Source organism: Burkholderia sp. NFPP32, from assembly GCF_900119325.1.
Lineage (GTDB): Bacteria > Pseudomonadota > Gammaproteobacteria > Burkholderiales > Burkholderiaceae > Burkholderia > Burkholderia pyrrocinia_C.
The window spans coordinates 169,922-226,817 of the sequence record NZ_FPJP01000012.1 but is presented as its reverse complement, the minus strand read 5'-3'; the positions used below and the strand labels follow the sequence as shown (position 1 = coordinate 226,817).

Below are 56,896 nucleotides of genomic sequence, written 5' to 3'. Positions count from 1 at the left end.
CGCTTGCAGCGGCCGCGTCGGCCTGCAGCGAATCGCGGTTCGCGGCGAGCAGCGCGTCGATCTGCTTCGCGTCGACGCGCGTCATCAGGTGCTGGTAAGCCTTGATCGGCTGTTCCGACGACAGCGGCTTCGCGGCATCGGCCCACGTGAGCGGCGCGATCCCGAAGAACGACTCGACGGATTCGGCGACGCGCGGCATCACCGGCTTCAGCGCGAGCGACAGCAGGCGGAACGCCTCGAGGCTCACGCTGCAGGTTTCGTGCAGCGCGACCGCGTTGGCCGGATCCTTTGCGAGCTCCCACGGCTTCGCGCCGTCGACGTACGCGTTCACGTCGTCCGCGAGCTCCATCGTGTGGCGCAGCGCGCGGCTGTATTCGCGTGCTTCGTAGTTCGCGGCGATCGCGGGAATCGCATCGCGCAGCTTCGCGACGAGCGGATGGTTCATCGCGCTGTCCTGCACGCGGCCGTCGAAGCGCTTGAGCAGGAAGCCGGCCGCGCGGCTCGCGATGTTCACGTACTTGCCGACGAGGTCGCTGTTCACGCGCGCCTGGAAGTCGTCGAGGTTCAGGTCGATGTCTTCCATCGTCGCGTTCAGCTTCGCGGCGAAGTAGTAGCGCAGCCACTCGGGGTTCAGGCCCGTGTCGATGTAGCTCTGCGCGGTGATGAACGTGCCGCGCGACTTCGACATCTTCGCGCCGTCGACCGTCAGGAAGCCGTGCGCGAACACGTTGGTCGGCGTGCGGTGGCCCGAGAACTCGAGCATCGCGGGCCAGAACAGCGTGTGGAAGTACAGGATGTCCTTGCCGATGAAGTGGTACTGCTCGGCCTTCGAGCCCGCGCGGATCCACGCGTCGAAATCGATGCCGTTGCGGTCGCACAGGTTCTTGAAGCTCGCGTAGTAGCCGACCGGCGCGTCGAGCCACACGTAGAAATACTTGCCGGGCGCACCGGGGATCTCGAAGCCGAAGTACGGCGCGTCACGCGAGATGTCCCAGTCGGCGAGCTTGGCCTCGCCGGCGTCGCCGAGCCATTCGCGCATCTTGTTGGTCGCTTCGGGCTGCGCGAGGCCGCTCACCCATTCGCGCAGGAACGTCTCGCAGCGCGGGTCGGACAGGCGGAAGAAGTAGTGCTTCGACGTCTTGCGCACCGGCGTCGCGCCCGACACGACCGAATACGGGTTCAGCAGTTCGGTCGGCAGGTAGGTCGAGCCGCACACCTCGCAGTTGTCGCCGTACTGGTCCTTCGCGTGGCACTTCGGGCACTCGCCCTTGATGAAGCGGTCCGGCAGGAACATTTCCTTGACCGGGTCGTACGCCTGCTCGATCTCGCGTTCGGCGATCAGGCCGGCTTCCCGCAGCGCGAGGTAGATCTGCTCGCTCAGCACGCGGTTCTCGTCCGAGTCGGTCGAGTAGAAGTTGTCGAACTGCACGCCGAAGCTGTCGAAATCGCGCTTGTGCTCGGTCCAGACGCGATCGATCAACTGCTTCGGGCTCAGGCCTTCCTTCTCCGCGCGCAGCATGATCGGCGTGCCGTGCGTGTCGTCGGCGCCGATGTAGTAGACCTCGTGACCGTGCATTCGCAGCGTCCGCACCCAGATGTCGGTCTGGATGTATTCGACCAGATGGCCGATGTGGATCTGCCCGTTGGCATAGGGCAGTGCGGACGTAACGAGGATCTGGCGCGCGCCTTGCGGCGCCGCAGCCTGCACGGAAGTGAGGTCGGTTGCGGACATAAGGTCTGTAGAGGAACGGCGGAAATACGACGGGAAACTGCGATTCTAGCAGGGGCGCGGGCCGGGGAGGCGGGCCGGCGCCGCGTGGCCGGTGCCGGAACGGGCGGGGTCGCGCAAACGGCGTGCCCGGCGGTGCTGCTGCGCTGCAGCACGAATTCTGCGGGCAAAAAAAACCGGGGCGGATATGGCCCCGGAGCAACAACGACAAGAGGAGAATGGTGACGCGCCGGCAACTCCCAGCCGCGTACCGTAAATACTGACCACGCCCCGCCACGGAAGTTCGAAAATTTTTTCGATTTGTTACCGGCCCCGACGGATGCCTTGTCCGGCGGGGCTGCGCGGGCGGCGTGCCCGCGCCTTCCCCTCGTCGTGCGCTTATTGCGCCTGCGCTGCGCGCAGGTAGATTTCGACGCGGCGGTTTTGTGCGCGGCCGGCTTCGGTCGCGTTGTCCGCGATCGGGTTCGATGCGCCCATGCCTTGCGCCGACAGACGGCCGCCGTTGACGCCGCGCTGCGCGAGCGCGTTCACGACGCTTTGCGCGCGGTTCTGCGACAGCGTCTGGTTCAGCTGCGCCGAGCCCGTGCTGTCCGTGTAGCCGACGACCGATGCCGTCACTTGCGGGTTCTGGTTCAGCGTCGTCGCCAGGTCGTTCAGCAGCGGCGTGAATGCCGGCGTGATCGCGTACTGGTTCGTCGCGAACGTCACCGAGCTCGGCACGTTCAGCTTCAGCGAGCCGTCCGGCTGCTCGGTCACCTGCGTGCCCGTCTGCGCTGCCGACGGCGCGAGCTTGTTCCTGATCGCCTGCCAGTTGTAACCCGTCACGCCGCCGACCAGCGCGCCGACGCCCGCGCCGATCGCCGCGCCCTTGCCGCCGCCTGCCAGTGCGCCGATGCCCGCGCCCAGCGCCGCACCGGTGCCGGTACCGACGGCCGTGTTGGTGCCTTGCGGCGATGCGCAGCCGGCCAGCACTGCACCGGCCAGGGCGAAGACGGACAGGCGAGTCGCGATTTTCATGTTCATCTTGGATTCCTCTCTTGGTTGAACGAGTCGACAACGACAACTACAGTTACGGCTCCCCGCACAGGCCGCCCGAAAAAGGAGGGTGGGCCCGGCGCTCGCGGCAGCCGCCGAGGCGGCCGCATGCCCTGTCCGTCAACATGGCTGTTCGGACAGCGCGACGCGTCAGCCTCTACAATATAGGCGGTTAGTGGCCGATTTGGCCCCATAGCGTGCCGCACGCGAAGAGTGCGCCGGGTCGCGCGTTCGCGCAATGGCATGCAACAGATTCTTTCACTTTTCCCGATTTTCGCAGCGTAATTTGATATTTTTTGACGTTTGCGCGCGAAAAAAACGTTTTCACGGAGTTTCGATGAGCATTGACCGGGCACAAGTCGACGCCGCACTGGCGGCTGTCGTCGACCCCAATACCGGCCGGCCGTATGCGGCGAACAAGGGCGTGCGCAACGTCGCGATCGACGGCGATGTCGTGGCGCTCGACGTGGTGCTCGGTTATCCCGCGCGCAGCCAGCACGACGACGTGCGCGCACGCGTTGCGGCGGCGCTCCAGGCAGTGCCGGGCGTGCGCGACGCGCGCGTCGCCGTGTCGCAGGAGATCGTCGCGCACACGGTGCAGCGCGGCGTGAAGCTGCTGCCGAACGTGAAGAACATCGTCGCGGTGGCGTCGGGCAAGGGCGGTGTCGGCAAGAGCACGACGGCCGTGAACCTCGCGCTCGCGCTCGCCGCGGAAGGCGCATCGGTCGGCATTCTCGACGCCGACATCTATGGCCCGTCGCTGCCGACGATGCTCGGCATCCACGGCCAGCGCCCCGAGTCGCCCGACAACCAGTCGATGAACCCGCTCGTCGGCCACGGGCTGCAGGCGAACTCGATCGGCTTCCTGATCGAGGAAGACAACCCGATGGTGTGGCGCGGCCCGATGGCGACCTCCGCGCTCGAGCAGTTGCTGCGCCAGACCAACTGGCGCGAGCTCGACTACCTGATCGTCGACATGCCGCCCGGCACGGGCGACATCCAGTTGACGCTCGCGCAGCGCGTGCCCGTCACGGGCGCGGTGATCGTCACGACGCCGCAGGACATCGCGCTGCTCGACGCGAAGAAGGGCCTGAAGATGTTCGAGAAGGTCGGGATTCCGATCCTCGGCATCGTCGAGAACATGAGCATCCACATCTGCTCGAACTGCGGCCACGAGGAGCACATCTTCGGCGCCGGCGGGGCTGAGCGAATGGCGAAGGACTACGATGTGAACGTGCTCGGCAGCCTGCCGCTCGACATCGCGATCCGCGAGCGGGCCGACAGCGGCACGCCGACGGTCGCGGCCGATCCGGACGGCGCGCTGGCGCGGCGCTACCGCGACATCGCACGCGGGGTCGCGCTGGCGATTGCCGAGCGCGCGCGCGACATGACGTCGAAGTTCCCGACCATCGTTGTTCAAAATACGTAAAACCCTTGCGGGGCGGGGCCTCACGCTGTTTACGGCGCCGCGAGGCGCGGTATCATGGCGACTTTTCCCGGGTCCCTTTACCCGCCCGGCACGGCCGCCGTGTCAAACGGCCGTCAGCCGGCATGAGGATCGAATGAAACAACGACATCACGGGGTGCGCGCCGGCCGCGCGCGGCACGCGCTGCTGGCCGTCGCCGCGCTGGGCCTGCTGGCCGGCTGCACCTCCTTTTCCTCGTCGCACGAAAAACGGGCCGACGCACAACTGCAGCCGACGGTCGGCTCGCAGGCGCGCGGCGCGGTGACGTTCGTCGAGCGTCCGGACGGCGTCCAGGTCACCTACAACCTGGTCGGCCTGCCGCCGAACAGTGATCACGCGCTGCAGGTGCACGAGCGCGGCGACTGCAACGCGGGCGACGGCTCGAGCGCCGGCCAGGTGTTCGCGCCGGCCGCCGACCGTCTGCGCGCGGGCGCCCGCGTCGCCGGCGACCTCGGCAACATCCATGCGGATGCGAACGGTGTCGCGGCCGGCTTCATCGTCGCTCCCGATCTGGCCCTCGATGGCGTGCGCTCGGCGATGAGCCGCGCGGCGCTGGTGCACCGCGACCCGGGCGATCCCGCGTTTGCGCAGCATGGCGCGGGGCCCGCGCTCGCCTGCGGCGTGATCCGCTGACGGCTGCCGCGTGCGCGGGCCGATGATCGCGTAAAATGTCCGCCTTCCCGGCCGCCGCCTCGCGCGAGCGGCCGTTCCCGACTGTCACGCAGCGTTTCCTGGCGCCCCGATATGAATCGACCCCCACGCTCACTTTGTTCGCTGCCCCCCGAGGGGGCGGTCAGCCTCCTTGGGACGGCCCGGCGGAGGCTCACATGAGCATCAAGTCCGACAAGTGGATTCGGCGCATGGCCGAAGAGCACAAGATGATCGAGCCGTTCGTGCCCGATCAGGTTCGCGCGTCCGAGGATGGCCGCCGGATCGTCAGCTACGGCACGTCGAGCTATGGCTACGACATCCGCTGCGCAGACGAATTCAAGATCTTCACGAACATCAACTCGACGATCGTCGATCCGAAGAACTTCGACGAGGGTTCGTTTGTCGATTTCAAGGGCGACGTGTGCATCATCCCGCCGAACTCGTTCGCGCTGGCCCGCACCGTCGAATATTTCCGCATCCCGCGCACCGTGCTGACGGTCTGCCTCGGCAAGTCGACCTATGCGCGCTGCGGGATCATCGTCAACGTGACGCCGTTCGAGCCCGAGTGGGAAGGCTACGTCACGCTGGAATTCTCGAACACCACGCCGCTGCCCGCGAAGATCTACGCGAACGAAGGCGTCGCGCAGGTGCTCTTCTTCGAGAGCGACGAAGTGTGCGACGTGTCGTACGCCGATCGCGGCGGCAAGTATCAGGGGCAGCGCGGTGTCACGCTGCCGAAAACCTGATCTGGTTGCATATCGTCTCACCAGTTTCCGGGTGACCGCTGCGCGTGACGCGCCGCGGTCGTTCTTTTTGGAGAATCGCCCATGAAGTTTCGTTTCCCCGTCGTCATCATCGACGAAGATTTCCGCTCCGAGAACATCTCGGGCTCCGGCATCCGGGCGTTGGCCGAAGCGATCGAGAAAGAGGGCGTCGAAGTCCTCGGCCTCACGAGCTACGGCGATCTGACGTCGTTCGCGCAGCAGTCGAGCCGCGCGTCGTGCTTCATCCTGTCGATCGACGACGACGAACTCATGCTCGGCGAAACCGGCCCGGACGGCGAGCTGCCCGAGCTCGCGACCGCGATCATCGAGCTGCGCGCGTTCGTCACCGAAGTGCGCCGCCGCAACGCGGACATCCCGATCTTCCTGTACGGCGAGACGCGCACGTCGCGGCATCTGCCGAACGACATCCTGCGCGAGCTGCACGGCTTCATCCACATGTTCGAGGACACGCCGGAGTTCGTCGCGCGCCACATCATCCGCGAGGCGAAGGTCTATCTCGACTCGCTCGCGCCGCCGTTCTTCAAGGAACTCGTCAAGTACGCGGACGAAGGCTCGTACTCGTGGCACTGCCCGGGCCACTCGGGCGGCGTCGCGTTCCTGAAGAACCCGCTCGGCCAGATGTTCCACCAGTTCTTCGGCGAGAACATGCTGCGCGCGGACGTCTGCAACGCGGTGGACGAACTCGGCCAGCTGCTCGATCACACGGGCCCGGTCGCGGCGTCCGAGCGCAATGCGGCGCGCATCTTCAGCGCCGATCACCTGTTCTTCGTGACCAACGGCACGTCGACGTCGAACAAGATCGTCTGGCACGCGACGGTGGCGCCCGGCGACATCGTGCTGGTCGACCGCAACTGCCACAAGTCGATCCTGCACGCGATCACGATGACGGGCGCGATTCCGGTGTTCCTGACGCCGACGCGCAACCATTTCGGCATCATCGGGCCGATCCCGCGCGACGAATTCAAGCCGGAGAACATCCGCAAGAAGATCGAGGCGAACCCGTTCGCGCGCGAGGCGCTGCGCGAGAACCCGGACATGAAGCCGCGGATCCTGACGATCACGCAGAGCACGTACGACGGCGTCGTCTACAACGTCGAGATGATCAAGGACCTGCTCGGCGACCTGCTCGACACGCTGCACTTCGACGAAGCGTGGCTGCCGCATGCGACGTTCCACGATTTCTACCGCGACATGCACGCGATCGGCGACGGCCGCCCGCGCACGGGCGCGCTCGTGTTCGCGACGCACTCGACGCACAAGCTGCTCGCCGGCATCTCGCAGGCGTCGCAGATCGTCGTGCAGGATTCGGAGAACCGCACGTTCGACAAGCATCGCTTCAACGAGGCGTACCTGATGCATACGTCGACGAGCCCGCAGTACGCGATCATCGCGTCGTGCGACGTCGCGGCCGCGATGATGGAGCCACCGGGCGGCACCGCGCTCGTCGAGGAATCGATCGCCGAGGCGATCGACTTCCGCCGCGCGATGCGCAAGGTCGATGCCGAATACGGCGACGACTGGTTCTTCAGCGTGTGGGGCCCCGACAACCTGTCGGAAGAGGGCATCGGCTCGCGCGACGACTGGATGCTGAAGCCGAACGACCACTGGCACGGCTTCGGCCCGCTCGCGGAAGGCTTCAACATGCTCGACCCGATCAAGGCGACGATCATCACGCCGGGGCTCGACGTCGACGGCGAGTTCGGCGAGACGGGCATTCCGGCCGCGATCGTCACGAAGTACCTGGCCGAGCACGGGATCATCGTCGAAAAGACCGGCCTGTATTCGTTCTTCATCATGTTCACGATCGGCATCACGAAGGGCCGTTGGAACTCGATGGTGACCGAGCTGCAGCAGTTCAAGGACGACTACGACAACAACCAGCCGCTGTGGCGCGTGCTGCCGGAATTCGTCGCGCAGCATCCGCGCTACGAGCGCGTCGGCCTGCGCGACCTGTGCACGCAGATCCACGACGTGTACCGCGCGAACGACATCGCACGCCTGACGACCGAGATGTACCTGTCGGACATGGAACCGGCGATGAAGCCGTCGGACGCGTTCGCGAAGCTCGCGCACCGCAAGATCGACCGCGTGCCGCTCGACGAGCTCGAAGGCCGCGTGACGAGCATCCTGCTGACGCCGTACCCGCCGGGCATTCCGCTGCTGATCCCGGGCGAGCGCTTCAACAAGACGATCGTGAACTACCTGCGGTTCGCGCGCGACTTCAACGAGCGTTTCCCGGGCTTCCACACCGACATCCACGGCCTCGTCGCGGAAGAGGTGAACGGCCGCGTCGAGTACTACGTCGACTGCGTGCGCGACTGATGGCGACGCACGGACGATTCCGGGCGATGCGCGCGGCGGTGGCCGCGCTCGTCGTCTGGGCGGCAGGGGCGGCGGGGCTGGCGGGGTCGGGCGTCGCACACGCGGAAGTCGCGGCGGCCGACCCGATCGACGTCGCGATGCGGCAATGCCTCGCGCGGCGCGACCGGTCGTCGACGGCCGGCCAGATCCAGTGCATGGGCGAAGCACAGCAGCAGTGGCAGGCGGTGATGGACGGCGCGTACCAGCGCCTGTTGAAGGATGCACCGGCCGATGCGAAGCGCGGCTGGCAGGACAGCCAGCGCCGCTGGGTCACGTGGCGCAAGGATGAAGTCCTTCTGCTGAAGGCCGTGTACGACACGACGCGCGGCACCGCGTACACGATGTCGAGCGCCGACATGCAGTTGCAGCCTGTGCGCGATCGCGCGCTGGCGCTGCGCGGCGCGGCCGATCGTTATGCGCCGCTGCCCGCCGCCGTACCGGTCGCGGCCACGAGCGGCACGAGCGCGGCCGAGGGCGGGGCCGCGTCGAACGGCAAGCCGGCTGCGAACGCACCGCGCGATCCGGCCGTGCGTCGCGTGCGGCCGTGCGAACAGGATGCCGCGTGCGAGCACGCGTTGTTCGACCTGAACCGCTATTACCAGAAGCTGCGCCGCAAGATGCCTGCGCATTCGGCCGCGACACTGGTGCGCGCGCAGCGCGCGTGGGTCGCGTTCCGCGATGCGACGGCGCCGCTCGTCGGCGAGGACGGGCGCGTCGACCTGATCGGCGCGCGCATCGCGACGATGAAGCGGCTGTCGGAGACGGCCGGCAACAACTAGAAGCCGTCGCGACGTCAGTCGTTCGGCGGCAACGCAAAACGGGCACCTTGGGTGCCCGTTTGCATTCGGCGGTGCGCAACGCACCGTGTTTCGCGCTCGCGTGCGCTACGCGGGCTTCTGCGTATCGTACCGGCCGAACCACGACGGCACGAGCGCGACCGCATCGTCGAGCGACGCGAGCACGTGCAGGCTCAGCGCGACGATTTCGGGCGTCGGCGCCTTCAGGTCGGGCACGGTGACGACCGACGCGCCGGCGCCGGCGGCCGATTGTGCACCGAAGTCGCTGTCCTCGAACGCGACGCACGTATGTGCCGGCACGCCGAGGCGTTCGGCCGCGAGCCGGTAGACGGCCGGGTCGGGCTTGCCGCGCGCGACTTCGTCGCCGCCCGCGATCGCGCGGAAGAACGGCAGCACGCCGACCGCGTCGAGCCGCGCGCGGATCACGTCGCACGCGGACGACGACGCTACCGCGCACGGGATGCCGGCCTGCGCGAGCGTGTCGAGCAGCGCGAACGCGCCGGGCTTCAACGGGAACTTCGGATGGGGCTCGGGCGCCGCGAGCTGTTCGCGTACGCGGATGCGCACGGCGTCGAACGTATCCGGGTTTCCGATCAGCCGGGCCAGGATGACCTGGCCCTCGGCGAACGAGCGGCCGACGATCTGCAGGTAGTCGGTGGCCGTCAGCACGACACCGTGTGCGCTCGACACGTCGATCCACGTGTTCATGATGGTCCGCTCGGAATCGACGAGCAGGCCGTCCATGTCGAAGAGTGCGGCGGAAAAGGTCATCGGCGGCATTCGGGAAGCGGGGCAGGCAATGGGCGGCGCGACGGCCGCCCGAATGAAAAACGGACGCCGAAGGCGTCCGTCCGGGACAACGGGCTTACCGGCCGAGCGTGGCGCGGGCGGCCTTGACCGCCGCGCGCACCTGGTCGGGTGCGGTACCGCCCGGATGGTTGCGGCTGGCGACCGAACCCTCGAGCGTCAGGTAGCCGAACACGTCGTCGCCGATCAGGTGCGCGACGTTCGGCAGTTCCTGCTTCATCTCGTCGAGCGTCAGGTCGGCGAGATCGATGCCGCGGTCGTCGCAGATCCGCACCGCGTGCGCGACGGCTTCGTGCGCGTCGCGGAACGGCAGGCCGCGTTTCACGAGATAGTCGGCGAGGTCGGTGGCGGTCGAGAAGCCCTGCAGCGCGGCTGCGCGCATCGCGTCCGGCTTCACGGTGATGCCCGCGACCATTTCGGCGAAGATCCGCAGCGTGTCGGCGACGGTGTCGACCGTGTCGAACAGCGGTTCCTTGTCTTCCTGGTTGTCCTTGTTGTACGCGAGCGGCTGGCCCTTCATCAGCGTCAGGAGCGCCATCAGGTGGCCGTTCACGCGGCCCGTCTTGCCGCGCGCGAGCTCGGGCACGTCCGGGTTCTTCTTCTGCGGCATGATCGAGCTGCCGGTGCAGAAGCGGTCGGCGATGTCGATGAAGCCGACGCGCGGGCTCATCCACAGCACGAGTTCTTCGGAGAAACGTGACACGTGCGTCATCACGAGCGCGGAAGCCGCCGTGAATTCGATCGCGAAATCGCGATCCGACACGGCGTCGAGCGAGTTCGCGCAGATGCCGTCGAAGCCGAGCGTCTTCGCGACCGCGTGACGATCGATCGGGTAGCTCGTGCCCGCGAGTGCGGCCGCGCCGAGCGGCAGGCGGTTCACGCGCGTGCGGCAGTCGCGCATGCGCTCCGCGTCGCGCGAGAACATCTCGACGTACGCGAGCAGGTGGTGGCCGAACGTGACGGGCTGCGCGACCTGCAGGTGCGTGAAGCCCGGCATGATCGTGGCGGCGTTCTGTTCCGCGAGGTCGAGCAGCGCGCCGCGCAGGTCGTTCAGCAGGCCGCCGATGCGGTCGATCTCGCCGCGCAGCCACAGGCGGATGTCGGTCGCGACCTGGTCGTTGCGCGAGCGGCCCGTGTGCAGGCGCTTGCCGGCATCGCCGATCAGCGCGGTCAGGCGCGCCTCGATGTTCAGGTGGACGTCCTCGAGATCGAGCTGCCATTCGAATTCGCCGCGCTCGATCTCGCCCTTGATCTGCGCCATCCCGCGTTCGATCGCGGCCAGGTCGTCGGCGCTGATGATCTTCTGCGCGGCGAGCATGTTCGCGTGCGCGAGCGAGCCGGCGATGTCGACGAGCGCGAGGCGCTTGTCGAAAAACACCGACGACGTGTAGCGCTTGACCAGCTCCGACATCGGTTCCGAGAAGCGGGCCGACCAGGCCTCGCCCTTTTTGTGCAGTTGGGACGTCATGGCGATTCTTCGAAGGGGAGTTGGGCGGCGTGCGCCGCCGAGGGAATCCCGCAATTCTAACATTCGCGGGCCTGGCGGCCGGCGCGGGCTAGCGGGGCGTGCAGGTCAGCGGGCCGATCCGCGGCAGCGTGCCGTCGTCCGGCCGCCGGTACGCAAACGCGACGACGCAGTCGTGGCCGCCGCCGGAGATTTCCAGGTGGTTGTTCGCGACCAGGCCGTCGACGAACGTGAGGCCGTCGTAGCCGACGATCGTGCGCTGGCCGCTTTCGACGTGCACGACGTCGAGGCCGGGCGGCAGCGGCGCGCCGTCCGGCGTGCGCAGCTCGATCGACGCCGCGCGGTAGCGCGTGACCGGGAAGCGCGCGAGCACGCCCGAGCGGGCCTGCGGCACGACGTCGAGCGTCGTGTCCGCGAGGCGCGCATCGGCCGGCAGCGTCGTGCCGTCGATCGCGACGCGATTGTGCTGGTACGCGCTCAGATCGGGGACCAGCAGGTAGCCCGTGCGGTCGGTCTCGCCGATCGGCCGGTTCTGGTGCAGCACCGGCACGCGCCCGGCATCGGTCGACACGAGCGCGAAGCCGTCGTCGATGCGGCGCGACGTCAGTAACTGGCCGTTCATCAGCACGAGCGCGCCGGTCACGTCGACCGACGCGTCGCGCTGCCCGCCGAACGACTGTCCGAGCAGCGTGACCTGGCCCGCGCGGCCCAGGTATTGCAGCTGCCCCTGGCCGTAGCGCAGCGGGCCGTTCTCGCCGGCCTGCACGTTCCAGCCGAAGCCGCCGTCGTAGTCGGGCGCGCGCGACGCGCTGACCGCGCGGGCCGCCTCGCCGTTCTGCCGGCCGACGCTCGCCGCGACCGACGTGTTGTCGCCGAGGCCGACGCTCAGGCTGACGAAGAAGCCACGCGCGTTGTGCTGCCGGAAATCCTGGAATGCGCTGACGGTCATCGACGCGAGCATCCCGAAGTTGACCGACCACGCCGCCGAGCCGATCCGCGATGCAGGCGCGCCCGGGTATTTGAGGCCGAGATAGCTGAACGACAGCGTCTGCGCGCGGAGGAACGGGAACGACACCGTCACGCGGTCGCTGATGGTCGCGACCGGCGTGCCTTCGCGCGCGCCGAGGTCGCCGTAGCCGCCGAACGCGCGCAGCGTTTGCGCGTCGACCGAGAAGCGCGGCGTCACGTACTGGTAGCCGAGGCCGGCTTGCGCGCCGGAGAAGCGCCCGGCGCTGACGGCCAGCGACGCGTTCGCGACGCCCCCGCCGCCGATGCGCGCGAGCACGCCCGCGCCGGCGTTGTAGACGCCGCTCGTCGCCTCGGCGTGCGCCTCGGCCGTCAGCCGCTCGGTGACGCCGTAGCGCACCGATCCGCTCGCGGCCGGCGTGCGCGCATAGTCGAACGCGTCCTGGCCGTATGCGCGGCGCAGGAAGCCCGCCTCCACCGAATAGCTGGCGAGGCCGGGCGCGAGCAGGCGCGTGTCGACGTAGAGCGGGATCGACGTGGCGATCGTGCGGCCGAGCGCGTCGCGTGTGATCACCGTTGCGTTGCCGGCGCCGGTGATGCCCGGCACGCTGTTGATCACGAACGGGCCGCCCGGCACGTTGCCGCTGAACTGGCGCACGTTGTTCACGTACAGGTCGACCGCCGATGGCACGACCGCGCTGCCCGACAGCGCCGGCACCGGGAAGGTCACGAGATCGGGGCGCAGGCCGAAGTTGCTGCGCCACTGCACGCCGCCGATGCGCAACGAGCGGGTCCACGACAGCGACGACGAGATGGTGTCGCCGAATTGGGTCGTCGTGAGCGTGCGCGGGTCGGACACCGTCCACGACGTGTCGTAGCGCATGTAGCGTTGCCCGTCGCGACGGAAGTAGCCGATGCCGGTGTTGCTGAACACGCCGGCCGGATCGAAGTAGCGCGCCTCGGTCCACACCGCGAGCGGCGAATGCGCGGCGGTCTGCGCGTATGCGTCGTAGTTCAGCACGATGCCCCGGCCGGACGTCGCGGGCGGCGTGGCGGCGAGCCCGCGCGCGTCGAACGTGTGCGGAATGCGCAGCGCGTCGGGCACGTGCAGGTCGATCGTCTGGCGGCCCGGATCGTAGTCGTAGCGCAGGCCGGCAAGCGCGTCGAGCGCGACCGGCGTGTTCGACAGCGGCTGCGCGCGGCCGCCGCTGGCGATGCCGAAGTCGTTCAGGTCGGCCGACGCCGCGAACAGGTGCCCGTCGGCCTGCCGGAAGCGCGCGATCCGGTGGGTCGGCTCGCCGTTGATCGACACGTCGAGGTACAGCACGCCGGGCTCCGGGGCGGCGGAAGGGGGCAGCTCGGGGGCCGGCTGCGCGCCTGCGGTGCCCGCGCGCAGCGCCAGCGTGAGGGCGGCGAGCCACGCGTATCGCCTGGCAGGCGTCGTTCGATTGGCATGTCGCGTCGTCGGCACGCGCAACGGGGGCGGGAGGGCGCCAGCGCCGGATTCAGCGCGGCGTCAGCCGGGCCTCGACGGGTTGCGTATTTACTGTCGCGCGGACTTTCACGAACGGCGACGGGCGCGCGTCGAGCTTGAGCGGCCAGTGCCGCATGCTGCCGGCCAGTGCGTAGCCGAGCAGCCCGCGCGCGACTTCGTGCGCGTTGCCGTGCGCATCGACGAGCTGCACCGCGGAGAGCTGCGCGCGCCGGCCGCCGAGATTCGCGACCGACAGCCGCAGGCCCTGCGAATCGGCCTCGATGCGCCAGTCGAGCTGCGGCGGGGTGGGCGGTGCGGCGGGTTCGACGAACACCGGCACCGAGTAGCGCACGCGGATCGTGATGCCGTTCTGCGCCGGTGTGCCGGGCGCGGGCAGCTCGTCGATCAGCACGCGATAGCTTTCCTCCGTGACCGGGCTCGCGCGCGTGGTGCGCACGAGGCGGATCAGCTGCTCGGCGTTCGCGCTGATCTGCAGCAACGGCGGCGACGCGGCGAGCGAATCGGTCGGCGTCAGCACGTCCTCGCCGTTCTCCTGCGTCCAGCGGAACGTGCGCACCTGGCCGTAGATCGGCTGCACGCCCGAATTGCTGAGCGTGACGCCCGCCGCCGTGACCGACGGCGACAGCTCGAGCGTTACCGGCGAAATCTGCAGCGTCGCGGCCGGCGCGGTTGCAGCCGACGCGGCGCACAGCGCGGCGACAAAACAGGGGCCGATCGCCACGGCGGGTCAGAAGTAGACGGTCGCGGTGACGGTGGCCTGGTAGGTGTCCGGTGTCGGGGTGGCTTGCGTCTGCACCTGACCGTATACGTTGATCGTCTGGGCGGAGCCGTTGCCGGTGCCGCCGACGGTGTCGGTGCCCTGCGTGTTCCCCCAGATCGTCGTGTGGCCGCTGTCCTGGAACAGCTGGAAACCGACCGTCGTACCCGTGTTGCCGCTGGTCGTGCCGGCCATCAGCCGCGCGCTGACCGTCGAGCCGGAGACGCCGCCGGCGTCGAGCCCGACGTTGTAGGGCGTCGTGTTGCTGCAGGTGATGGAGAGCGTGGTCTGCTGGTTGATCGCGGACGTCAGTACGCCCGAGGCGCCGAAGGCGAGCGGGTTCACGCTGACCGAGCAGTTCGCCTGGATGGTCAGCGTGACGTTGAATTGCGCGGTGGCGGTGCCGTTGGAATAGACGGCGGCGGCGGCAGGGCGCCAGGCCGGCGTGAGTGCGATGGTCGCCGCGATGGCGGTGGACAGCCCGTGACGCGTGATGGCGTTCATTGTGATGATCTCCAGCCGTTCTGGGCATGTCGCCCCGGCCTGCAGTGCCCGAACCGCGTGATTCGACGTGTCGACCGAACCGCACATTCGTCTGACTAGATTACTCTACGCATTTGGTTGCATGCAATGATAGAAATGAGGACTAATTCGCATTGTCTGAATATTGTGCGGGCGGGCGGCTTGATCTGGATCAACGGTTGGGGCGGCAGCCGGGCAGCGACCGGAGCGAATGCTTTTCTATCGGGGGAAACCATGGCGGAGCGGCGGGGCGTGCGGGCTTACCGGTATCTGCATCGGGTGGCGTGCTGGCTGCTGGCCGCGCTGCTGTGCGGGCCGTGGCTGTCCGCGCAGGCGGACAGCTGCACGGTGAGCGCGCAGACGACGAGCTTCGGTTCGGTCAGCCCGATCACGCAGGCAGCGTACACGACGACCAGCACGGTGGGCGTAACGTGCACGTGGGATACGTTGAGTCTCAACACGACCGCGCTGGTCTGCCTGAATCTCGGCGCCACGAGCCCGCGCGCGATGACGAACGGGGCCAACCAGATGCAGTACGACCTGTACCAGGACAACGGCTATACGCAGGTCTGGGGCGCGGTCGCCAGCGGCACGACGCCGATGTCGGTCACGCTGGCGAAGCCGGGGATCGGCACGAGCGCGAATGCGACCCTGACCGTTTACGGCCGCATCGCGCCGAACCAGCCGACCGTGCCGAGCGTGAACAACAGCAGCACGCTCTACTCGCAGACGTTCGCCGGGAACCAGGCGTCGTACAGCTACAACTTCGCACTGCTCGGCATCCAGCTGGTGCCATGCACGTCGCAGGCGTCGGCGGGCACGTTCGCGTATTCGACGAACGCGACCATCGTGAACAATTGCTTCATCAGTGCGACGAATGTTGCGTTTCCCGCAACGGGCGTGCTCGCGTCGGCGCTGACGGCGAGCGGCTCGATCAGCGCGCAATGCACGAACGGCGATGCGTTCCAGATCGCGCTGAACGGCGGCAGCAGCGGCAACGTGGCGGCCCGCACGATGCAGCGCTCGGGCGGCGGCGGCTCGGTCGGCTATCAGCTCTACCAGGACAGCGGCTTGACGACGCCATGGGGCGACGGCACCGGCGGCACGTCGATGGCGACCGGCACCGGCAGCGGGTTCGCGCAGGCGCTCACCGTCTACGGTCGCGTGCCCGCGCAGGCGACGCCCGCGCCGGGCAACTACAGCGACACGATCACCGCGACGATCAGTTTTTGAGCCGGCTCAGTCGCGCACCAGCACGACTAGCTTCAGGTCCTCGCGGTGCGCGGGCTTCAGCGTGATCTGCTGGTACACGAGGCGGCCGTCGGCCGGATGGTCGAATTCGCGCAGGCCGCCTTCGCGCTCGAACACGTCCTGCGACGCCCAGTACTGCGCGAATGCGTCGCTGCCGGCAGTCAGCGCGTCGATCAGCGCGCGCGTCGGCGCGTCGGCCAGGTGGCGGATCGAATCGGCGCGGAATTCGGCCGCGAGGCGCCGCGCGCGGGTTTCCCAGTCGACGATCAGCGTGCGCGCGGCCGGCGACATGAACGTGAAGCGCAGCAGGTTGCGGTCGTGCTCGCCGTCGAGCCAGCCGGAAAACAGCGCGGCGGCCGGCGCATTCCACGCGAGCGCGTTCCATTGCCGGTCGAGCACGTACGCGGGTGTCGCGATCGCCGCGACGGTCGCGGCGAGCGTTGGCGGCAGGTCGCCGCCCGCGACGTCGGGCTCGGCCGGATCGCGCTGCGCGGCCAGTTCGAACAGGTACGCGCGCTCGGCCTTCGACAACTGCAGCGCGACGGCGATCCGCGCGAGCGCGTCGGCCGACGCCGACACCGGGCGGCCCTGTTCGATCCACGTGTACCAGGTCGGGCTGACGCCGCACAGTTGCGCGACTTCCTCGCGCCGCAGCCCCGGCGTGCGGCGGCGCGGGCCGGGCGGCAGGCCGACGGCCTGCGGCGACAGCCGCTCGCGGTGGGCGCGGATGAATTCGCCGAGCGCGCGGGCGGGCGTGGCATCGAGCGGCGGGACGGGAGCGGAGGACGGCTGGTTCATGCGGAAACGGCGAAGTGGGGGCGAGGGCGCGGCAACGATCAGACAGGTGTATCAAATACCAGAATAACTGCTTAACTTGTACTGGTACAAACGCAGGCCTATTGTAGCGGCTCGCGCGCTGGCAGGCAGCGGGCGTCCCACAAAACGCGTTGCAGGGGCCGGAACAAGCGCCGAAGCGCCGACTCCGGCGCGACCGCGCAAGGCATGGGACCGAAGTAAGCGCTAAAGCGCCAACTCCGGTCGACAGCACAAAGGAGCGAACGATGAAACATCACGACCAGGTCGCCGACGCATTCGGCACGACGGCCGCCGCCTATCTGACCAGCACGGTCCACGCGACGGGCGCCGATCTGCAGACGCTCGCCGACGCGGTGCGCGCGACGCCCGATGCCGCCGTGCTCGATCTCGGCTGCGGTGCCGGCCACGCGAGCTTCGCGGTCGCGCCGCACGTGCGCGACGTGGTTGCATACGATCTCGCCGCGCCGATGCTCGCGACCGTCGACGCGGCCGCGCGCGAGCGCGGGCTCGCGAACATCCGCACGCAGCAGGGCCCTGCGGAACGGCTGCCGTTCGACACGGCGACGTTCGACTGGGTCGTGAGCCGGATGAGCGCGCACCACTGGCACGACATGCGCGCGGCGCTCGCCGAGGTGCGCCGCGTGCTGAAACCGGGCGGACGCGTGCTGATGATCGACATCGCGGGCAACGACCATCCGCTGCTCGACACGTACCTGCAGGCGGCCGAAGTGCTGCGCGACGCGTCGCACGTGCGCGACTACCGCGCGGACGAATGGCTCGCGATGTTCCGCGATGCCGGTTTCGACGCGCACGTGCACAGCCGCTGGCGGCTGCCGATCGATTTCGACACGTGGGTCGCGCGCATCCGCGCGCCGGCCGACAGCGTCGCCGGCATTCGCGCGCTGTGGGCACATGCGCCCGACGAGGTGCGCGGCTACTACGGGGTGCGGCCCGACGGTTCGTTCGAGCATGACGCGCTGCTGATCGACGCGCATTGACCGGGCCAGCCGGTGCGGCACGCCGATGCGCGCCGGCCTTCCGATGAAAAAAGCCGCGATACGCACCGTGGGTACGGTGGCGTAGCGCGGCTTTTGCGATGCCGGCTGGCGCGGAACGGGTCCGCGCCGCATGCGGATCAGCCCGTGTTGCGCAGGCCGGCCGCGATCCCGTTGATCGTCAGGTGAATCCCGCGGCGCAGCCGCGCGTTCGTGTCGCCCGCGCGGTGACGCTTGATCAGCTCGACCTGCAGGTGATTCAGCGGATCGAGGTACGGGAAGCGGTTCTTGATCGAGCGCGCGAGCAGCGGGTTGGTCGCGAGGCGGCCTTCGTGCCCGGTGATTTCCGCCAGCGCGTTCGACGTGCGCTCCCATTCCGCGACGATCCGCTCGAACACGTGCTTGCGCAGCTTGCGGTCGGAGACGAGCTGCGCGTAGCGCGACGCGACCGCGAGGTCGGTCTTCGCCAGCACCATGTCCATGTTCGACATCAGGTTCGAGAAGAACGGCCAGGTCTTGTTCATCTTCTTCAGCAGCGCGACGCGCTTCGTGCGCTCGGCTTCATCCTGTGCGCCGTCGAGATACGCGCTCACCGCGCTGCCGAAGCCGTACCAGCCCGTCAGCAGCAGCCGGCACTGGCCCCACGAGAAGCCCCACGGAATCGCGCGCAGATCCTCGATCTTGCGCTGCTTCGGATCCTGCAGCTTGCGCGAAGCCGGGCGGCTGCCGATGTTCAGCTCGGCGATCTCGGTGATCGGCGTCGACGAGAAGAAGTAGTCGGTGAAGCCGGGCGTCTCGTACACGAGCGCACGGTACGCGGCCATCGCCGAGTCGGACAGCGTCTGCATCGCAGCCTCGAACGCGGGCAGTTGCGCAGGGGCGTTCGACTGCGGCAGCAGCGACGCCTCGAGCGTCGCGGCGACGACCGTCTCGAGGTTGCGCCGGCCGATCTCGGGGTTCGCGAACTTGCTCGCGATCACCTCGCCCTGTTCGGTCAGGCGGATCTGGCCGTTCACGGTGCCCGGCGGCTGCGACAGGATCGCCTGGTAGGTCGGGCCGCCGCCGCGGCCGACCGTGCCGCCGCGGCCGTGGAACAGCCGCAGCGTGATCTTGCGGTCGCGGAACAGGTCGACGAGCGCGAGTTCCGCGCGATACAGCTCCCAGTTCGACGTGAGGAAGCCGCCGTCCTTGTTGCTGTCCGAGTAGCCGAGCATCACTTCCTGCTCGGCGCCCTGGTGCGCGATCAGCGCGTCGACGCCCGGCAGTGCGAAGTATTCGCGCATGATGCGCGACGCGTCGCGCAGGTCGGGGATCGTCTCGAACAGCGGAATCACCATCAGGCTGTTCCTTGCATGGCCGCCGGGCACGCCGAGCGCGCCTTCGAGCAGCCCGGTCTCCTTCTGCAGCAGCAGCACCTCGACGAGGTCGCTGACGGTTTCCGTATGCGAAATGATGTAGTTGCGTACCGCGCGCGCGCCGAATTGCGCGCGCACCTCGCGCGCTTTCTCGAACACGCCGAGCTCGCTCTGCGCGAGTGCCGAGTATTCGAAGTACGGCGAGCGCAGCGGGCGCGGATCGGCGAGCGCGGCGAGCAGCACGCGGAGTTTGTCTTCCTCGGCGAGCGCCGCGTAGTCGGCCTCGACGCCCGCGCGTGCGAACAGTTCGGCGACCACCGCTTCATGGATGTCGGAGCTCTGGCGCAGGTCGATGCTCGCGAGATGGAAGCCGAACACTTCGGCCGCGCGCACGAGCGGCGCGAGGCGCGGCGCGGCGAGCGACGTACCGTGGTGTTCGTCGAGCGACGCGGTCAGCACCTTCAGGTCGGCGACGAACGCTTCGGAATCCTCATACGGGATCGCACGCACGGGCGGCGCGCCGCGGCCCGCGCTGCGCACGGGCACCGTGCCTTCGCCCAGGCGCACGCGTGCGCTCGCGGCGAGCCGCGTATAGATGCCGATCAGCGCGCGGCGATACGGTTCGTCGACGCGGTGCGGCGACTGGTCGGGCGATGCGGCCGCGAGCGCCTTCACGCCATCGCTCGCGCCGACCAGCAGGTTCGACACCGACAGCTCGGCGCCGAGCTTGTGCACCTGTTCCAGATAGTGCTCGAGGATCACCGCGGCCTGGCGGTTGATCGCCTCGTCGAGCGTCGGCGCCGTCACGTTCGGGTTGCCGTCGCGATCGCCGCCGATCCAGCTGCCCATCTGGAAGAACGCGGGCACGCGCGCGGACAGGCCGTGCTCGGCGAGCGCGGCCTCGATGTCGCCGTACAGCGCGGGCAGCTCGTCGAGGAACGTCGCGCGGTAGTACGACAGCGCGTTCTCGATCTCGTCGCCGACCGTCAGGCGCGCGTCGCGCAGCATGCGCGTCTGCCACAGCGCGGTCACGCGCGCGCGCAGCATCGATTCGTTGTGCTGGCGCTCGCGCGCGGTCAGCTCCTGGTCGCGCTCGGCGAGCAGGCGCGCGATGTCGTGCTGCGCGTCGAGGATGCTCTTGCGCTGCACCTCGGTCGGGTGCGCGGTCAGCACCGGCACGATCAGCGCATCGTCGAAGAAGCGCTGCAGCAGGCGCTTCGACGCGTTGCCGGTCGTTTTCAGCTGATCGAGCGCGTACGCGACCGTGCCGGGCTGCGGCGCGGAGCCGGCCAGCGCGTGGATGCGGCGGCGGCGGTTGTGGTGGCGGTCTTCCGCGATGTTCGCGAGATGCGAGAAATAGCTGAACGCGCGCACGACGCTCACCGTCTGCTCCGGCGTCAGCTTGCGCAGCTTCTTCTCGAGCGTCTGCGCGGCTTCGCTGTCGTCCTCGCGGCGGAACTTGACCGCGGTCTGGCGGATCGTCTCGACGACGTCGAACACGGTGTCGCCTTCCTGCTCGCGCACGACGTCGCCGAGCAGGCGGCCGAGGAAGCGGATGTCCTCGAACAGCGGGCCGTCCTTGTCCTCGCGCGTGCGCGTGCCGGACTTCGGCGCGCCGGCCTTGCGGGCAGCGGGGCCGGCGGCTTTCGTCGTGCGTTTTGTCTGACGTATCGGGTCTTTCGGTTTCGTTGCCGTTTTCGCACGGCCGTTCGCGGCGGTGGCGACGGTGTCCGTCGGGGCGTCGGAGGAGGACAGGGCAGCATTGCGGCGCGCCGTACGCGCCGATCCGGAAGACTTCACGATGGGTTTCCTTGGGAAAGCTCGAGTCAAAAGGAACTGCGAAACTGCGGGAACTGCGGTCAAGCAACCAGCTACGTGCGGCACATCCGCGCATCGGCGCCGCGACCCGCTCGGCGGCCGGCCGGGCGCAGGCTCCGGGCCCGGGCGGGCCGGGGCGTGCGTGCTACCATTGTTCGGTCTTCAATCCCGTCCTTCGATGTTCCAGCAATGAATTCCGAGACCCTTGCGGCCGGGCCGCAACAGGCACAGCCGCCCGCGACGTTGACGATTGCTTCGCGCGAGAGCCGCCTGGCGATGTGGCAAGCCGAACATGTGCGTGATGCGCTGCGCAAATTATATCCAGCTTGTGACGTGAAAATCCTCGGGATGACGACTCGCGGCGACCAGATTCTCGATCGCACGCTGTCGAAGGTCGGCGGCAAGGGCCTGTTCGTGAAGGAACTGGAGAGCGCGCTGGCCGACGGCCGCGCCGATCTCGCCGTGCATTCGCTGAAGGACGTGCCGATGGCGCTGCCCGACGGCTTCTCGCTTGCCGCGATCATGGAGCGCGAGGACCCGCGCGACGCGTTCGTGTCGAACGACTACGCGTCGCTCGACGCGCTGCCGGCCGGCGCGGTCGTCGGCACGTCGAGCCTGCGCCGCGAAGCGATGCTGCGCGCGCGCTATCCGCACCTCGACGTGCTGCCGCTGCGCGGCAATCTCGATACGCGCCTCGCGAAGCTCGACCGTGGCGACTACGCGGCGATCATTCTCGCTGCGGCCGGCCTGAAGCGCCTGGGCCTCGAAGCGCGGATCCGCACACTGCTCGACGTCGAGACCAGCCCGCCCGCGGCCGGCCAGGGTGCGCTCGGCATCGAGATCGCCGCGCACCGCGACGACGTCGCCGCATGGCTCGCGCCGCTGCACGACCCGCGGACCGCGCTCGCGGTCGAGGCCGAGCGGATGGTGTCGCGCGCGCTCGGCGGCAGCTGCGAGGTGCCGCTCGCCGCGCACGCGGTGTGGCGCGCGGGCGAACTGTACCTGACGGGCCGCGTGTCGACGACCGACGGCAAGCGTGTGCTGACGGCCGAGGAGTGCGCAGCCGTCGTGACCGTCGCCGATGCGCTCGCGCTCGGCCGCGCGGTGTCCGACGAACTCGAGGCGCAAGGCGCGCTCGACATCGTCAAGGCGCTGCTCGCCGGCTCGCAGGCCGGCAAGGGCGACGCCTGATGGCGGGCGGCGCGCGCGCGTTCACCGCTGTCCTGACGCGTCCGGACGGCCAGTCGGACGCGCTTGCGTCGCAGCTGGCCGATGCCGGCTGCGACGTGCTCGAATTCCCGCTGATCGACATCGCGCCGGTCGACGATCCGGCGCCGCTCGACGCCGCGTTCGCGGCGCTTGCCGACTACGCGCTCGTGATTTTCGTGTCGCCGAACGCGATCGATCGCGCGCTCGCGCAGTACGGCGCGATCTGGCCGAATGCGCTGCCGGTCGGCGTCGTCGGGCCCGGCAGCGTCGCGGCGCTCGAGCGGCACGGCATCGCGGCGCCCGCGCATCGCGTGATCGCGCCGCAGGCGCCGGCCGACGGCGGCGTGCCCCGTTACGATTCGGAAAGCCTGTTCGCGTGCATCGAGGCCGCGTTCGGCGGCGCGCACGCGCTGGCGGCCAAGCGCGTGCTGATCGTGCGCGGCGACGGCGGGCGCGAATGGCTTGCCGACCGGCTGGGCGAGGCCGGCGCGGACGTCACGCTCGTCGCCGCGTACCGGCGCGTCGTGCCCGAGCCGCGCGTCGGCGCATGGGAGCGCGTGCACGCGCTGCTCGACGGCGCACCGCATGCGTGGCTCGTCACGAGCTCGGAAGGCGTGCGCAACCTGCACGAACTCGCGCGGGCGCACCTGAACGATGCCGAAATCGACGCGCTGAAGCATGCGCCGCTCGTGACGCCGCACCCGCGGATCGAGCAGACCGCGCGCGCATTGGGTTTTGATAGGATTACGCTGACCGGCGCGGGCGATGAGCGCATCGTCCGCGCGTTTCGAACGATGGCCGACGAGGCCGTCCAACCGGCGACAGCCGCACCGGTGACTAAACGCATGACAGATACCAACGATTCCAAAAGCGTCGCTTCCCAGCCGGCCGCTGCATCCGCACCGCCGTCCAGTTCCCCTTATCTCGCGCCCGAGCCGCGCGCGCGCCGCGGTGGCAGCGCGCTGCTGTGGTTCGTCGTCGTCGTGCTCGGCTGCGCGGCGGGCGTCGGCGGCTATGCGCTGAACCGCAAGATCGACCGGCTCGACGGCACGTTCGTCGCGCGCCAGAAGGCGCTCGACGCGCAGGCGGCCGAGACGCGCATGAAGACCGAGCAGGCGCTCGCGAGCACGCACCAGGTCGACACGCAGCTCGCGCAGCTCGACGGCAAGCTCGCCGACGCGCAGAGCGCGCAGCAGGCGCTGCAGCAGCAATACCAGGACCTGTCGCGCAACCGCGATGCGTGGATGCTCGAGGAAGTCGACCAGATGCTGTCGAGCGCGAGCCAGCAGCTTCAGCTGACGGGCAACACGCAGCTCGCGCTGATCGCGCTGCAGAACGCCGACGCGCGTCTCGCGACGTCGCAGAGCGCACAGGCCGTCACGGTGCGCAAGGCGCTCGCGCTGGACATCGAGAAGCTGAAGGCCGCGCCGGCGGCCGATCTCACGGGCCTCGCGATCAAGCTCGACGACGCGATCGCCAAGATCGACGCGCTGCCGCTGTCCGGCGAGGCGATCGTGCCGCATGCGGCGCCGAAGGCCGCGCCGGCCGCCGCCGCATCGACGGCCGTGGCAGGCGAGCCGCGCTGGAAGGTCTGGTGGCACGACTTCTCGGCCGGCCTCGGCCAGCAGTTGAAGGGCCTCGTGCAGGTGCGCCGGATCGACAACGCGGACGCGATGCTCGCGTCGCCCGACCAGGGCTACTTCGTGCGCGAGAACGTGAAGCTGCGCCTGCTCACCGCGCGGCTGTCGCTGCTCGCGCGCAACGACGGCGCGATGAAGGCCGACCTGCACGCCGCGCAGGCGGCGCTCGGGAAGTATTTCGATCAGGCGTCGAAGGACACGCAGACCGTCGAGGATCTGCTCAAGCAGGTTGACGGCGCATCGCTGACGGTCGCGGTGCCGAACCTGAACACAAGCCTGAACGCCGTTCAGCAGTTCAAGAGCCGGGGGTAACGATGACGCTTCGAGGAATCGTCTGGCTCGCGATCCTGTTCGCGATCGCCGCGGCGCTCGCCACCGTCGGCCGTTTCGACGCGGGGCAGGTGCTGCTCGTCTATCCGCCGTACCGGATCGACGTGTCGCTGAACCTGTTCGTGATCGCCATCGTCGTGCTGTTCATCGCCGTGTATGCGCTGCTGCGCATCGTGCGCAACATCTGGCGCATGCCGCAGCGGGTCGCCGCGTATCGTGCGCGTTCGCGCAACGAGAAGGCGCAGGCGTCGCTGCGCGATGCAATCTCGAACCTGTACGCGGGCCGGTTCTCGCGCGCGGAGAAGGCCGCGCGCGACGCGCTGTCGGTCGACGCGAACCTGGGTGCCGCGAGTCTCGTCGCGGCCACCGCTGCGCACCGGATGCACGAGTACACGCGCCGCGACGACTGGCTGTCGAAGGTCGATGCACCCGAATGGCAGGACGCGCGCTTGCTCGCCGCGGCCGACATGCGCGCGGACGCGCGCGATGCCGACGGCGCGCTTGCCGCGCTGGCCGACATGCAGGCGGGCGGCAAGCGCATCCATGCGCAGCAGGTTGCGCTGCGCGCGCAGCAGCAGTTGAAGAACTGGGCCGAGGTGCTGAAGCTCGCGAAGGCGCTCGAGAAGCGCGAGGCGCTGCATCCGGCCGCGGCCGTGCGGCTGCGCCAGCAGGCCGCGGAAAACCTGCTGCGCGAACGCCGGCACGACCCCGACGCGTTGCTCGAGGTGTGGCAGTCGCTGTCGCCGGCCGAGCGCCAGTCGCCGCGTCTTGCCGATCTCGCGGCCGATCTGCTCGTGTCGCTCGAGCGTCGCAACGAAGCGCGCCGCATCGTCGAGGAAGCGCTCGCGCACAACTGGGACGCACGCCTGCTGCGCCGCTACCCGGACACGGCCGGCGCGGACGCGCTGCCGCTGATCCAGAAGGCGGAAGGGTGGAAGAAGGATCACCCGGAGGATGCCGACCTGCTGTTCGCGCTCGGCCGTCTCTGCCAGCAGCAGCAACTGTGGGGCAAGGCGCAATCGTTCCTCGAAGCGGCGCTGAAGCTGGCCGACAACGAGGCGCTGAAGGTGCGTGCGCATCGCGCGCTCGCGCGTCTGTTCGAGCAGCTCGGCGAAACCGACAAGGCCGCGAAGCACTACCGCGAAAGCGCGCTCGCGATTACCGTGGTTTGACGCAAGCCGCGGCCGCCTGCTGCCGGCGGCCCGCTGCGCCGCGCAAAATGCCCCGAAAGCCGATCGGCTTTCGGGGCATTTTTTGTTCGTTGCGAGCCGGCGCCGGACGCTTTATACGCTACGCACCGAGCCTGCGCAGCAGGTCGTCCTCGTTCGCGGCGAACCACACCGATTTCCCGCGGTTGGACTCGCGAACGAGCGCGCGTAGCGCTTCGCTGCGCGCGAGCCAGCGGTCGATGTCGCCGACCACGCCGAGCCGCACGCCGTAGTTGACGAGTTTCTGCAGTACCGCGCCGGCCAGTCCGCTGTCGAGCCGGTAGAAGTCGTCGTGCAGCGCGTCGGCGGGGACCGCGACCCAGTCGGCTTCATGCTCGTGCGCGAGCGCGACGAGGTCGAGCGCATCGCTTTCCCGCTGCACGCGGCCGGCGGAAGGATCCAGGACCAGTACGCGGCTGTCGGCCGCCTGAACGATTCGGTGGGGCACGAGGGTTGGCTCCGTCGACATGATCGTTATGCCCCGCGCATCACTTGTCGACCAGCCGCTTCGGCACCGACAGCGCGAGCAGCCCGCCGAGCACGAGGAACCCCGCGAGCATGTACATGCCCGCATCGTTGACGCCCGTCGCCTGCTTGAGCCAACCCATCAGGTAGGGGCTCAGGAAGCCCGCGAGGTTGCCGATCGAGTTGATCATCGCGATGCCGGCCGCGGCGGCCGCACCGCCGAGGAACGCGGTCGGCAGGCTCCAGAACAGCGGCAGCGTCGTCAGGATGCCGATCGTCGCGAGCGTGAGGCCGAGCATCGCGAGCGCGGTCTGGTGCGCCCAGATCACCGACAGCACGAGCCCCAGCGCACCGATCGCGGCCGGAATCGCGAGGTGCCAGCGGCGCTCGCGGCGCTTGTCCGCGCTGCGCGCGATCAGGATCATCGCGACCACCGCAGCCGCATACGGAATCGCCGACAGCAGGCCGATCGCGAACGTGTCGGTGACGCCCGTCGCCTTGATGATCGTCGGCAGCCAGAAGCCGACGCCGTAGAGCCCCATCACGAACGAGAAGTAGATCAGCGCCATCAGCCACACGCGCGGGCTCGACATCACGGCGCCGAGCGGCAGGTCTTCCTTCGTCGCTTCCTCCGCATCGACGTTGCGCGCGAGCAGCGCCTTTTCGTCGTCGGTCAGCCAGTTCGCCTTCGCGATCCGGTCGTCGAGCTTGAGAAACACGAGCACGCCGACCAGCACCGACGGGATGCCTTCCAGCAGGAACAGCCATTGCCAGCCGTGCCAGCCGCTCACGCCGTCGAACGCTTTCAGGATGAAGCCCGACAGCGGCCCGCCGATCACGCCGGACAAGGCGACTGCCGTCATGAAGAAGGTCGTCATCCGGCCGCGCCGGTGCGCGGGATACCAGTAGGTGAGGTACAAAATCACGCCGGGGAAGAAGCCGGCTTCGGCGAGCCCGAGCAGGAAGCGCATCACGTAGAACATCGTGGGTGTCGTGACGAACATCGTCAGGATCGAGATCACGCCCCACGTCGCCATGATGCGTGCGATCCACACGCGCGCGCCGACCTTGTGCAGGATGATGTTGCTCGGCACCTCGAAGAGGAAATAGCCGAAGAAGAAGATCCCGGCGCCGAGCCCGTAGACGGTGTCGCTCAGGTTCAGGTCGCTCGCCATCTGCAGCTTCGCGAACCCGACGTTCACGCGGTCGAGATACGCGACCACGTAGCACAGCAGCAGGAGCGGCGTGAGCCTCCACGACACCTTGCGGTAGGTTGCTTCCTCGAATGCGCCGGACGAACCCGGCAGCGATTGCGTCGATGTTGCCATGTTGTCTCCTGTCGACCCAAGTTGGCGCTTTAGCGCTTACTTGGGTCCCATGCTATGCGGTCGACCCAAGTTGGCGCTTTAGCGCTTGCTTGGGTCCCATGCTTTGCGGTTTTTATGGTTGACCGGAGCCGATACATCGGCACCCGATCCGGTTTCGTGCGAAGCAATACATGAATGCCGTGCCGGCCGGTGAATCCCGACGCGGCACGCGAACAGCCCGGTGCGGCTAGATGCAGCGCCCGCCGTCGACTTCGAGACAGACGCCCGTGATGAATTCGGCCTCGTCGGACGCGAGGTAAAGCGCCGCGTTCGCGATGTCCTGCGGGGTCGAGAAGCGGCCGAGCGGGATTGTCGCGAGGAAGCGGCTGCGGTTGTCGGGCGTGTCCTCGCAGCCCATGAATTCGGTCATCAGGGCCGTCTCGCCGAGCACGGGGTTGATGCAGTTCACGCGGATGCGGTCGGCGCCGAGCTCGGCCGCGAGCGACTTGCTCGCGGTGATCATCGCGCCCTTCGTGCTGTTGTACCAGACGAGGCCCGGGCGCGGCCGCACGCCGGCCGTCGACGCGACGTTCACGAACACGCCGCCGCCCTGTGCGCGGAAGTACGGAACGAAGGCCTGCACGCACCAGAACAGGCTCTTCATGTTGACCGCGTACACGCGGTCGAACTCGGCTTCCGTCACGTCGAGCACCGGCTTGTTGCGGTGCGTGGTGCCTGCGTTGTTCACGACGATCTGCACCGAATGGAAATCGTCGAGCGCGGCCTGCAGCAGCGCGTGCCAGTCGTCCTGCTTCGACACGTCGCCCGCCACCGCGATCGCCTTGCCGCCCGCGAGCGCGATCTCGCTCGCGACGCGCTCGGCCGCCGCGCCGTTCAGGTCGTTGACGACGACGTTCGCGCCTTCGCGCGCATACGTCTTCGCGATGCCTTCGCCGAAACCCGAGCCGCCGCCCGTGACGATTGCCGTTTTGCCGCTCAACCGCATGGTGTGTCTCCTGTGCTGGTTATGAGAGTCGTCGTGTTGCGCGATGCGGCCGGCCGCTGCCGGCCGCGTTTCGCGTGCCGTGCGTTCAGCCGTGCCGGATCGCGATCGTCTTCAGTGCGGTAAAGCCGTACAGCGCCTCGAAGCCTTTTTCGCGGCCGTGACCCGAGTGGCCGACGCCGCCGAACGGCAGTTCGACGCCGCCGCCCGCGCCATAGTTGTTGATGAACACCTGGCCCGCGCGCAGGCGCCGCGCGACGCGCATCTGGCGCGCGCCGTCGCGCGTCCAGATGCCCGCGACGAGGCCGTACGGCGTGCCGTTCGCGAGTGCGACGGCTTCGTCTTCGTCGACGAAGCGCATCGCGGCGAGCACGGGGCCGAACACTTCCTCCTGGGCGAGCCGGTGCGACGGCGGCACGTCGCGCAACAGCGCGGGCGCCTGGTAGAAGCCGCTTTCGGGCGCGTCGGCGACGACCTGCCCGTGCGCGGCCATCGGAATGCCGTCGTGCTGCGCGTCGGACAGGAAATCCCACACGCGCTGCTGCTGCTTCGCGTTGATCAGCGGGCCGCAGTCGAGGTCGGCGCGGCTCGGGCCGACGCGCAGCCCGTTGAACGCGGTGGCGAGGCGCTCGAGGAGCGGCTCGTAGACCGCGCGCTCGACCAGCACACGGCTGCCGGCCGAGCAGGTCTGGCCGCCGTTCTGCACGATCGCCGACACGAGCACGGGCAGCGCCGCTTCGAGATCGGCATCGGCGAACACGATCTGCGGCGACTTGCCGCCGAGTTCGAGCGTGACCGGCACGTGGTTCTCGGCCGCCATCTGCGTGACCAGCTTGCCGGTGGCCGGCGAACCCGTAAACGAGATGTGGTCGATGCCCGGATGGCGCGCGAGCGCGGCGCCGGCTTCATGGCCGTAGCCGGTGACGATGTTGAGCGCACCGGCCGGCAGCCCGGCCTCGGCGGCCAGCTCGGCGACGCGCAGCACCGACAGGCACGCATCCTCGGCCGGCTTGACGACGCAAGCGTTGCCGGCCGCGAGCGCCGCGCCGACGCTGCGCCCGAAGATCTGCATCGGGTAGTTCCACGGCACGATGTGGCCCGTGACGCCGTGCGGCTCGCGCACCGTCAGCACCGTATAGCCGGCCTGGTAGGGGAGGGTCTCGCCGTGCAGCTTGTCGGCGGCGCCTGCATAGAACTCGAAGTAGCGCGCGAGCGCGGCCGCGTCGGCGCGCGCCTGCTTCAGCGGCTTGCCGGTGTCGCGCGCCTCGATCGCCGCGAGTTCCTCGATGGAATCGGCCACGCGCGCCGACAGCCGCATCAGCACGCGGCCGCGCTCGGCGGCGCTCGCGGCGCCCCATGCGCCTGCGAACGCATCGCGGGCCGCGGCGACCGCGCGCTCGATGTCGGGCGCGGTGCCGCGCGCGATCGTCGCGAACGGCTGGCCGTCGGACGGATCGACGACCGCGATCGTTTCCAGTTGCGCGGGCAACGTCCATTCGCCCGCGATGAAGTGCTTCGCCTCTTCCATGCCTGCTCCTGTCGACATGCAATGCCGCTTGTGGTTCGACGGCCGGACATCCGGAACGATTATCGCGCCGATCGTCATCCGGACGCCACCGGTCGATTGGCTATAATGGCGCATTCCGTTGAGGGACGCCTGCGGCGGTGCATCGGCCGCGGCGCCCTGTCCCGAATTCCCATCGACCTACAGAGAGCGCTCATGAGCTTCAATCATGTTCCGGCCGGCAAGGACCTGCCGCAAGATTTCAACGTGATCATCGAGATTCCCGCGCAAAGCGATCCGGTGAAGTACGAGGCGGACAAGGAGCTGGGCCTCCTCGTCGTCGACCGTTTCATCGGCACGGGCATGCGCTATCCGGTGAACTACGGCTACATCCCGCAGACGCTGTCGGGCGACGGCGATCCGGTCGACGTGCTGGTGATCACGCCGTTCCCGCTGCTGGCCGGCTCGATCGTGCGTTCGCGCGTGCTCGGCATGCTGCAGATGACCGACGAGTCGGGCGTCGACGCGAAGCTGGTCGCGGTGCCGCACGACAAGATCTGCCCGATGACGGCGAACCTGAAGTCGATCGACGACGTACCCGAGTACCTGAAAGACCAGATCAAGCACTTCTTCGAGCAATACAAGGCGCTCGAGAAGGGCAAGTGGGTGAAGGTCGAAGGCTGGGCCGGCATCGAAGCCGCGCACAAGGAAATCACCGACGGCGCCGCGAACTACAAGAAGTAAGCGGCGCGCCGGCGGACGGCCGGTTCGTGTGAAACGCAAAACCGCGCGTGTCTCCTCAGGAGGCCGCGCGGTTTTGTTTTGCGCGCGCGGTTTTCTTGCGTGCGGAAGGCGATGCGGGCGCGGGCGGGGTGGTGGTATCCAGTGTGTCCTTCGCGCGTTCGGCGCGGCGACGGACAACGGAGATTTCGGTGGCTTCGGCGGATTTCGTGGCCGACGGGCGGCGGCGAACCGGTGCGGGCGCGACGGGTTTGCTGCTGGCTGCCGACGTTTTTCTTTTCGACGACGGGGACGCGGCCTGTTGGTCTTTTTTTGCCGGTGTGCCGCGCGACGAGGTCTTTTTTACGACCGCATCGCCGCCGGTCTTCGCGTTCTTCGCGACCGGCGCGGCTTTTGCCGCCTTTGGAGCATTGGCGGCTTGTCGGGTCTTCGCGGTTTTCGCAGACTTGATGGCTTTCTCGGCTTTCTCGGCTTTCTCGGCTTTCTCGGCTTTCTCGGCTTTCTCGGCTTTCTCGGCTTTCTCGGCTTTCTCGGCTTTTGCGGCTTTCTCGGCTTTTGCGGCAGGCTGCTCCGTTTCAGCCGTCTTCGTCGCGCTATCGACGTTCTCCGCTTTTGCCTTCACCTTCTTCCGTCCGCGCGCACCCGCCTTCAACCCGGCAGCCTCACCACTCCCGTCGACCGCCACACCAACCGGCAGCACCGATTCCAGCGTCCGCAACCCGGCCGCCAGCTCGCGCTTCTGCGTGGGCGTGAGTCGCTTCACCCAGTATTCGGCGCGCGACGCGCTCGACCGGTCGGGCAGCGGAAACGACGCGAGCACCGCGCGCGGCTTGCGCGAGCGCGTGTAGCGCGCGCCCTTGCCGGCGGCATGCTCGTCGAAGCGCGCGGCGACGTCGGTCGTGATGCCCGTGTAGACGCTGTCGTCAGCGCATTCGATCAGATACAGAAACCAGGACATGGCAGGGCGGCGGGATGCGAAGCCGCCAGTGTCTCAGAAAAGGCGTGCGTCAACGCCACCGATCGCCGTGTCCGTCGCGGAAGCGGCTCGGCGCCGCGCCGAGTTCGCGCGTGAAGAAACGCGTGAACGCGCTGGTGGACCGGAAGCCGACGCGCACGCCGATCTCGCCGATCGGCAATTGCGTATTCAGCAGCAGGTCGCGCGCCTCGCCGAGCCGCGCCTGCGCGACGAGCGCGTGAAAGCCGACGGCTTCGCGATGCAGCCGCCGGCGCAGCGTCCAGCGCGACATCGCGAAGCGCGTGCACACGTGCTGCATCAGCGTGTCGGTCGGCACGTCGGCGTCGTCGGAGGTACGCAGCCAGTCCCGCACGCATTGCTCGACGGACGAGCCGAACGTCGAGCGCACGCGAACCCGGTCGCGCGCGGCGTCGGCCGCATGACGCTGGATGTCGGCGAGCGGCGCGTTGTAGCGCTCGAACGGCGTGTCGAAGTGCGCGGAGCGCAGCACGATGCGGTTGTGCGCGGCATCGAACGACACCGGCGCGCCGAGCATGTCGCGCAGCGCGGCCGCGGGCGCGAACGCCCGGCCCGCAAATTCCGCGTCGCCGACGCGCACGTGCGGATCGTACAGGCGCGCGAGCGCCGCGAGGATCGCGAGGTTCGCGAGCGCGCTGCCCGCATGCCGGCCCTCTCCTTCGTTTACGTATTCGAGCGCGATCGCATCGCCGTTCTCGTGCGCGAAGACCCAGTCGACGTTGCCGATCAGCTCGCGATAGTGCAGGTAACCGTGCAGCGCGTCGCGCAGCGTCGCCGCGTTGCACGTGACGCCTGCGAGCTCCGGGAACGGCACGAGCCACGGCACGGCCTGCGGCGGCGAGCGGTGCCAGGACAGCGGCCATCCGCTCGTCAGTCGCATCGCGGCGACGTGCCGGTCGCCCGCGATGCGGCGCGTGTCGTCGGCCAGTTCGGCCGGGCCGATGCCGAGCGTCTCGTACAGCGGCGCGATGTCGATGCCGTTCGCGCGCGCGTCTTCGCACAGCCAGCGGTAGATCCGGACGGATACCGATTTCTGTCTCAACTCCATGTCTGTCTCCCTGTCGTCATGCCGTTCGGGTTTGTCCCCGCTGCGAGAGGTCAACGCATGCTCCTGCCGGTCAAGCGTGGTGACCGGTCGATTTTTAGACTCGGACGCTGGAGTGTGGCAACAAGTACAACAGATCGATTCAGGAGGATCAATGAAAACTTCGCTGTTCCGGTGTTCGACGATCGCGTCCGCGTGCGCGCTCACGGTGCTGCTCGCGTCTTGCGGCGGCGACGACATTCAGCCGGGCCCGGTTGCGCCGGCCGACCCCGATGCCGCGGCCGACCAGCGCGCGGCCGCGCTCGTCGCGCAACTGACGACCGACGAGAAGCTGCAACTCGTGCACGGCACGGGCATGCCCGCACTCGGCCTGGGCGGCCCGTTTCCGGCCGACGCGCTGAACGGCGCGAGCTACATCCCGGGCGTGCCGCGGCTCGGCATTCCGGGCGTCAGCAGCGCCGATTCGGCGGGCGGCGTGAACGTGAAGAACGCGCGCGTGACCGCGCTGCCCGCGCCGGTCGCGCTCGCGGCGACGTGGGACCCGGCGCTCGCGGGCACCTACGGCAAGCGCATCGCGCTCGAACTGCGCGCGCTCGGTTTCGCGGAAGGGCTCGGCGGCGGCGTGAACCTCGCGCGCGAGCCGCGCAACGGCCGCACGTTCGAATACATGGGCGAGGATCCGGTGCTCGCGGGCACGCTGAGCGCCGCGCGCACGAACGCGACGCAGGCGCAGAAGGTGATCGCGACGATCAAGCATTTCGCGTTCAACGACCAGGAAACCAACCGGATGACGATCGATTCGGTCGTCGACGAACGGACCATGCGCGAGGCCGAGCTGCTCGCGTTCGAGATCGGCGTGAAGGACGGTCAGCCGGGCAACGTGATGTGCTCGTACAACAAGCTCAACGGCGTGTATGCGTGCGAGAACCCGTATCTGCTGACGACGGTGCTGAAGAACGAATGGGGCTTCAAGGGCGTCGTGCAGTCGGACTGGGGTGCGACGCATTCGACGGTCGCGGCCGTACAGGCGGGACTCGACGAGGAACAGCCGGGCGCGGCCGACGACGGCAACGCGCCGCTCGGCTCGTTCTTCAACACGAAGCTGCGCGCGGCGCTGCAGGCCGGCAGCGTATCGGTCGCGCGGCTGAACGACATGGTGCAGCGCAAGCTGCGCACGCTGATCCGCATCGGCGTGATGGACGCGCCGCCGAAGCCGGGCGGTGCGATCGACGAAGCGGCGGGCAACGCCGATGCGCTCGCGATCGCGCGGCAATCCGCGGTGCTGCTGAAGAACGCGGCCGCGCCCGGCGATGCGCAGCCCGTGCTGCCGCTGGCGGCCGGTGCGCTCAAGTCGGTCGTCGTGATCGGCGGGCGTGCTGACGTGGGTGTGCTGTCGGGCGGCGGCTCGGGTGCGGTGCCGGCGATCGACGGCAATGCGGTGACGACCTGCCAGCAGCCGGCCGGCACGCTGTTCGGCGGCTGCGCGACCTGGTACAAGTCCGCGCCGCTCGCGGCGATCCGCGCGAAGGCGCCGAACGCGTCGGTCAGCTATCTCGACGGGAACGACGCGAATGCCGCCGCGACCGCGGCCGCGCAGGCCGACGTCGCGATCGTGTTCGCGACGCAGTGGCAGACGGAAGGGCTCGACCTGGCGAGCCTGTCGCTGCCTGATGCGAAGGCCGATCCGTACAACCAGCAGTACGACCAGAACGCGCTGATCGCGGCAGTCGCGGCGAAGGCGAAGCGCACGATCGTCGTGCTCGAGAACGGCAGCCCCGTGCTGATGCCGTGGCTCGCGAACGTACACGGCGTGCTCGACGCGTGGTATCCAGGCGTGCAGGGCGGCCAGGCGATCGCGGACCTGCTGTTCGGCGATGCGAACCCGTCGGGCCGGCTGCCGCTGACGTTCCCGAAGCAGGAAGCCGACCTGCCGCAACTGGCGATCGATCCGGCGAGCCGGCAATCGGTCTATGCGGAAGGCCTCGCGTACGGTTATCGCTGGTTCGACGCGAAGGGAATCGAGCCGCTGTTCCCGTTCGGCTACGGGCTGTCGTACACGACGTATGCGCTCTCCGGGATGACCGCGGCGGCTGACGCATCGGGCAACGTGACGGTCGGCGTGACGGTGACGAACACGGGCGCGCGGGCCGGCGTGCAGACGGTGCAGATCTATGCGGCGCTGCCCGCATCGCTCGGCGAACCGCCGAAGCGGCTCGTCGGCTGGACGAAGGTTGCGCTGCAGCCGGGCGAAGCGCGCACGGTCAGCGTCGTGGTGCCGGCGCAGCGGTTTGCGACCTGGGATGTAGGCACGCATGCATGGCGGGTGAGCGCGGGCAGCTATACGCTCACGGCCGCCGCGTCGTCGCGCGATCCGCAGGCGCTGTCGCAGGCGGTGTCGCTCGCGGCGCGCTGACCGGCCGCATCATGTGCAGGGCAGGCCCGGGGCGGCGCCCCGGCCGGCCCTGCGCCGAATTCGCCCGATGCGGGCGGCGCACGAGCCGTCTCGCGCTACTCGGTGCCGCGCCGGAACGGATCGTGTTCGCGCAGTTCGTCGACGTACGCGTGAATCTGCTCGGTCTCGCGTTCGAGAAAGCGCGCGACCGCATCCGAGAACGCCGGGTGCGCGAGCCAGTGCGCGGAGTGCGTGACGGTCGGCAGGAAACCGCGCGCGAGCTTGTGCTCGCCTTGCGCGCCGCCTTCGAACGTATCGAGCCCGGCCTCGATGCAGAATTCGAGCAGCTGATAGTAGGCCGTTTCGAAATGCAGGCAGGGCACGTGCTCGAGCGCACCCCAGTAGCGGCCGTATAGCGTGCCGCCGCCGTGCTCGCCGCGCCGATAGATGGCGAGCGCGCTCGCGATCGGCTGGCCGTCGGCTTCCGCGATCACGAGCAGCAGGTTCTCGGGCATCGTCGCGCCGATCGTGCGGAAGAAGTCGAGGTTCAGGTACGGGCTCGAAAAGTGTTCGCGGTAGGTCTGCCGGTAGCAGCGCGAGAAGAAGCGCCAGTCGGCGTCGGTGATCCGGTCGCCGGTGAGCCGCCGGAACGTCACGCCCGCATCGTGCACCTTGCGCCGTTCCGCGCGAATGTTCTTGCGCTTCTTCTGCTCGAGCGTGGCGAGGAAATCGTCGAAGTGGCGGTAGCCGTTGTTGATCCAGTGAAACTGCACGCCTTCGCGCAGCATCATCCCCATCGATTCGAGGAGCCGCGCTTCGTCGCCCGTCGGGAACAGTACGTGCAGCGACGACACGTCGCTCTGCTCGGCGAATGCGAGCAGCGTGGCCGCGAGCCGGCGGCGCGCGTCGTCGTCGGCCGCGAGCAGGCGCGTGCCCTGCACCGGCGTGAACGGCACCGCGCACAGCAGCTTCGGGTAGTAGGGCAGGTCGTTGCGCTGGTACGCGTCGGCCCACGCCCAGTCGAACACGTATTCGCCGTACGAATGCTGCTTCGCGTAGACGGGCGCGGCGGCAACGAGGCGGCCGGTGCGCGTATCGGTCAGCGTGACGAAGTGCGGCGACCAGCCGGTATCGTCGACCGCGCAGCGCGCGACGTGCAGCGCGTCGAGGAATTCGTGGCGCAGGAACGGCGTCGGCTGCGCGTCGCGCGCGAGCAGCGCGTTCCATTCTTCGGCCGGCACCTCCGCGGGAGACGACAGGATGCCCGTGCGATAATCGATGCGTTCGTGTTTCAAGCGTGAATCCGTACCGTTGGATGTTGCCGGACGCGTGCCGCCGTGGCCCGCGTCCGGGACGTTTTCGTCAGCCGTTCAGGGCGCGCCGCCGGGCTGCGCCGATCCCGTCATGAAGACCCGACTCGCTCTCGCCCAGATCAACGTCACCGTCGGCGATTTCGCCGGCAACGTCGCGCGCATCGTCGCAGCCGCGCGCGCCGCGCACAACGATGGTGCGCACCTGATGGTCGCGCCCGAACTCGCGCTGTCCGGCTATCCGCCGGAAGACCTGCTGCTGCGGCCCGCGTTCTACGCGGCGGCCGCCGCCGCGCTCGACTCGCTCGCCGACGCGCTGAAGGCGTTCGACGGGCTCGCGGTGCTGGTCGGCCATCCGTTGCGCGGCATGGGCGGCGCTCCGCTCGCGTCAGCCGTCGATGGTAATGCAAACCGCCCGATCGAGCGCGGCGTGCCGCCCACCGACACTTTCAACGCGGTGTCGCTGATCGTCGGCGGCGAGATCGTCGGCACCTACCGCAAGCAGGATCTGCCCAACGCCGAGGTGTTCGACGAGAAGCGCTATTTCGCGACGGACGCCGAGCCGCTCGTGTTCGAGCTGAACGGCGTGAAATACGGCGTGATCATCTGCGAGGACGCGTGGCACGCGTCGGCCGCGCAGATCGCGAAGGCGGCCGGCGCGCAGGTGCTGCTGATCCCGAACGGCTCGCCGTACCACATGAACAAGGAAGCGGTGCGCATCGACATCCTGCGCGCGCGGATTCGCGAGACCGGGCTGCCGATGGTGTACGTGAACCTCGTCGGCGGCCAGGACGAGCTCGTGTTCGACGGCGGCTCGTTCGTGCTCGACGCGCAGGGCGCGCTCGTCGCGAAGATGCCGCAGTTCGACGAAGGGCACGCGATCGTCGAATTCGACGGCGCGCGGCCGCTGCCCGGCGCGATCGCGCCCGAGCTATCGACGGATGCGCAGGTGTACCGCGCGCTCGTGACCGGCGTGCGCGACTACATCGGCAAGAACGGGTTTCCCGGCGTGCTCGTCGGGCTGTCGGGCGGCGTCGATTCGGCGCTGGTGCTGGCCGTCGCATGCGATGCGCTCGGGCCCGAACGCGTGCGCGCGGTGATGATGCCGTCGCGCTTCACGGCCGACATCTCGACCACCGATGCGGCGGAGATGGCGCGGCGCGTCGGCGTGCGCTACGACGAGATCGCGATCGCGCCGATGTTCGACGCATTCCGCGCGTCGCTCGCGGGCGAGTTCGCCGGCCTCGCGGAAGACGCGACCGAGGAGAACATCCAGGCGCGCATCCGCGGCACGCTGCTGATGGCGCTGTCGAACAAGTTCGGCTCGATCGTGCTGACGACCGGCAACAAGAGCGAGATGGCGGTCGGTTACTGCACGCTGTACGGCGACATGGCCGGTGGTTTCGCGGTGATCAAGGATATAGCGAAGACGCTCGTGTACCGGCTCTGCCGCTATCGCAACGAGACGGCCGACTACGTGCTGCGCAACGTGATCCCCGAGCGAATCCTGACGCGCGCGCCGTCGGCCGAGCTGCGCGAGAACCAGACCGACCAGGACAGCCTGCCGCCGTACGACGTACTCGACGCGATCATGCGGATGTACATGGAAGAAGACCGGCCGCTCGCCGAGATCGTCGCGGCCGGCTATGCGCAGGCCGACGTCGAACGCGTGACGCGGCTCATCAAGATCAACGAATACAAGCGCCGCCAGGCGCCGATCGGCATCCGCGTCACGCATCGCGCATTCGGGCGCGACTGGCGCTATCCGATCACGTCACGCTTTACCGAGCGTCTCGACTGACCCGTGCGCGGCTTGCCGCACGGCTTACTGCACGGCTTACAATCGGGATCGCGATTTTTCATCCAAACGAGCATTGAGGGACAACCATCATGAAACGCATCACAGCCATCATCAAGCCGTTCAAGCTGGACGAAGTCCGCGAAGCGCTCGCCGAAGTGGGTCTCACGGGCCTGACCGTGACGGAAGTGAAGGGCTTCGGTCGCCAGAAGGGGCATACCGAGCTGTATCGCGGCGCCGAATATGTGGTCGACTTCCTGCCGAAGATGAAGATCGAGGTGGTCGTCGCGGAAGCGCAGGTCGACCAGGTGATCGACGCGGTGATCGGCGCGGCGCGCACCGGCAAGATCGGCGACGGCAAGATCTTCGTGTCGGACGTCGAACGCGTGATCCGCATCCGTACCGGCGAAGAGAACGAAGCGGCCGTCTGAGCACCGTATTCGTCAGTGGGCCGTGCGAAACCGGCCCGCCAATAAAAAACGGTGCGATACCCGGTAGGGTACCGCACCGATACGCGCCTCTCGCAGCAGCGTGGAAAGTGTTGCCGAATCGTTCTTTGGACGGCGCCTGATCAGAACAGGTGCTGGATGCCGGCGTAGACGCCGGTCTGGCTGCCGCCCGGATGCGGGTTGCCGGTCGACACGGCCGTGCCCGCGCCGTTCGCGTTCAGGCTGAAGTTGGCTGTCGAGCTGTTGCGCACCGTCGCGACCTGCACGTCGAACAGCGTGCGCTTCGAGATGTTGTACGTGCCGCCGACCGTGTAGATGTTCGCGTTGCCGCCGCCGTGGTTCGCGTTCACGTGATACACGGCCGCGATCAGCGCCGCCGCCGGCGTGGCCTGCCACGTCACGCCGCCCCAGACCTGCTGGGTGCCGGTGATGCCGTTGTTGACGGCCGGGCCGCCGCTGCCGTCCGCGTGCGACGACTGGTAGGCGGCCTGCAGCTTGAACTGGCCGAGGAACACGTTCGCGCCCGCGAAGTATTCACGCGAGTAGTTGAACACGTCCGAGAAGCGGCCGTTGCTGTCGCGCGTTTCGTCGTAGATGCCGCGCAACTGGAACAGCGAGTTCGTGTAAGTGATCTGCGCGCCGGCTGCACGGCCCGGCTGGCCGGCCGTCGTGTTGCCGTTGAAGCTGGTGGAGTTCGAGAACGCAAACTGGCCGTAGAAGTCGAAGCCGTAGAACTGCGGCGACTGGTACGACACGTTGTTGCTGGTCTTGTTCCAGTTGCGGCCGCGCACCAGCGATGCCGACGACCAGCTCGACTGGCCCAGCGGATCGAAGTCCCACACGCCGTTCGCGATCGCGAGTTCGCGACCGAACAGCAGCGTACCGTAGCGGTCGTTCGAGATGCCGACCGTCGCGAAACGATCCCAGATCGAGCCGGACGTGCCGAGACCGCCGTTCATCGTGTTGAACGCGCCTTCGAGGTGGAACAGGACCTTGTTGCCGCCGCCGATGTCCTCGCTACCCTTCAAGCCCCACAGGCTCGTGCCCCAGTCGCCGCTTTCAGCGCGTACTCGGTGGCCGTCTTGCAGGCCGTTCATGTACTCGATGCCTGCATCCAGGCGGCCATACAGCGTGACGCTGCTCTGCGCGTGCGCCGTCACCACCCCAGCAGCCATCAGCGCGGCCGCGACCAAAGCTTTCTTCATCATCTCCTCCATACCCTGTCAAAAAGTCAACCCAGACTGCACGAGATGCCCGGAGCGCGAGCGCCGGGCAAAAGCGGGATAACCAGGGAGACCTCGTGCAGGGCCGGTAAGCGCGGCACGCGGGCAAGCAGACGGAAAACCGTTGAGCGGTCCCGCGCAGCCGGGTCGGCCTGCGGGGTCTCCTTGTATTGTCGTGAAGCTAAACTACATTTCACGAACTTCGTTTTGCTACTTTGGTTACTAATTTAGCAAAAATACAATTTTGTGGCGATGGAAATCGTTGTTTGACTAACACCTGTCGCCAATTTGCCATGCAACACAGTGCGCAACAGGTGCCATAAGGGTTCGCAATTACCGGAAAACCCTTGTCCCGCAAGGGAGACATGAATTCCGCGTACATGGGTCAAGGATTGCCACTATTGACGTTGCAGGGGCGCGGGCGTAAGCGCGAAAGAGGTGAAATCGGTAAGTATTTCGTAATGATTCGGCGGCCGCTGGATGCCGCTGTCCCATGCCTGCAACGCCCGCCGCATAAGGCGTGCGGCTGCGGCGTATCGAGTTCAGCCGGGGCCCGGCCGTGCGTCGAGCAACTGCGCGCGAATCCAGCGGTGCGCATCGGTGCGTGCATGCTTCGCGTGCGAGTAGACCTTCAGCGTGTAGCGAGGGATTTCGAACGGCGCGGGGAAGATGCGGATCGGCGCCGCGTGCCGCAGCGCCTGCGCGGCGCGGTTCGGCACGGTCATCAGGAGTGCGGATTCCGCGATCACGAACGGCGCGGCGAGCACGGTCGGCAACTGCACGGCGACCTGCCGCGCGAGGCCGAGCCGGTCGAGCACGTAGTCGACGACGCCGCGCGCTTCGTTCCACGGCGTGACGACCACGTGGCGGGCCGCCAGGTACTGGTCGAGCGTCAGCCGCCGGCGGATGTCCGGATGCGCGGCGCTTGCGATCACGACGTAGTCGTCGGAGAACCAGTCGAAATCCTCGATACCCGGCGCGTCGGCCGTCGATTCCTCGTGGTAGCCGAGCGCGAAATCGATGCGGCCGGCCGCCAGCTCGTCGACGGAAATCTTCCGGTCGGAATGCACGACGCGGATTCGCAGCCGCGGCGCGACATGCTGGATGCGGGCGAGGAACGCCGGCAGCACCGCGAACGCCGTGTAGTCGGTCGCGGCGAACACGAACGTGCGATCGCTTTGCGCGGGATCGAAGCGGCGCGCGCGGGCGAGCCCCTTCGACATCGCGTCGAGCGCGTCGCCGGCCCACGTGGCGATGTCGTCGGCGCGCACGGTCGGCTGCATCTCGTTGCCGAGGCGCACGAACAGCGCGTCGCCGATCGCGTCGCGCAGCCGCGCGAGCGCGTGGCTCAGCGCGGACGGGCTCATCGCGAGCTCGTGCGCGGCCGCGGCGACCGACCGGTGGCGGTACAGCGCGTCGAACGCGAGCAGCAGGTTCAGGTCGAGACGGCGCAGGTCGGGATGCATCATGTTCAGGTCAAGATGAAGAAACTGCACTTCCTGCAGGCTTGGCATGAACGTAGCATGACGGTCCGATCGGCGCCAGCGCGGTTGCGCGGCGCCGTTTTCCGTTTCAAGTCCGGGCCGGAGGAGGGCTCAACTCGTGCAAATCGACATCCGTACTGCCACCGTCGCCGACGTGCCGCTGATCCTGCGTTTCATTACCGAGCTGGCCGTCTACGAGAAGGCGGAGCATGAAGTGATCGCGACGCCAGCGTCGCTCGAGCGTAGCCTGTTCGGCGAAGGTTCACCGGCGCGCGCGCTGGTGTGCGAGGTCGACGGCGAGCCGGCCGGCTTCGCCGTGTATTTCTTCTCGTATTCGACCTGGCTTGCCCGGCAGGGGCTGTATCTCGAGGATCTGTACGTGTCGCCGCGCTTTCGCGGCGCGGGCGCCGGGTTGCGGCTGCTGAAGGCGCTCGCGCGGATCGCGGTCGAATCGGGCTGCGGGCGATTCGAATGGAGCGTGCTCGACTGGAACGAGCCGGCGATCCGTTTCTACGAGAGCGTCGGCGCCGCGCCGCAGAGCGAATGGGTGCGTTACCGGCTCGCGGGCGACGAACTGCGCGCGTTCGCCGACGGCGCGCCGGTGAGCGCCGCGTAAACGCAAAACGGGCGCCCCGCGGGGCGCCCGTTCGCACGTCGTGCGTTGCGTACGTTACGTGCGTTACTTGAGGCTGCCCGACAGGAACCCGCGCAGGCGTTCGCTCTTCGGGTTGGCAAACACCTCGGCCGGCACGCCTTCTTCCTCGACGCGGCCCTGGTGCAGGAACATCACGTGATTCGACACGTTGCGCGCAAAGCCCATCTCATGCGTGACGACGATCATCGTGCGGCCTTCCTCGGCGAGCTTCTGCATCACCTTCAGCACTTCGCCCACCAGCTCCGGGTCGAGCGCAGACGTCGGCTCGTCGAACAGCATCACGTCCGGATGCATTGCCAGCGCGCGCGCGATCGCGACACGCTGTTGCTGGCCGCCCGACAGGTGCGACGGATACTGCTTCTCGACGCGCGGCGCGAGGCCGACCTTCTCGAGATACGTACGCGCGCGATCCTCGGCTTCCTTCTTCGGGATGCCGAGCACGTTCACCGGTGCTTCCATCACGTTCTCGATCACGTTCATGTGCGACCAGAGATTGAAGTGCTGGAACACCATCGACAGCTTGGTACGCACGCGCTGCAACTGCTTCGGATCGGCCGCGCGCAGCGCGCCGGCCTTGTCGAGGGCGGTGCGTACTTCCTCGCCGTCGACGAAGATGCGGCCGGCGTTCGGCTGTTCGAGGAAGTTGATGCAGCGGAGCATCGTGCTCTTGCCGGAGCCGGACGAGCCGATCACGCTGATCACGTCGCCGGCGTTCGCCTTCAGCGACACGCCCTTGAGCACCTCGTTGCTGCCGTAGCGTTTGTGGAGATCGTCGACGAAAAGCTTCTGGGTCTGGGAATTCATCAATAGTCCTGCGGAAACTTACTTGCCTTGCGGGCGCAGATACGCGAGCCAGCGGCGCTCGGCCTGGCGGAACAGCCACACGAGCGCGAACGAGATCGCGAGGTAGAGCAGGGCGGCGATGCCGAACGCGTGGAACGACATGTAGGTGGCCGAGTTCACGTCGCGGGCGATCTTCAGGATGTCCGGCACGGTCGCGGTGAACGCCACCGTCGTCGCGTGCAGCATCAGGATCACTTCGTTGCTGTACAGCGGCAGCGCGCGGCGCAGCGCCGACGGCAGGATCACGCGGCGGTACATCGTGAACGGCGTCATCCCGTACGCGCGCGCGGCTTCGATCTCGCCGTACGACGTCGCCTTGATCGCGCCCGCGAAGATCTCGGTGGTGTACGCGCAGGTGTTCAGCGTGAACGCGAGCAGCGTGCAGTGCATCCCGTCGCGGAAGAACGCGTCGAGCATCGGCGTGCCGCGCACGGCCTGCAGGCTGTAGAGGCCCGTGTAGCAGAGCAGCAGCTGCACGTAGAGCGGCGTGCCGCGGAACACGTATGTATAGAGCCACACGGCGCTCGACAGCCACTTCCTCTTCGATACGCGCGCGACCGCAAGCGGTACCGACAGGCAGAAGCCGAGGCCGATCGACACGACCAGCAGCCACAGCGTGATCGCGACGCCGGTGATGCGATAGCCGTCGGTGTAGAGATAGTTGCGCCAGTATTCTTGGATGAGTTCGATCATAGGTCAGCCTTGCGGACGCCGGTCGAGTAGCGCTTTTCGAGCCACATCAGCACGAAGTTCGAGATCGTCGTGATGGCGAGGTAGACCGCTCCCGCGATCAGCGTGAAGAAGAAGAACCGCAGCGTGCCCTTGCCGGCGTCCTGCGACGCCTTCACGACGTCGGCCAGGCCGATGATCGACACGAGCGCGGTCGACTTCACGAGCACCTGCCAGTTGTTGCCGATGCCCGGCAGCGCGAAGCGCATCATCTGCGGGAACATGATCCGCGTGAATACCTGCCAGTTCGTCATCCCGTACGCGCTGCCGGCCTCGAGCTGGCCGCGCGGCACCGACAGGAACGCGCCGCGGAACGTCTCGGTGAAGTACGCGCCGTAGATGAAGCCGAGCACGAGCACGCCGGCGAGGAACGGGTCGATGTCGATCTGGTCCCAGCCGAGCGCGTCGGTCGCGATGTTCAGCCAGATCTGCAGGCTGTAGAACAGCAGCAGCATCAGCACGAGGTCGGGCACGCCGCGGATCAGCGTCGTGTAGACGGTGCCGATGCCGTGCGTCACGCGGTTGCGCGACAGCTTTGCACCCGCGCCGAGCAGACCCAGCAGGAACGACAGCGCGAGCGAAAGCACCGCCAGTTTGACGGTTTGCCAGGTGCCTGCGAGGATCAGCGGGCCGTAACCTTGTAGAAACATATGTGGTCCCTGGTGTGGTCCCTGAGGGCGCACGCGGTGCGCCGCGAAAGACGCGCCCGCCAAGCTGCGCGGAACGCCCCGTGCGTATCATGACCGTCCGCCCCGGCAACGGTGCCGGGCCAGCCCGTCGCGCGAGCGGCGGGCAAGGGGGCGGGCGGCGCGTGGTTGACTGCCAGTACTGCCCGGACGCAGGGCCGCCCCCGCATCCGTTGCTTCTTCTTGTCGGCGCTCAGCGGGCCGAAGCCGAATAGACGCTGAACGAGAAGTACTTGTGCGACAGCCGGTCGTACGTGCCGTCCTTGTGCATGTCGGCCAGCGCGTTGTTGATCTTGAGCTTCAGGTCCGTATCTTCCTTGCGCAGGCCGATCGCGGTGCCGTCGCCGATCGTTTTCGGATCCTTCACTTCCGGCCCGGCGAATGCGAAGCCCTTGCCGCGCGGCGTGCGCAGGAAGCCGTAGTCGGCCTGCAGTTCGTCCTGCAGCGTCGCGTCGAGGCGGCCCGAGCCGAGGTCGGTATAGACCTGGTCCTGATTCTGGTAAGGAATGACCGTCACGCCCTGCGGTTCCCAGTACGCCTTCGCGTAGGTTTCCTGCGTCGAGCCCTGCTCGACGCCGACGCGCTTGCCTTTCAGCGACGCGACCGTCGGCAGCAGCGGCGAGCCGGTCTTTGCGATCATCCGCGCCGGTGCGTCGTACACCTTGTCGGAGAAGTCGATCTGCTCGCGGCGCTTGTCCGTGACGGTCAGCGACGACACGATGACGTCGTACTTCTTCGCCTTCAGCGCCGGGATGATCCCGTCGAGGTCCTGCGCCACCCACACGCATTTCACGTTGATCCGCTTGCAGATCTCCTTGGTGAGATCGACGTCGAAACCGACGATCTCGCCGCTCGGCGCGGTCGACTCGAACGGCGGGTAGCTGGCATCGACGCCGATCCGCACGGTCTTCCACTCCTTCGCGAAGGCGCTGCCCGCCACGAGGGCGAGGGCGGCGCACAGGGCGGCCTTCTTCATTTCCATCCTTCTGTTGCTGACTTTCCGGGGGCGCTCGCGGCCGGTCGGACCGGGCGCCGCGGCGTATTCTAGACGGCCAAAATTCGCCGATCGGCGTTCTGGCGATGGCGGCCGCCGGACGGGCGAACGCCAAAAGGGCGGTATTTTACCCGAACGCGATACCCGGAAAACGGCAATCCGGCGCGATCGATCGATTCTTCGATTCTTCGATTCGGCTGTTGCGGCAATCGCGGTATTCTCGGCGGGTATTGCGTCAATTGCGGTCGTGGATGCAACGATCCGGCGCGCGGTCGATGGATTGCGGCGTGGACGCGATCACGTTCGCACGCGGCCGCGCGGCCGAGGTGTTGCTGTTCGACGTCGTGTGAAACAAAAAAAGGGACGCGAGCCGGTGCCCGCGTCCCCTTCGGCGCCGCTCCGCGGAGCGGCTTGCCGGCTTACTGCACCGGCGCCGATGCGCCCTTGGCCGCACGATGCTGTTCCCAGCGCTCCTTCATCTTCTCGTGGCGCTGTTGCATCTGCGCGTACTGCTGCTTGAGCGCCGTGCTGACCGTGGTCTTCTGCTGGTCGTTCAGTCCGTTGTAGAACGCGAGCCACGCGGCTGACGTCTGTTCGCGCAGTTGCGCGTTCTGCTGTTCGGCCTGCTGGCGCGCGGCGTGCATCGCGTTCAGGTCGAGGATCGGCTGGTTCTGCTGCGCCTTGAACTGCTCGCGCATCTGCTCGTGGCTCTTGCGCATCGCATCACGGTTCTGCTTCATCGTATTGACGGCCGTCTGCCATTGCTGTTCCTGCGACGCGTTGAGCTTCAGCTGGTCGTGCAGTTTCATGATTGCGCCGAACGGGCCGCCGTCGTGCCCGTGCATCTGGTGCATGCCGGGGCCGCCCGGCGGCGGCATGTCGGTGGGCTGCGCGGCATGCGCGGTGCCGAATGCGAGAGCGAGCACAGTGGCGGCCGCGATGGCCGCGCGGGAAGTCTTCTTATACATTTCAGAAACTCCTTGTATCCAAAGGGTCCGGCGATGCGGTACGGGGAAAGCCGTGTACCGCATCCGGTAAGAAGCAGGTTAGCGATGCCGGCCCCGGCCGGTGTTACGTGGGGCGGCGGCCCGGTTACCGCGCATTACAGTTCCCTTGCGCGGTAACCCGCAGTAACCCTTTCATCCCTTTGTTTCGTTCTTCGACTCCGCCCTCGCGCGGTAAACTTCGAGCCATGACTACCCAGATCCTCATCGTCGACGACGACCAAGAACTCCGAGACCTGCTGCGCGACTATCTCGTGCGCCAGGGGATGGAAGTGTCCGTGCTGCACGACGCGGCGACGCTCGAGAAGCGTCTCGAGCGCGAGCGGCCCGACCTGATCGTGCTGGACCTGATGATGCCGGGCGTGGACGGCCTGACCGCGCTGCGCCAGTTGCGCGCGGCCGGCGACGACATTCCCGTGATCATGCTGACCGCGCGTGCGGACGACGTCGACCGCATCGTCGGGCTCGAACTCGGCGCGGACGACTACCTCGGCAAGCCGTTCAACCCGCGCGAGCTGCTCGCGCGCGTGCAGGCCGTGCTGCGCCGCCGCCGCGCGACGCCGTCGGCGGCCGCGCCCGAACAGCGCGAACCGTTCGCGTTCGGCCGCTTCGTGCTCGACTTCCAGGCGCGCACGCTGTCGGTCGACGGCAAGCCGGCGACGCTGTCGAGCAGTGAATTCGCGCTGCTGAAGATCTTCGTGAACCATGCGCTGCGCACGCTCACGCGCGAGCGGCTGCTCGAGCTGCTGCACGGGCCCGAGTACGACGGCACCGACCGCGGCATCGACGTCCAGGTGTGGCGCCTGCGCCGCATCCTCGAAACGGATCCGTCGACGCCGCGCTTCATCCAGACGGTCCGCGGGCGCGGCTACGTGTTCGTGCCCGACGGCGAGGCCCATGCGCAAACCCATTGATTCGCTGTTCGGGCGGCTCGCGCTGCTCGTCGTCGGCGTCCTGCTCCTGTCGCACTTCGCGTGGTTTTTCGCGATGCGGCTCGAGCGCAACCAGATGCAGACGCGCTACGCGGTCGAGGAGGCCGCGTTCCTGGTCGACGCGGTGCGCCAGCACGTCGAACGCACGCCCGACCAGCCGTTGCCGTCGCGCGTGCGGCTCGTGACGCCGGACAGCGCCGACGTGCCGAACGGCGATCTGTCGAACCTGCCGGCGGCACTCAAGCGGTTCCGCGACGATGTCGGCGAGCGGATGCCGCCCGGTACGCGCGTCGAGATCGGCGCGCCGGGCCATCCGCCGGTGCTGTGGGTCAAGGAGCCGACCGACCGCAACTGGATCGTGGTGCCCGTGCAGCCGCTGCGTCCGCCGCGCTCGCTGGACCGGATGCTGTTGTGGCTCGGTACGATCTTCTCGGCTGGCGTGATCGCCGCGCTGTTTGCGGCCTGGCAGCTGCAGCAGCCGCTGCGCTCGCTCGCGCGCGCGGTCGCGCGCTTCGGCCGCGGGCAGCCGGTGCCGCCGCTGCGCGAGCGCGGCCCGCGCGAGCTGCGCCAGCTCACGCATGGCTTCAACCAGATGGTCGAGCAGGTGTCGCAGGCCGACAACGACCGCGCGGTGATGCTGGCGGGCGTTGCGCACGACCTGCGCACGCCGCTTGCGCGGATGCGCCTGCGCGCGGAAATGATGGACGACGCGCGCTTGCGCGACGGCGTCGTGCGCGACGTCGACTCGATGTCGCACATCGTCGACCAGTTTCTGGTGTTTGCGCACGGCGGGTCCGATCGCAGCGAGCCGGTGCCGGTCGACCAGGCGTGCGAGCGGATCGCACGCAGCTATCGTGCGGTCGCGCCGAACGCACCGACGGTCCAGACGCGGCTCGACGCCGATCCGGGCTTCCGGCTGCCGACGGCGACGCTCGACCGGATCCTGTCGAACCTGCTGGACAACGCGCATGCGTACGGCGCGCCGCCCGTATTCGTCGAGACGGCGCGCACGCCGACCGGCTACGTGCTGGCGGTCAGCGACAGCGGCGGCGGGATCGCGCCGCGCGACCTCGCGGTCGCGACGCGGCCGTTCGTGCGGCTCGACCCCGCACGCGGCGGCAACGGCCACAGCGGGCTCGGGCTTGCGATCGTCGAGCGGCTCGTGCTCAGGCTGGGCGGGACGTGCGACATCGGCAACCGCCCCGAAGGCGGCCTGCGCGTCGCGATGACGTTCCCGTTCGAGGTCGTGCCGAAGGACGAACCACACGAACAAGCCGCGTAAGCGGCTGCGGCGCCTGCCCGAGCAGGCGCCGCGCGGCGTCATTCGCCGAACAGCGTGCCGAGCGTCTCGGCTGCATTGCTGTCGATCGTGTTGTAGGTCACGGTGGTGGCCTCGAAGATGTAGACGGTCGTATAGCGGCCGAGGCGCTCCAGGATTTCCTCCTGCAGCGATTCCGGCACGACGTTCATGTTCAGGTACCACGCCGTCGACGACAGCCGCGTCTGGAACGACCCGTACTCCTGCATCAGTTCGTAGAACGCGTCGGCATCCTGATCGCGGCAGACGATCACCAAGTTTCCTGCCATTCCCTTCCTCCCGCTCGTCGATCGATCCCCGAGGTCTGTTTACGTATGGAGCGCGCATGCGTTGCCACGAGAACGGCCGCAACAGACCCTGGGGGCTAGCCCCGATCATACCCGCTTCGCCTTGTCCGGCTGTTGATGCCCGGCACGGTTTGCACCCGCGTGCCGATGGCGGGTTCACGGCCGGCCCGGATCACGGCATAATTCGGGCCTGCATGCCGGCCGAAGGACTGCGGCCGGGCTGCTCCGTACCGTGCACCCGCCGCCCGCGCGCCGGGCACGATCCGTGCGCCGCCTGCGCGGCGGCCGCCGTCGCGCCGTCCCCGGACGGTTGTACCTGAAATACAGGTTGGTGTAGTGTCGTGCCGTCGCGGGCCGACTCGACCGCGACCGCGCGGGGCGCAGCTTGCACGCACGGCGCATTGCGCCCGCGCGAGATCGTCAGTCAATCGAATTACCGCGCCCGTGCGCTTTGCCATGAATCAACATCGACTGCCGGCTTCGTTCGGCCTTACCGGGGAGGGCGCCTGATGGACGTCGGATTCTTCAATCCGAACCGGACCGCCAACGCGTCCGCGTGGCGCGTTCTGCCGAACCGGTGGGACTTCATCGCGTTTCCGCTGATCATCTGCCTGATCGCGATGGCGGTCGTCGGTTTCCACGAAACGATGGCGCCGATCGGCGTGCTGCAGACGCAGAAGATCTCGCTCGATCCGTCGAACCTGCCCGAATACGCGTTGCGCACCACGCTGCGGATGCTGGCCGCGATGGTCGCGGCGCTCGTGTTTACGCTCGTCTACGGCACGCTCGCGGCCAAGAGCCGTCGTGCGGGCATGGTGCTGATCCCGATCCTCGACATCCTGCAGTCGGTGCCGGTGCTCGGGTTCATCTCGTTTACGGTCACGTTCTTCCTCGCGCTGTTCCCGAGCCGTGTGCTCGGCGCGGAGCTTGCGGCGATCTTCGCGATCTTCACGAGCCAGGCGTGGAACATGACGTTCAGCTTCTACCAGTCGCTGCGCACGGTGCCGCGCGATCTCGATGAAGTGTCGCGGGGCTTCCACCTGACGTCCTGGCAGCGCTTCTGGAAGCTCGAGGTGCCGTTCTCGATGCCGGGCCTGATCTGGAACATGATGATGTCGATGTCGGGCGGCTGGTTCTTCGTCGTCGCGTCGGAGGCCATCACGGTCGGCAACCAGACGATCACGCTGCCGGGAATCGGTGCATATCTCGCGCAGGCGATCTCGGAGAAGAACTTCGGCGCGATCGGCTGGGTGATCCTCACGATGACGGTCGTGATCCTCGCCTATGACCAGTTCCTGTTCCGCCCGCTCGTCGCGTGGGCCGACAAGTTCCGGATGGAGAACACGAGCTCGGGCAATGCGCCGGAATCGTGGCTGCTCGACCTCGTGCGCCGCACGCGCCTGATCCATCAACTGCTCGTGCCGGCCGGCTGGTTCTTCGCCAAGGCGGCGCGGATTCCGCTGCGCCTGCCGCTGTCGGGCGCGATGCGCTTCACGCTGCCGCGCGTCGAGAAGAAGGCGTCGCGCACGGTCGACATCGCATGGGCGGCCCTCGTGCTGATCGGCACGGCCTATATCGTGTGGCGTGTCGTCAGTTTCGTTTCGACCGGCGTGACGATGGCCGAGGTCGGCCATGTGATCATGCTCGGGCTCATCACGCTGCTGCGCGTGGTCGTGCTGATCGCGATCGCATCGGTGATCTGGGTGCCGATCGGCGTGTGGGTCGGGCTGCGCCCGAGGCTGGCCGAGAAGCTGCAGCCGCTCGCGCAGTTCCTCGCCGCGTTCCCGGCCAACCTGCTGTTCCCGGTGTTCGTGATCGTGATCGCGCGCTTCCACCTGAACCCCGATATCTGGCTGTCGCCGTTGATCGTGCTCGGTACGCAGTGGTATATCCTGTTCAACGTGATCGCCGGCGCAACGTCCTACCCGAACGACTATCGCGAAGCGGCGACGAACTTCCGCATCCGCGGCTGGCAATGGTGGCGGCAGGCGATCCTGCCCGGCATCTTCCCGTACTACGTGACCGGAGCGATCACCGCATCGGGCGGCGCGTGGAACGCGAGCATCGTGTCGGAAGCCGTGCAGTGGGGCAACACCAGGATCGAGGCGCACGGCCTCGGCGCGTACATCGCGCAAACGACCGCCGCCGGCGACTTTCCGAAGATCATCCTGGGCATCGCCGTGATGTCCCTGTTCGTCACCCTGTTCAACCGTCTGCTGTGGCGTCCGCTGTATGCCTTCGCCGAAGCGAAGCTGCGGCTCGACTGAGACCGATTGAGAGCGAAACGCGATGCACAATCCGAATGCTGTAAACGCCCCCGTCCAGACGTCCCAGCCGCCGCGCCTCGGCGAGGAAATCCTGCGCGTCGATCACGTCTGCCGCGGCTTCAACAAGACGCAGGGCGAGCTGCTCGTGCTCGACGACGCGAACCTGTCGCTGCGCGAAGGCGAGATCGTCGGGCTGCTTGGCCGCTCCGGCTCGGGCAAGTCGACGCTGCTGCGAATCATCGCCGGGCTGATCGAGCCGACCGGCGGTGAAGTGACCTACCTCGGCCAGCCGCTGCGCGGCCCGGCCGAAGGCGTCGCGATGGTGTTCCAGACCTTTGCGCTGTTCCCGTGGCTCACCGTGCTGCAGAACGTGGAGGCCGGTCTCGAGGCGCTCGGCGTCGGCGCGCGCGAGCGGCGCGAGCGCGCGCTGGCCGCGATCGACCTGATCGGTCTCGACGGCTTCGAGAATGCGTACCCGCGTGAGCTGTCGGGCGGCATGCGCCAGCGCGTGGGCTTTGCGCGCGCGCTCGTCGTCGATCCGACGATCCTGCTGATGGACGAGCCGTTCTCGGCGCTCGACGTGCTGACGGCCGAGACGCTGCGTACCGACCTGCTCGACCTGTGGACGCAAGGGCGGATGCCGATCAAGTCGGTGCTGATCGTCACGCACAACATCGAGGAAGCCGTGTTCATGTGCGACCGGATCCTCGTGCTGTCGTCGAATCCGGGCCGTGTGATCGCCGAGATCAAGGTGCCGTTCAAGCACCCGCGCAACCGTCTCGATCCGGCGTTCCGCAAGCTCGTCGACGATATCTACGCGAAGATGACGGCCCGCCAGACCGGCGAGGCGACGAAGAAGGGGCTCGAGCTCGGCAGCTGGCTGCCGCAGGTGTCGACCAACCTGATGGCCGGCCTGATCGAAACGCTCGCGATGGCGCCGTACCATGGCCGTGCCGACATGCCGGAAATCGCGCGCACGCTGCATCTGGAAGTCGACGATCTGTTTCCGATCGCCGAAGTGCTGCAGTACCTCGGTTTCGCGGACGTGCGGGAAGGCGACGTGTTTCTGACGCCGCCGGGGCGCGTGTTCGCGGAATTCGGTACGCAGGAGCGCAAGCTGATGTTCGCGGATCACCTGCTGAAGCACGTGCCGCTCGCCGCACGGATCAAGAAGGTGCTGAACGAGCGTCCGGGCCATCGTGCGCCGCGCGTGCGCTTCGAGCAGGAGCTCGAGGATTCCCTGTCGGACGGCGCGGCCGAGGAAACGCTCGACGCGGTGATCGACTGGGGCCGTTACGGCGAGATCTTCTCGTATAACGACCAGACCGAGATCTTCAGCCTCGAGGACGTCGAGTCCTGATCGATCGTGCCGGGCCGTGCGGCCCGGCAGCCGCGTGCGCCGCGCGTCATGCAGCGCATCGCCCCGTTACTGCAAATTGCCCCAGCGGTCGACGGCCGGTTCGGCCGACGCCCACTTCCAGTGCGTGCCTTGCTGGCACGCATTCGCGAAATACCAGTCGGCCTTGTCGCCGTCCCTCACCGAGAACGCGAATTCCTTGCACAGCGCGAGCGCCGACGAGTACGCGCGCGTGACGCGCACCTCGCCTTCGCCGTTTTCCAGCGGCAGCGTGTTCTTCACCTTCCACGGTTTCACTTCGCCGACGGCCAGGCTGCCGGCCGCCTTCGCGATCGCGTCCTGCTGGTTCTGATGGAGCTGCTTCATCGTGCGGTTGACGGCCTCGTCGGTCGCGGCCTGCACGGCAATCCCGACGCCGACGCCGACCGCCGGGTTCGCGGTGACGAGGCCCGTCGCCGCGCCGGCGAGCGCGCCGCTCGCCGCGCCGACCGACCCGCAGCCCGACAGCGTGGCCGCCGCCGCGCAAAGCGCGCCGATCGCCGCGATACGGATCGCGACGCTCATTGCAGCGCGCCCCAGCGTTCGGTTGCCGGTTCGGCCGACGCCCATTTCCACACGGGGCCGTCGCGGCAGATGGTGGCGACGTAGAACGCCGATTGCGCGGCCTTGTCGGGCTTCGCGGGCGTGTCGACCGCGAACACGATTTCCTTGCAGTCGAGCGGACCGACGCTGATCGTCCGGCTGACCGTCACGCGGCCCTGTTCGTCGTCCTCGATCGGGAACGAGTGGTGCGTCGACCACGGCGCGACGCCGCCCACGTCGAGCGGGCCGGCCGCCTTCGCGATCTGTTCCTGCGTGTAGCGGTGCGCGACGCGCTGCGAGTACTGGACGCCCGCACGCGCGCCGGCCACGGCGCCGAGGCCGATGCCCGTCGCGACGGCGGCGTTGTTGGTGACCTTGGAAGCGATCGCGGCGCCCGCGATACCGGCACCGGCTGTCGCGCCTTCGCTGTACAGCGAGTTGCAGCCGGACAGCAGTGCGGCTGTGGCGAGTGCGGCCAGCACGACGCGCGCCGGCACGGTCCGGCGCGACGATTCGAAACGAATGTTCATCCCTGAATGCAAGTCCTGTCTGGGTGAGCGGCGACGCATGCGCGCCCCATGCCGCGTCATTGTTTCGCAATTGTCATAGGAAAAATGCAAAGCTTTGACAAATCGCCGGACGGCATGTCGCGCGTGCGCGCGGCGCTATTTTCGGACAGGTGGCTGACGAGGGGTCGAAACGTTACAAATTGAAGGTAATTGTTACCTTGGCGTGCGAGGAACCGACCTAGACTGTTTTGTTATGGAATGTTTCTACGACGGCTTCGAGCCGCACCGCATATGAGACACCCAGCCATGCGTCGTTCGAAACGGTTTTCGCACCGGCCATCCGAAGCGGGGGCAGACAACCCGCGTCCGCAGACCGACGCACCACCCGCACCGCCTGCCGGTGAGCCCGGCGAGACGCCGTCCGACGGCGATCACAACCAGGGCGGCGCCCGCCCGGAAGGGCTCGACTATCAACGCGACCTCGGCCAGGAACAGGACGCTTGATCCCGTCGTCGCATTCCGCCGTCGCATTTCATTGCATTTCTCGGAACTGAATCGCCGCGCGGCCGCCTTCGGGCAGCCGCGTCCGCCTTGGCGCGCGCGCCGCGCCAGCCAATCGAATCGAGGAGGGGAAGCCGCATGAGCAGATTGATCGTGGTATCGAACCGTGTCGCCGCCGGCGAGGACACGCGCCCGAGCGCGGGCGGCCTCGCCGTCGGCGTGATGGACGCGCTGAAGGAAACGGGCGGCGTCTGGTTCGGCTGGAACGGCGAGATCGTCGGTGCGCCGGACGCCGAGCCCGCGATCCAGCGGGACGGCAACGTGACCTACGCGACGGTCGGGCTGACCCGGCGCGACTACGACCAGTACTACCGCGGTTTCTCGAACGCGACGCTGTGGCCGGTGTTCCATTATCGCGGCGATCTCGCGCGCTTCGACCGGCAGGAGTACGCAGGGTATCTGCGCGTGAACGCAATGCTCGCGAAGCAGCTCGCCGCGCTGCTGCGGCCCGACGACCTGATCTGGGTGCACGACTATCATCTGCTGCCGTTCGCGCATTTCCTGCGCGAGCTCGGCGTGAAGAACCCGATCGGCTTCTTCCTGCACATCCCGTTTCCGTCGCCCGACATGCTGCGCCTCGTGCCGCCGCACGAGGAACTCGTGAAGTTCATGTGCGCGTACGACGTCGCGGGCTTTCAGACCGATGCCGACAAGCAGGCGTTCACCGACTACATCGAGCGGCGCGGGATCGGCGCGGCGAGCGAGGACGGGATGCTGCACGCGCACGGCCGCGTCGTGAAGGTCGCCGCCTATCCGATCGGCGTGCATCCGGACGCGATCGCGCAGGCGGCCGTCCAGTACGGCGCGCGCAAGCCGGTGAAGATGCTGCGCGAGGCGCTCGACGGCCGCAAGCTCGTGATGAGCGTCGACCGCCTCGATTATTCGAAGGGGCTCGTCGAGCGCTTCCAGTCGTTCGAGCGGATGCTCGCGAACGCTCCGGGCTGGCAGGGGCGCGTGTCGCTCGTGCAGATCGCTCCGCCGACGCGCTCCGACGTGCAGACCTACCAGGACATCCGCGAAACGCTCGAAGGCGAAGCCGGCCGAATCAACGGCCGTTTTTCGCAGCTCGACTGGACGCCGATCCAGTACCTGAACCGCAAGTACGAGCGCAACCTGTTGATGGCGTTCTTCCGGATGTCGCAGGTCGGCTACGTGACGCCGCTGCGCGACGGGATGAATCTCGTCGCGAAGGAATACGTCGCGTCGCAGGATCCGGCCGATCCGGGCGTGCTCGTGCTGTCGGAGTTCGCGGGCGCGGCGGCCGAGCTGACCGGCGCGCTCCTTGTCAATCCGTATGACCTGTCGCAGATGGCCGAGGCGCTCGAGCGCGCGCTGTCGATGCCGCTCGCGGAGCGGCAGGCGCGTCACGAGGAGAACCTCGCGCGGCTGCGCGAGAACGACCTGTCGGTCTGGCGCGATACGTTCGTCGCCGACTTGCGCAGTGTCGCGGCGGCCGTATCGGTCACGCAGCGCGCGGGCCGGCGGGTCGCGCATGCGTGAGTTCGTGCACGGAGCCGGGGCCGAGGGCGACGACGCGACCGGCGATGCCACCGGCCGTTTCTTCGTCGTGACGGGCGGCCCGGGCTCGGGCAAGAGTACGTTGCTCGACGCGCTCGAGCGCGCCGGTTTCGCGCGCTCGCAGGAGGCCGGGCGAGGCGTGATCCGCGACCAGGTGGCCGTCGACGGCCACGCGCTGCCGTGGCGCGACCCGGCCGCGTTCGCCGAGCTGATGCTGAGCTGGGAGATGCGCTCGTACCATCTCGCGCGGCACGCGCGCGGGCCCGTGTTCTTCGACCGCGGTGTGCCGGACGTGGTCGGCTACCTGCGGCTGACGGGGCTGGCCGTGCCCGCGCACGCGGAAGCCGCGGCGCGCCGTTTCCGTTATCACCGGCGCGTGTTCATCGCGCCGCCCTGGCCGGACATCTATGCGCAGGACACCGAGCGCCGGCAGGATTTTGCGGAAGCCGTGCGCACCTACGACGCGATGGTCGATTGCTATACGGCGTACGGGTACCGGCTGATCGAGTTGCCGCGCGTGAGCGTGAAGGCGCGCGTGCGCTTCGTGATGGACGCGCTCGACGCCGCCTGACGCGCCGGTGCGCCTGTGTGTGCGGCGCGCGTTGGTGTCAGGCCGCCGCGTCCGGCCGCGGCGACGCGATGCGCAGCATGCTCACGACCGCGGCCAGCGCCGCGAAGGCCGTGGCGACATAGAGCGCAACCGTCGGCCCGCGATCGGGCGCGAGCCCGAAAATCAGCGCGACGAGCGCGGCGCCGAGCGTCTGGCCCGTCAGTCGCGCGGTGCTCAGCATGCCGCCGGCGCCGCCGCTGCGCTCGCGCGGCGCCGACGACAGCATCGCGCGGTTGTTCGGCGACTGGAACAGTCCGAAGCCTGCGCCGCACAGCGCCATCCGCCACACGATGTCGACGGTGCCCGGGTGCGCGCCGATCGTCGCGAGCGACAGCAGCCCGGCCGCGAACAGCGCGAGCCCGATCCCGCCGAGGATGCCGGCCGAATAGCGGTCGGACAGCACGCCCGCGAGCGGCGCGGCGAACACGATCACGAGCGGCCACGGCGTCATGTACAGGCCGGTCTCGACCTGCGAGAAGCCGAGCGAATTCTGCAGCCAGAACGGCAGCGCGACGAACGCGAGCATCTGCGACGTGAACGACGCCGTCGACGTATAGACCGACAGCGCGAACATCGGGATGCGCATCAGGTCGACGGGCAGGAGCGGCGCCGGCTGCGACAACTGGCGTTTCACGAAGAAGTAGCCGACGACGAACGCGACGGCCAGCTCGGCCGCGACGTATGCATGGCGTTCGCCGTGGCCGAGCCCGTCGACGGCCGTGATCAGCAGGCCGAACACGCACGCGTTCATCAGCGCGCTCGGGAAATCGTACGGCGCGTCGTGCAGCGGGTTGGCCGGCAGCGCGCGCAGGCTGCCGAGTACCGCGGCGATGCCGATCGGCACGTTGACCGCGAACAGCCACGGCCACGA

50 protein-coding genes (2 of these 50 cut by a window edge) are annotated in these 56,896 nt (G+C 68.1%); 23 read left to right on the top strand and 27 right to left on the bottom strand.

Annotated elements, in window-relative coordinates; translation table 11 throughout:
- Window positions 1–1,732: the 5' portion of a methionine--tRNA ligase gene (metG, locus tag BT264_RS22730; protein ID WP_072440932.1), read on the bottom strand. Its footprint begins 422 nt before the window's first position; the window shows 1,732 of its 2,154 coding nt (coding positions 1–1,732); it begins with the start codon at window positions 1,730–1,732; the stop codon falls past the left edge of the window.
- A gap of 375 nt (window positions 1,733–2,107) precedes the next feature.
- A complete protein-coding gene (locus tag BT264_RS22720; protein WP_072440929.1) occupies window positions 2,108–2,752 on the bottom strand; it encodes a YiaD family glycine zipper/OmpA-like lipoprotein in 645 nt (214 codons plus the stop codon).
- Between the two features lie 349 nt (window positions 2,753–3,101).
- Here BT264_RS22720 and apbC point away from each other — a divergent pair, with 349 nt between their 5' ends.
- The 5 genes from apbC (at window position 3,102) to BT264_RS22695 (ending at window position 8,806) form a co-directional block, all read left to right on the top strand.
- Entirely contained in the window at window positions 3,102–4,193 is a 1,092-nt protein-coding gene (gene apbC, locus BT264_RS22715; RefSeq protein ID WP_034178752.1) for an iron-sulfur cluster carrier protein ApbC, read from the top strand.
- 133 nt (window positions 4,194–4,326) lie between these two features.
- Window positions 4,327–4,863: a superoxide dismutase [Cu-Zn] gene (gene sodC, locus BT264_RS22710; protein WP_072440927.1), complete on the top strand. Its 537-nt coding sequence runs from the start codon at window positions 4,327–4,329 to the stop codon at window positions 4,861–4,863.
- Between the two features lie 194 nt (window positions 4,864–5,057).
- Window positions 5,058–5,627 (top strand): dCTP deaminase, encoded by a 570-nt coding sequence (gene dcd, locus BT264_RS22705; RefSeq protein WP_006398615.1) that lies wholly within the window; start codon window positions 5,058–5,060, stop codon window positions 5,625–5,627.
- Between the two features lie 81 nt (window positions 5,628–5,708).
- Window positions 5,709–7,988: an arginine/lysine/ornithine decarboxylase gene (locus BT264_RS22700; RefSeq protein ID WP_034178750.1), complete on the top strand. Its 2,280-nt coding sequence runs from the start codon at window positions 5,709–5,711 to the stop codon at window positions 7,986–7,988.
- On the top strand, window positions 7,988–8,806 hold the full coding sequence (locus tag BT264_RS22695) for a lysozyme inhibitor LprI family protein (RefSeq protein WP_072440925.1): 819 nt from the start codon (window positions 7,988–7,990) through the stop codon (window positions 8,804–8,806). The genes BT264_RS22700 and BT264_RS22695 overlap by 1 nt, the downstream gene beginning before the upstream one ends.
- A gap of 105 nt (window positions 8,807–8,911) precedes the next feature.
- On the opposite strand, the gene BT264_RS22690 is transcribed toward BT264_RS22695, so the two are convergent.
- The 5 genes from BT264_RS22690 to BT264_RS22670 all read right to left on the bottom strand — a co-directional run bounded on the left by BT264_RS22690 (window position 8,912) and on the right by BT264_RS22670 (window position 14,818).
- Window positions 8,912–9,595, bottom strand: coding sequence for an HAD family hydrolase (locus BT264_RS22690; RefSeq protein ID WP_072440957.1), 684 nt, complete (start codon window positions 9,593–9,595; stop codon window positions 8,912–8,914).
- Between the two features lie 94 nt (window positions 9,596–9,689).
- Entirely contained in the window at window positions 9,690–11,099 is a 1,410-nt protein-coding gene (argH, locus tag BT264_RS22685; RefSeq protein WP_072440923.1) for an argininosuccinate lyase, read from the bottom strand.
- A gap of 88 nt (window positions 11,100–11,187) precedes the next feature.
- Entirely contained in the window at window positions 11,188–13,533 is a 2,346-nt protein-coding gene (locus tag BT264_RS22680; protein ID WP_256260694.1) for a fimbria/pilus outer membrane usher protein, read from the bottom strand.
- A 34-nt stretch (window positions 13,534–13,567) separates the two neighbouring features.
- Entirely contained in the window at window positions 13,568–14,278 is a 711-nt protein-coding gene (locus tag BT264_RS22675; protein WP_072440919.1) for a fimbrial biogenesis chaperone, read from the bottom strand.
- Window positions 14,279–14,284: 6 nt separating this feature from the next.
- The gene (locus tag BT264_RS22670) at window positions 14,285–14,818 is read right to left on the bottom strand and encodes a Csu type fimbrial protein (RefSeq protein WP_072440917.1); all 534 of its coding nucleotides are present in this window, start codon (window positions 14,816–14,818) and stop codon (window positions 14,285–14,287) included.
- Between the two features lie 252 nt (window positions 14,819–15,070).
- On the opposite strand from BT264_RS22670, the gene BT264_RS22665 reads away from it, so the two are divergent.
- Window positions 15,071–16,069: a Csu type fimbrial protein gene (locus BT264_RS22665; RefSeq protein WP_072440915.1), complete on the top strand. Its 999-nt coding sequence runs from the start codon at window positions 15,071–15,073 to the stop codon at window positions 16,067–16,069.
- A 6-nt stretch (window positions 16,070–16,075) separates the two neighbouring features.
- On the opposite strand, the gene BT264_RS22660 is transcribed toward BT264_RS22665, so the two are convergent.
- Window positions 16,076–16,885, bottom strand: coding sequence for a helix-turn-helix transcriptional regulator (locus tag BT264_RS22660; protein WP_034178744.1), 810 nt, complete (start codon window positions 16,883–16,885; stop codon window positions 16,076–16,078).
- Between the two features lie 263 nt (window positions 16,886–17,148).
- Between BT264_RS22660 and BT264_RS22655 the strand changes: the two genes are divergently transcribed.
- Window positions 17,149–17,901 (top strand): class I SAM-dependent methyltransferase, encoded by a 753-nt coding sequence (locus BT264_RS22655; protein WP_072440913.1) that lies wholly within the window; start codon window positions 17,149–17,151, stop codon window positions 17,899–17,901.
- Between the two features lie 137 nt (window positions 17,902–18,038).
- Here BT264_RS22655 and ppc read toward each other — a convergent pair whose 3' ends face one another.
- Window positions 18,039–21,053 carry a phosphoenolpyruvate carboxylase gene (ppc, locus tag BT264_RS22650; RefSeq protein WP_072440911.1) on the bottom strand — a complete coding sequence of 1,005 codons (3,015 nt, stop codon included), beginning with the start codon at window positions 21,051–21,053 and terminating at the stop codon, window positions 18,039–18,041.
- Window positions 21,054–21,260: 207 nt separating this feature from the next.
- Here ppc and hemC point away from each other — a divergent pair, with 207 nt between their 5' ends.
- From hemC to BT264_RS22635, 3 genes are read left to right on the top strand one after another with little or no spacing between them, the layout of a single operon-like run.
- On the top strand, window positions 21,261–22,262 hold the full coding sequence (hemC, locus tag BT264_RS22645) for a hydroxymethylbilane synthase (RefSeq protein ID WP_072440910.1): 1,002 nt from the start codon (window positions 21,261–21,263) through the stop codon (window positions 22,260–22,262).
- Window positions 22,262–24,232: a fused uroporphyrinogen-III synthase HemD/membrane protein HemX gene (gene hemDX / locus BT264_RS22640; protein WP_072440908.1), complete on the top strand. Its 1,971-nt coding sequence runs from the start codon at window positions 22,262–22,264 to the stop codon at window positions 24,230–24,232. The genes hemC and hemDX overlap by 1 nt, the downstream gene beginning before the upstream one ends.
- Window positions 24,233–24,234: 2 nt before the next feature.
- Complete coding sequence (locus tag BT264_RS22635; protein ID WP_072440906.1) at window positions 24,235–25,422, top strand: heme biosynthesis protein HemY; 1,188 nt, start codon at window positions 24,235–24,237, stop codon at window positions 25,420–25,422.
- 118 nt (window positions 25,423–25,540) lie between these two features.
- Here the strand turns inward: BT264_RS22635 and BT264_RS22630 are convergent, their stop codons facing one another.
- The 4 genes from BT264_RS22630 to BT264_RS22615 form a co-directional block, all read right to left on the bottom strand.
- Window positions 25,541–25,906: a DUF4180 domain-containing protein gene (locus BT264_RS22630; protein ID WP_083534161.1), complete on the bottom strand. Its 366-nt coding sequence runs from the start codon at window positions 25,904–25,906 to the stop codon at window positions 25,541–25,543.
- Window positions 25,907–25,946: 40 nt separating this feature from the next.
- Window positions 25,947–27,251, bottom strand: coding sequence for an MFS transporter (locus BT264_RS22625; protein WP_072440902.1), 1,305 nt, complete (start codon window positions 27,249–27,251; stop codon window positions 25,947–25,949).
- A gap of 226 nt (window positions 27,252–27,477) precedes the next feature.
- A complete protein-coding gene (locus BT264_RS22620; RefSeq protein WP_072440900.1) occupies window positions 27,478–28,236 on the bottom strand; it encodes an SDR family oxidoreductase in 759 nt (252 codons plus the stop codon).
- Window positions 28,237–28,321: 85 nt separating this feature from the next.
- A complete protein-coding gene (locus BT264_RS22615) occupies window positions 28,322–29,761 on the bottom strand; it encodes an aldehyde dehydrogenase family protein (RefSeq protein WP_072440956.1) in 1,440 nt (479 codons plus the stop codon).
- Window positions 29,762–29,953: 192 nt separating this feature from the next.
- Between BT264_RS22615 and ppa the strand changes: the two genes are divergently transcribed.
- A complete protein-coding gene (ppa, locus tag BT264_RS22610; RefSeq protein ID WP_034178734.1) occupies window positions 29,954–30,481 on the top strand; it encodes an inorganic diphosphatase in 528 nt (175 codons plus the stop codon).
- 55 nt (window positions 30,482–30,536) lie between these two features.
- On the opposite strand, the gene BT264_RS22605 is transcribed toward ppa, so the two are convergent.
- Window positions 30,537–31,436, bottom strand: a complete 900-nt coding sequence (locus BT264_RS22605; RefSeq protein ID WP_072440898.1) for a GIY-YIG nuclease family protein — start codon at window positions 31,434–31,436, stop codon at window positions 30,537–30,539.
- A 49-nt stretch (window positions 31,437–31,485) separates the two neighbouring features.
- Window positions 31,486–32,520 carry a helix-turn-helix transcriptional regulator gene (locus BT264_RS22600; protein WP_072440897.1) on the bottom strand — a complete coding sequence of 345 codons (1,035 nt, stop codon included), beginning with the start codon at window positions 32,518–32,520 and terminating at the stop codon, window positions 31,486–31,488.
- A 151-nt stretch (window positions 32,521–32,671) separates the two neighbouring features.
- Here BT264_RS22600 and BT264_RS22595 point away from each other — a divergent pair, with 151 nt between their 5' ends.
- Window positions 32,672–34,930: a glycoside hydrolase family 3 C-terminal domain-containing protein gene (locus BT264_RS22595; RefSeq protein WP_072440895.1), complete on the top strand. Its 2,259-nt coding sequence runs from the start codon at window positions 32,672–32,674 to the stop codon at window positions 34,928–34,930.
- A 95-nt stretch (window positions 34,931–35,025) separates the two neighbouring features.
- Here BT264_RS22595 and BT264_RS22590 read toward each other — a convergent pair whose 3' ends face one another.
- Entirely contained in the window at window positions 35,026–36,204 is a 1,179-nt protein-coding gene (locus BT264_RS22590) for a GNAT family N-acetyltransferase (protein WP_072440893.1), read from the bottom strand.
- A 109-nt stretch (window positions 36,205–36,313) separates the two neighbouring features.
- Here BT264_RS22590 and BT264_RS22585 point away from each other — a divergent pair, with 109 nt between their 5' ends.
- Together BT264_RS22585 and BT264_RS22580 are read left to right on the top strand one after the other, a co-directional pair.
- Window positions 36,314–38,020 (top strand): NAD+ synthase, encoded by a 1,707-nt coding sequence (locus BT264_RS22585; protein WP_072440954.1) that lies wholly within the window; start codon window positions 36,314–36,316, stop codon window positions 38,018–38,020.
- Window positions 38,021–38,109: 89 nt separating this feature from the next.
- The gene (locus tag BT264_RS22580; RefSeq protein WP_006398637.1) at window positions 38,110–38,448 is read left to right on the top strand and encodes a P-II family nitrogen regulator; all 339 of its coding nucleotides are present in this window, start codon (window positions 38,110–38,112) and stop codon (window positions 38,446–38,448) included.
- A 140-nt stretch (window positions 38,449–38,588) separates the two neighbouring features.
- Here the strand turns inward: BT264_RS22580 and BT264_RS22575 are convergent, their stop codons facing one another.
- Both BT264_RS22575 and BT264_RS22570 read right to left on the bottom strand, forming a co-directional pair.
- Window positions 38,589–39,674, bottom strand: a complete 1,086-nt coding sequence (locus BT264_RS22575; protein WP_072440952.1) for a porin — start codon at window positions 39,672–39,674, stop codon at window positions 38,589–38,591.
- Between the two features lie 557 nt (window positions 39,675–40,231).
- On the bottom strand, window positions 40,232–41,158 hold the full coding sequence (locus BT264_RS22570; RefSeq protein ID WP_072440891.1) for a LysR family transcriptional regulator: 927 nt from the start codon (window positions 41,156–41,158) through the stop codon (window positions 40,232–40,234).
- Window positions 41,159–41,291: 133 nt separating this feature from the next.
- Between BT264_RS22570 and BT264_RS22565 the strand changes: the two genes are divergently transcribed.
- Window positions 41,292–41,789 (top strand): GNAT family N-acetyltransferase, encoded by a 498-nt coding sequence (locus BT264_RS22565; RefSeq protein ID WP_072440889.1) that lies wholly within the window; start codon window positions 41,292–41,294, stop codon window positions 41,787–41,789.
- Between the two features lie 63 nt (window positions 41,790–41,852).
- Here the strand turns inward: BT264_RS22565 and BT264_RS22560 are convergent, their stop codons facing one another.
- From BT264_RS22560 to BT264_RS22545, 4 genes are all read right to left on the bottom strand, one after another.
- Window positions 41,853–42,632, bottom strand: coding sequence for an ABC transporter ATP-binding protein (locus BT264_RS22560; protein ID WP_072440887.1), 780 nt, complete (start codon window positions 42,630–42,632; stop codon window positions 41,853–41,855).
- An 18-nt stretch (window positions 42,633–42,650) separates the two neighbouring features.
- Entirely contained in the window at window positions 42,651–43,364 is a 714-nt protein-coding gene (locus BT264_RS22555) for an ABC transporter permease (RefSeq protein ID WP_072440885.1), read from the bottom strand.
- Complete coding sequence (locus BT264_RS22550; RefSeq protein ID WP_034184766.1) at window positions 43,361–44,050, bottom strand: ABC transporter permease; 690 nt, start codon at window positions 44,048–44,050, stop codon at window positions 43,361–43,363. Before BT264_RS22550 ends, BT264_RS22555 begins: the two co-directional genes overlap by 4 nt.
- Before the next feature lie 229 nt (window positions 44,051–44,279).
- The gene (locus tag BT264_RS22545) at window positions 44,280–45,062 is read right to left on the bottom strand and encodes an ABC transporter substrate-binding protein (RefSeq protein WP_143155758.1); all 783 of its coding nucleotides are present in this window, start codon (window positions 45,060–45,062) and stop codon (window positions 44,280–44,282) included.
- A gap of 104 nt (window positions 45,063–45,166) precedes the next feature.
- Between BT264_RS22545 and BT264_RS38495 the strand changes: the two genes are divergently transcribed.
- Window positions 45,167–45,430, top strand: coding sequence for a hypothetical protein (locus tag BT264_RS38495; RefSeq protein WP_143155757.1), 264 nt, complete (start codon window positions 45,167–45,169; stop codon window positions 45,428–45,430).
- Window positions 45,431–45,499: 69 nt separating this feature from the next.
- On the opposite strand, the gene BT264_RS22540 is transcribed toward BT264_RS38495, so the two are convergent.
- Window positions 45,500–46,048, bottom strand: coding sequence for a Spy/CpxP family protein refolding chaperone (locus tag BT264_RS22540; RefSeq protein ID WP_072440881.1), 549 nt, complete (start codon window positions 46,046–46,048; stop codon window positions 45,500–45,502).
- Window positions 46,049–46,272: 224 nt separating this feature from the next.
- Here BT264_RS22540 and BT264_RS22535 point away from each other — a divergent pair, with 224 nt between their 5' ends.
- Together BT264_RS22535 and BT264_RS22530 are read left to right on the top strand one after the other, a co-directional pair.
- The gene (locus tag BT264_RS22535) at window positions 46,273–46,998 is read left to right on the top strand and encodes a response regulator (protein ID WP_009693256.1); all 726 of its coding nucleotides are present in this window, start codon (window positions 46,273–46,275) and stop codon (window positions 46,996–46,998) included.
- Window positions 46,982–48,298 carry an ATP-binding protein gene (locus BT264_RS22530; RefSeq protein ID WP_072440880.1) on the top strand — a complete coding sequence of 439 codons (1,317 nt, stop codon included), beginning with the start codon at window positions 46,982–46,984 and terminating at the stop codon, window positions 48,296–48,298. Before BT264_RS22535 ends, BT264_RS22530 begins: the two co-directional genes overlap by 17 nt.
- Window positions 48,299–48,336: 38 nt before the next feature.
- Here the strand turns inward: BT264_RS22530 and BT264_RS22525 are convergent, their stop codons facing one another.
- Window positions 48,337–48,603: a double-stranded DNA-specific endonuclease gene (locus BT264_RS22525; protein WP_011545926.1), complete on the bottom strand. Its 267-nt coding sequence runs from the start codon at window positions 48,601–48,603 to the stop codon at window positions 48,337–48,339.
- Between the two features lie 527 nt (window positions 48,604–49,130).
- Here BT264_RS22525 and BT264_RS22520 point away from each other — a divergent pair.
- On the top strand, window positions 49,131–50,888 hold the full coding sequence (locus tag BT264_RS22520) for an ABC transporter permease (protein ID WP_072440878.1): 1,758 nt from the start codon (window positions 49,131–49,133) through the stop codon (window positions 50,886–50,888).
- Between the two features lie 22 nt (window positions 50,889–50,910).
- Window positions 50,911–52,248: an ABC transporter ATP-binding protein gene (locus BT264_RS22515; protein ID WP_034184771.1), complete on the top strand. Its 1,338-nt coding sequence runs from the start codon at window positions 50,911–50,913 to the stop codon at window positions 52,246–52,248.
- Between the two features lie 66 nt (window positions 52,249–52,314).
- Here BT264_RS22515 and BT264_RS22510 read toward each other — a convergent pair whose 3' ends face one another.
- Both BT264_RS22510 and BT264_RS22505 read right to left on the bottom strand, forming a co-directional pair.
- Entirely contained in the window at window positions 52,315–52,809 is a 495-nt protein-coding gene (locus BT264_RS22510) for a hypothetical protein (protein ID WP_072440876.1), read from the bottom strand.
- Complete coding sequence (locus BT264_RS22505) at window positions 52,806–53,396, bottom strand: hypothetical protein (protein ID WP_083534159.1); 591 nt, start codon at window positions 53,394–53,396, stop codon at window positions 52,806–52,808. Before BT264_RS22505 ends, BT264_RS22510 begins: the two co-directional genes overlap by 4 nt.
- A gap of 246 nt (window positions 53,397–53,642) precedes the next feature.
- Between BT264_RS22505 and BT264_RS22500 the strand changes: the two genes are divergently transcribed.
- The 3 genes from BT264_RS22500 to BT264_RS22490 all read left to right on the top strand — a co-directional run bounded on the left by BT264_RS22500 (window position 53,643) and on the right by BT264_RS22490 (window position 55,986).
- Window positions 53,643–53,840, top strand: coding sequence for a hypothetical protein (locus tag BT264_RS22500; RefSeq protein WP_072440872.1), 198 nt, complete (start codon window positions 53,643–53,645; stop codon window positions 53,838–53,840).
- Window positions 53,841–53,975: 135 nt separating this feature from the next.
- A complete protein-coding gene (gene otsA, locus BT264_RS22495; protein ID WP_034184775.1) occupies window positions 53,976–55,397 on the top strand; it encodes an alpha,alpha-trehalose-phosphate synthase (UDP-forming) in 1,422 nt (473 codons plus the stop codon).
- Window positions 55,390–55,986 carry an AAA family ATPase gene (locus tag BT264_RS22490; RefSeq protein ID WP_072440870.1) on the top strand — a complete coding sequence of 199 codons (597 nt, stop codon included), beginning with the start codon at window positions 55,390–55,392 and terminating at the stop codon, window positions 55,984–55,986. Before otsA ends, BT264_RS22490 begins: the two co-directional genes overlap by 8 nt.
- Before the next feature lie 37 nt (window positions 55,987–56,023).
- Here BT264_RS22490 and BT264_RS22485 read toward each other — a convergent pair whose 3' ends face one another.
- Window positions 56,024–56,896: the 3' portion of an MFS transporter gene (locus BT264_RS22485; RefSeq protein WP_072440869.1), read on the bottom strand. Its footprint extends 495 nt past the window's final position; 873 of the gene's 1,368 nt are visible here — the last part of the coding sequence; the start codon falls outside the window, past its right edge; it ends in the stop codon at window positions 56,024–56,026.

Bases quoted from the DNA above. Each gene is read 5' to 3' on its own strand.
- BT264_RS22490 (WP_072440870.1), top strand. From the start codon at position 55,390: ATGCGTGAGTTCGTGCACGGAGCCGGGGCCGAGGGCGACGACGCGACC.
- apbC (WP_034178752.1), top strand. From the start codon at position 3,102: ATGAGCATTGACCGGGCACAAGTCGACGCCGCACTGGCGGCTGTCGTC.
- BT264_RS22570 (WP_072440891.1), bottom strand. From the start codon at position 41,158: ATGATGCATCCCGACCTGCGCCGTCTCGACCTGAACCTGCTGCTCGCG.
- argH (WP_072440923.1), bottom strand. From the start codon at position 11,099: ATGACGTCCCAACTGCACAAAAAGGGCGAGGCCTGGTCGGCCCGCTTC.
- BT264_RS22690 (WP_072440957.1), bottom strand. From the start codon at position 9,595: ATGACCTTTTCCGCCGCACTCTTCGACATGGACGGCCTGCTCGTCGAT.
- BT264_RS22520 (WP_072440878.1), top strand. From the start codon at position 49,131: ATGGACGTCGGATTCTTCAATCCGAACCGGACCGCCAACGCGTCCGCG.
- BT264_RS22530 (WP_072440880.1), top strand. From the start codon at position 46,982: ATGCGCAAACCCATTGATTCGCTGTTCGGGCGGCTCGCGCTGCTCGTC.
- BT264_RS22585 (WP_072440954.1), top strand. From the start codon at position 36,314: ATGAAGACCCGACTCGCTCTCGCCCAGATCAACGTCACCGTCGGCGAT.
- BT264_RS22660 (WP_034178744.1), bottom strand. From the start codon at position 16,885: ATGAACCAGCCGTCCTCCGCTCCCGTCCCGCCGCTCGATGCCACGCCC.
- BT264_RS22500 (WP_072440872.1), top strand. From the start codon at position 53,643: ATGCGTCGTTCGAAACGGTTTTCGCACCGGCCATCCGAAGCGGGGGCA.
- BT264_RS22505 (WP_083534159.1), bottom strand. From the start codon at position 53,396: ATGCGTCGCCGCTCACCCAGACAGGACTTGCATTCAGGGATGAACATT.
- BT264_RS22550 (WP_034184766.1), bottom strand. From the start codon at position 44,050: ATGTTTCTACAAGGTTACGGCCCGCTGATCCTCGCAGGCACCTGGCAA.
- BT264_RS22665 (WP_072440915.1), top strand. From the start codon at position 15,071: ATGGCGGAGCGGCGGGGCGTGCGGGCTTACCGGTATCTGCATCGGGTG.
- BT264_RS22555 (WP_072440885.1), bottom strand. From the start codon at position 43,364: ATGATCGAACTCATCCAAGAATACTGGCGCAACTATCTCTACACCGAC.
- hemC (WP_072440910.1), top strand. From the start codon at position 21,261: ATGAATTCCGAGACCCTTGCGGCCGGGCCGCAACAGGCACAGCCGCCC.
- BT264_RS22700 (WP_034178750.1), top strand. From the start codon at position 5,709: ATGAAGTTTCGTTTCCCCGTCGTCATCATCGACGAAGATTTCCGCTCC.
- dcd (WP_006398615.1), top strand. From the start codon at position 5,058: ATGAGCATCAAGTCCGACAAGTGGATTCGGCGCATGGCCGAAGAGCAC.
- BT264_RS22600 (WP_072440897.1), bottom strand. From the start codon at position 32,520: ATGGAGTTGAGACAGAAATCGGTATCCGTCCGGATCTACCGCTGGCTG.
- BT264_RS22635 (WP_072440906.1), top strand. From the start codon at position 24,235: ATGACGCTTCGAGGAATCGTCTGGCTCGCGATCCTGTTCGCGATCGCC.
- BT264_RS22625 (WP_072440902.1), bottom strand. From the start codon at position 27,251: ATGGCAACATCGACGCAATCGCTGCCGGGTTCGTCCGGCGCATTCGAG.
- BT264_RS22655 (WP_072440913.1), top strand. From the start codon at position 17,149: ATGAAACATCACGACCAGGTCGCCGACGCATTCGGCACGACGGCCGCC.
- BT264_RS22595 (WP_072440895.1), top strand. From the start codon at position 32,672: ATGAAAACTTCGCTGTTCCGGTGTTCGACGATCGCGTCCGCGTGCGCG.
- BT264_RS22535 (WP_009693256.1), top strand. From the start codon at position 46,273: ATGACTACCCAGATCCTCATCGTCGACGACGACCAAGAACTCCGAGAC.
- BT264_RS22575 (WP_072440952.1), bottom strand. From the start codon at position 39,674: ATGATGAAGAAAGCTTTGGTCGCGGCCGCGCTGATGGCTGCTGGGGTG.
- BT264_RS22695 (WP_072440925.1), top strand. From the start codon at position 7,988: ATGGCGACGCACGGACGATTCCGGGCGATGCGCGCGGCGGTGGCCGCG.
- BT264_RS22580 (WP_006398637.1), top strand. From the start codon at position 38,110: ATGAAACGCATCACAGCCATCATCAAGCCGTTCAAGCTGGACGAAGTC.
- BT264_RS22560 (WP_072440887.1), bottom strand. From the start codon at position 42,632: ATGAATTCCCAGACCCAGAAGCTTTTCGTCGACGATCTCCACAAACGC.
- ppa (WP_034178734.1), top strand. From the start codon at position 29,954: ATGAGCTTCAATCATGTTCCGGCCGGCAAGGACCTGCCGCAAGATTTC.
- BT264_RS22545 (WP_143155758.1), bottom strand. From the start codon at position 45,062: ATGAAGAAGGCCGCCCTGTGCGCCGCCCTCGCCCTCGTGGCGGGCAGC.
- hemDX (WP_072440908.1), top strand. From the start codon at position 22,262: ATGGCGGGCGGCGCGCGCGCGTTCACCGCTGTCCTGACGCGTCCGGAC.
- otsA (WP_034184775.1), top strand. From the start codon at position 53,976: ATGAGCAGATTGATCGTGGTATCGAACCGTGTCGCCGCCGGCGAGGAC.
- sodC (WP_072440927.1), top strand. From the start codon at position 4,327: ATGAAACAACGACATCACGGGGTGCGCGCCGGCCGCGCGCGGCACGCG.
- BT264_RS22605 (WP_072440898.1), bottom strand. From the start codon at position 31,436: ATGTCCTGGTTTCTGTATCTGATCGAATGCGCTGACGACAGCGTCTAC.
- BT264_RS22540 (WP_072440881.1), bottom strand. From the start codon at position 46,048: ATGTATAAGAAGACTTCCCGCGCGGCCATCGCGGCCGCCACTGTGCTC.
- BT264_RS22720 (WP_072440929.1), bottom strand. From the start codon at position 2,752: ATGAACATGAAAATCGCGACTCGCCTGTCCGTCTTCGCCCTGGCCGGT.
- BT264_RS22620 (WP_072440900.1), bottom strand. From the start codon at position 28,236: ATGCGGTTGAGCGGCAAAACGGCAATCGTCACGGGCGGCGGCTCGGGT.
- BT264_RS38495 (WP_143155757.1), top strand. From the start codon at position 45,167: ATGGCGGCCGCCGGACGGGCGAACGCCAAAAGGGCGGTATTTTACCCG.
- BT264_RS22510 (WP_072440876.1), bottom strand. From the start codon at position 52,809: ATGAGCGTCGCGATCCGTATCGCGGCGATCGGCGCGCTTTGCGCGGCG.
- BT264_RS22515 (WP_034184771.1), top strand. From the start codon at position 50,911: ATGCACAATCCGAATGCTGTAAACGCCCCCGTCCAGACGTCCCAGCCG.
- BT264_RS22525 (WP_011545926.1), bottom strand. From the start codon at position 48,603: ATGGCAGGAAACTTGGTGATCGTCTGCCGCGATCAGGATGCCGACGCG.
- BT264_RS22615 (WP_072440956.1), bottom strand. From the start codon at position 29,761: ATGGAAGAGGCGAAGCACTTCATCGCGGGCGAATGGACGTTGCCCGCG.
- BT264_RS22670 (WP_072440917.1), bottom strand. From the start codon at position 14,818: ATGAACGCCATCACGCGTCACGGGCTGTCCACCGCCATCGCGGCGACC.